Raw genomic sequence first — 55,604 nt, 5'->3', positions numbered from 1 at the left:
TACTCGATTGCGGCGCCTGCAGACGGTTACTCCGGCGAACTGATCTACGTCCCGTTCTGGATCGTGAATGCAGATCTGAATGTCAGGAAGGAGACTATATCCGGCGGAAAAATCTCCAGATTTATTTCAGACAAAAGACAGATGCGGGGCACCCGCGACTTCTATGTGTGTGCCGCATCGATCCCCGAGGAGTTCTGTCGGGAATGGAATATGGAACTGACGCTTGATCAGCCTGTGCTGAATCTCATTTCGAGCTTCAAGGGCGGCAAACGTGCCGTGATGACGATGGAGAAAGGAATAGCCGGAGAAAATGCCGAATTCCTGTTTCTGCGCTATGAAACGGAGATCCCAGGCACGCTCCAGAAACTTGAGTATGATTTTAAGATAAACAGCACAAAAGTGCTTTATCTTCCCGCATACAAAACCAATGACAAATATGTATTAGGTATTTCTCATGAGTGATGTTGAAGAGAAACGTATACACCTGATTTGGGCATCCGTCATATTGATGCTCGGCATCTCCATTCTGGTGACGTATCTTGTACCGGCAGTAGGATTTTGGGAAGGGACCGGCATCTTTCTGACAGGTGTCGGCGTGATCTCGTGTTGTCTGGCCATGTTCATGGGCCAGCGGAGATCACCGGTTTTCCCTCTCCTCATGATCCTTGCCGGAGTACTTCTTCTCGTTCAGGGCCTGCTGACGACGATATTTCCGGTCATCAGCACGCCGGTCCTGATTGGAGCAGCGCTGGTGATCGTGGCGGCAGGTGCCATTATTTTCCTGATACTAAAAAAATAAACAAACCATGACAGTAGATTTACGCGACAAAGTTGAGGAAGACCGCGGTCTGATCAAAAAAATCCAGCTCTGCGTCCCGGGATTTCGGGGATACCGGCAGAAAGAGGATATCCGGATTGCCGATTCGATGCTGCGCCTGCAGCTTGCAGACGAGTTGAAAAACAACGTTCTCCTGCCTCTGGAGCAGACCCGCGAGTCGGCCAGCCGGGCACTCGAACTTGATCTGATGAACGATCTGGCCGCGGCAATCTCGCAGGCAAAGACCGCAGAAGCAAAGATCCGCCATGCCGAGCAGGGATACTCAGGCATCTCCGCAGCAACCCGTGTCAAGACGCCGGAACTGAACACCCTGTATGAATATGATCTCGCATTGCTTGACGGAATTCGTGGAATCGGGGACCTGGCGAAGGCCGCATTCAGCAGTGCCGATGCAGGAAACTTTAACAAAACAGCAGACAGACTCCGGGAGATCAAATCCGGGTTCAGCGAGTTTACGGTAATTTTCGACAAACGCAGCGTTGACATGGCAGGCATTGGTGCATTCTAATGAGTTTCTTCTCAAAAACAAACAAAACCATCGGCTCCGGTTCGGATATCGAGGGTGCAGAATCCAGAAAAGGCTTCTACTGGGTCGATGATCAGAAGGGTGACAACGTCATCTGGCGTCTCCCAAGAAACGTTATGTGGAACGACAACGTGCTCGTCCGCGAGGATGAGTATGGTATCTTCTTCCGGGACGGGAAAGCTCTCGTCGTTTTCGACCGCCCCGACAGATATGCCCTGACGACCGAGAACATCCCGGTCCTGAAAAGTATTCTTGGAACTGTTGTTGGAAACGTTCAGATCGGAGAGTTCTACTGGGCACAGAAGCGTGAGTTCCGGGATAAGTTCGGGACTCCGCAGCCTCTTGCATTCCGCGATGTGGACTTCGGTGTTGTCCAGCTCAGAATCTTCGGTCAGTTCTCCTACAAAGTTGTCGATCCGCTGCTTCTGATCACCCAGTTCGTCGGAACAAAAGGCCTGACGAAATCCGAGGAGATCGTCGAGTGGCTGAAATCGCAGATCGTGATGATCTTAAACGATACCCTCGGCGAGCTGAAAGCAAAGAAGCAGATGGGTGTTCTGGATATGCCTGCATATCTGCAGGAGATCGAGCAGCTCTGCCTTGGCAAACTGACGACCGAGACAGAAGTGTACGGTCTGAAGATCATGAAGTTTGCCGGCCTGAACATCAACATGCCCGAAGAGGTTCAGGAAGCGATCAACAAACGCGGAGCAATGTCTGCTCTGGGCGTGAACTATCTCCAGTATGAGTCCGGAAAAGCTATCGAAGGCATCGGACAGGGAGCCGCCCAAGGCGGAGAAGGCTCCGGATTTGCCATGATGGGTGCAGGAATGGGCGCCGGAATGAGCATGGGCGGCATGATGACCCAGAGCATGGCAGGTGCAGGAGGCCAGCCGGCTCCCTTTGGCGGTCAGCCGGGAGCAGGCCAGGCTGCAGCACAACAACCGACCGGGAAAATGGAGACATGCAGCAACTGCGGAGCAAAGGTCCCGGCAGGCACGAAGTTCTGCCCGGAGTGCGGCCAGAAGATGGTGCCTGCGGGCGGTTCAACCTGCACAAACTGCGGAGCGACTCTTGCACCAGGCGCTAAATTCTGCCCCGAGTGCGGTACAAAAGTCGAGACCATCAGGAGATGCCCGAAATGCAATGCCGTGGTCCCTGCCGGAACAAAGTTCTGTCCTGAATGCGGACAGAAGCTCTAATATTTTTCTTTTTTATCAGACCCGAAAACCGGGAAAAATACGTATCGTATTGAGAGAGAACTCATACTTCCGTTTCAAAAAGAGCGTCCATTATTTTTCTGCCGAGAATTTTTTCCACCTGAGCCTGTTCTTCGTCGGATATTCCGGTAAAGAGGCGGCGTGACCCTGCCGGTGTTGTAAAGATCCCGACCCGCTCTGTCCGGGTAAGATACCCGTTCGCCTCAAGTCCGGCAAAGTAGGGAAGGACATAGTAATGCGGCACGTCGAGTTCCGTCGATATTTTACGGGTAGTTGGGAACTTCACTTCGATCCCGTCGGAACTGATGGTGAACGAGATCTTGCCTTCGGCAATCAGGAGTTTTCTCCCGCACGTAAAAATAGCATCTTCTGAAAGAGGTTGTGCCATCAAGAATATATGTTGGCACGCAGCCCTCTTCATAGTTATGATGTTTTCGGGATCACATGCACTACATCGGAACGCCATCCGAGCCGGACATGTTCACCAGGAACATACACATCCCCTGTCTGTCTAAACGGCACGATGACCTTGAAAAGACAGCCTGCATTCACGACAACATCCATGAACGCTCCGGACCTGACCGATGACACCACGACACCCGGAACGGAGACCAGTGTGTCGGGAACGGCCGTTTTTGACAGAGAGATATCTTCTGCCCTGAGCATGATGACAACGCCTCCTTCGGTGAACTTAGGAACATGACAGAAAACGACACCTCCGGAGACGGCACTTCCGTTTCTGACAGAACCGGTGAAGATATTCTGGACTCCGACGAACTTTGCCACATGTTCATTGACCGGCTGATAAAACACTTCATCGACCGGCCCAATCTGTGCGAACGCCCCATCAATCATCACGGCAACCCGGTCGGCAAGACGCTGACCCTGCGCCTGATCGTGCGTATTAATTATGATGGTCGTTTTGTTCACGCGGTTTTCATGGAGAATCAGCTCCTCAAGAACCTGAGTCGAGACTGGATCCAGATTTGCCGTAGGCTCATCCAGAAAGAGGATCTCCGGGCGTGTAACGAGAACCCGGGCAAACGATATCCTCTGCCCCTCCCCGCCTGAGAGAGAATGGCCACCGCGCTCGGCAAAACGACTCAGGCCCATACTTTCAAGGATGGCTGAAACCCGCTCCATCCGTTCCTTTTTCGGAAGATTGCGATAGGAAAGACCAAGCTCGACATTTTCCGCAACGGTTCTGTCAAAGAGAACCGTCTTTTGAAACAGCATCCCCATTCTCCCCCGAAGTGCATGCATCGAACGCTTCGTTACGGGTTCGCCGAAGATGATCAGTTCTCCTTTGGAGGCTGGTTCGATGGTGTCGAGCATTCGCATAAGCGTACTTTTCCCGGCTCCCGAGGGACCGATGATTGCCAGGATCTCGCCTTTTTTCACCGAGAAATCAAGCGGCCGGACAACCTCTTTTTTTCCGTAGCTTTTTGCAAGGCCGCGGGCAGTAATTATATCCTCACTCATCTTTGACCCTCCCGTGATAGTGCTGGAGAATATTCACACCGCAGTTGACGATCAACGCAATTGTAAGAAGAATGATTCCGAGCGCGATGGACATGGCAAAGTCACCCATGGATGTGTTGAGCGTAATGGCCGTTGTAAGCGTCCGGGTAAAGTGCCGGATGTTTCCACCGACCATCATCACGGCGCCGACTTCGGCGATGGCACGGCCGAATGCCAGAACAACCGCCGAAAGGATGGCAAACTTCGCTTCCCGAACCAGTGTCAGGATCGCACGGTAGGCACGGGCGTTCAAAGCCATAGTCGTATACTTCATCTCCTTATCCAGACCGGAGAGACCGGCAATCGTGAACCCGACGATCAGCGGAGAGACTAAAATGACCTGAGCAATGATCATCGCATTGGTCGTATAGAGGAGATTCATAAAGCCCAACGGCCCAGAATAGGATACGAGAAGATAGACCAGCAAACCGACAATCACAGTTGGAAGGGCATATAAGGTCTGGACGAGATTGATCACGGCACGTTTCCCGCGGAAATCATAATAATAAATGAGAGCGCCAAGCGGGATGGCGATCAGCGCCGCAACCAGCGTTGCCGCGACGGACACATACAAACTCCTGGCGGCAATTTCCATTATTTCCGGGTTCAAGGTGACGATGAGATTTACGGCCTCAATAAATCCGTCAGTAATCTCGCCCATGTGTATTGTATCCTTTGCTGTGTAAATTAAAAAAAAGATGGGTTGATGTTTTTTATGCAGTCGGGACGACTACAGGGGTTTTACAATCAATGTTGAACGGCGGAAGAGTGCTGTTGGCAACTGTGCTCATCGGGATGAACAGAGGTTTACCGTAGGTCTCGACACCAAATGCGCCGATGAAGTCCTGTCCCTCTTTGGAGATTAACCAGTTGGTGAAGTCAGTCGCATCAACAACATTAGTGTCGGGGAATTTCTCCGGGTTGATCGTCATGACGGTGTACCGGTTCAGAAGAGAGGTTCCTTCGTCAATGATGACTTCAAGCGGGAGGTTATTGTTTTTCTTGTAGGTAAGATAGGTTGCTTCGTCCGTAAGGATGTAAGCGCCGAGCTGACCGGCTGTGGTCAGGGAGTCGCCCATGCCTGCTCCAGTCTCTTTGTACCAGGGCCCTGATCCGGTGATCTGTGTAGTGTAGTTGAATCCGGCACATTTCCAGATGTTCTTTTCTGCAGAGTGGGTTCCTGAGTTGTCACCGCGGGAAACAAAGATAATACCTTCAGTTCCTGCATCGCCAAGTTCCTTGAGTTTGGTAACTGCATCTTCAGGAGTCATACCGGCGATTCCTGCCGGATCATCGGCCGGACCGACAATAACGAAGTAGTTATAGGCAATACCACGGTGATTGACCCCATATCCCTCATCGATAAATGCTGCTTCCTGTGCTGGAGAGTGAACCAAAAGTACATCAACATCGCCGTTCTTGGCGGAGGCTATGGCTTTGCCGGTACCTTGGGAAGTGATCAGAAGATCAACGTTGTATTTGTCCAGATAATAATCCTGAACGGCGTCAAGAAGACCGGTGTCGTAAAGAGAAGTGGTTGTTGCGATTTTGAGCTGAGTGGGCTCCTGTTGTTCAGCGGTAACACACCCTGCCGCAAAGATGACTGCAAACAGGATGAGAAACACGCCCAATACGGACAATAATTTTTTCATACATATTAATGTTTATTATGCAGATTATAAATAGGATTGTGAGATTTTATAGAGGTCAATTAGATTAATTTAACAAATTTTTCTAAAATATTCAACATATTTGAGGCTATAATTTTTGATTTTTCAAAGACAATATTTTAGTATATTTTGCTAACCAAATGATATATCAAAGTGGTATACAACTACCGATTTCTAAAGATCAATATTCGGGGAAAAAAGTGACAGCGCATGACTGTTTCGACTAAAGCATGGCTGAACATAATTCAGCAAAAAGTTAGTAGACATAAATGATGCCTGTTGAATTGAGATAAATGTTGATGTCTTCTTTTACTGTGGTCCCGGCAAGTTTTTCTGGAACGGCAAGCATGATCCGGTTGATCAAAGCTCCTGTGTCATATTGTACTTTAATATTGAGCTGACGGGCTGATTTGTAGATCGAGTAAGCCTCACGAGTCAGTTCGCTACCTGCTGCAAGGGTACATATAAGTGTGGAATTTTGGGAGTAGACATACGCCAGAGCTTCTTTTGCCAGCCGGATATTTTCATTTGCCGACTTTTCGATCAGACTGATATTCGATCTGGTTGTCTGAAGAAGATCGGCGATCTCCTGCTGGGTCAAACCATCCTTACGGTATTGAATCACCATCTTTTGACGATCGGTAAGCAACGGTTTGGGCACAAAGGTAGTGTATCACTTGAATACTATAATAATCCTTTTATCCCATCTGACAAACAAAATGACCCTTGTTTATCGTGCGGCGCACCCCAAATTATTCAAACCCACCAATATTAATCATATATTTTTTTAAAAACCTCAGTAAATTCCCCTAATTTGAAGAAACACCCATATTCTCCCCCCGCTTCCAAAATGAGAATAAGCCCGCAAATTGCGCGTATTGCCAAAACTGGCTCAATTTGACCGTATATCATAAATCAAACAATTCTTTTTACAATCTTTATTTGTAAACATATTTTAAATTTTCAAAGGCATTTTAGTTATCATGTAAACTAACACAAATTAATGTTAACTTAAAATACTAAGTCTGGATGAAGGTTAATATGGACAGTTTCAAACCTATATTCATATGAGGTTTTACACATGACTGATTTGAAGTATGTAACAACAACCTGTCCGTACTGCGGAACCGGTTGCTCATTCAACCTCGTTGTCCGTGACGGAAAAACCGTTGGGGTCACTCCCTTCACCCGTTCACCTGTCAACGAAGGTAAACTGTGTCCAAAAGGCATGTACGCATTTGAGTTCGTCAACAGCCCCGACAGACTTACCACCCCTCTTATCAAGAAGGACGGTAAATTCGTTCCGGCAAGCTGGGATGAAGCAACTGACTACATCGCACAGAAGATGAAGACATTCAAGCCCTCCGAGATTGCATGTCTTGCATCCGCCAGAACCTCTAACGAGGACAACTACGCTATGATGAAGCTTGCCCGTGGTGTGTTCAAGACGACTCATATCGACCACTGTGCACGTCTGTGCCACTCCTCCACCGTTGCCGGTCTCGCAACCTCTTTTGGCTCCGGTGCAATGACCAACAGCATTCTTGATATCGAGCAGTCAAAATGCCTCTTTATTCTTGGTTCCAACACCTTCGAGCAGCACCCGCTGATCGGACGCCGTGTAACCATGGCCAAGAAGAACGGTGCCAAGATCATCTACGCAGACCCGCGTTACACCCCGACCGGAAAGCAGGCAGATCTCTACATGCAGTTCCGCAGCGGATCCGATGTGGCAATCCTCAACGGTCTGATGCAGCTCATCATCAAGAACGGCTGGGAAAACAAGGAATTCATTGCAAACCGTACAAAAGACTACGAAGCAATGAAAGAAATCGTCATGAAGGACACCTACTCGCCTGAAAATGTCGAGAAGATCTCCGGTATCCCGGCAGCCCAGCTCAAGCAGGCAGCAGAGTGGATCGGAACCTCCGGCGCAACTGCCATCCTCTATTCCATGGGTATCACCCAGCACACCGTTGGTGTCGACAACGTTCACTCCGTCGCAAACATCCAGATGCTCTGCGGCAACCTCGGTCGCCCCGGAACCGGTGTCAACGCACTTCGTGGACAGAACAATGTGCAGGGAGCCTGCGATATGGGAGCACTTCCAGTCAGCTTCACTGCATACCAGAAAGTCATCGACCCGGCTGCACACAAGAAATTCGAAGAAGGCTGGGGCTTCCCAGACGGTATCTGCGAACCGAAGAACGGTTACGAAGTCACCGTTATGATGGATGTCTTAACCGACAAGCCCGGAGAGCTCAAAGCACTCTACATCATGGGTGAGAACCCGATGCTTTCCGATCCGGATCTGACTCACGTCAAGCACGCTCTTGAAGAAGTCGAGTTCATGGTCGTCCAGGATATCTTCATGACCGAGACTGCCGAATTTGCAGACGTCGTTCTTCCGGCAACCTGCTACGCAGAACGTGACGGGACCCAGACCTCGACCGAACGCCGTGTCCAGAAATGGAGAAAGGCACAGGATGCCCCCGGAGAGGCAAAACTCGACTGGGAAATCATCGCAATGGTCGCTGCAAAGATGGGCTACGCAGCCCAGTTCCCGTGGAAGACCTCCGAGGATGTCTTCAACGAGATGAGAATGCTCACCCCGTCCTACCGCGGAATGACCTACGAAAGACTCGACAAACCCGAAGCACTTCACTGGCCATGCCCAGAAGAGACCCACCCGGGAACTCCGATCCTTCACGGTGCAAAGTTTGCCCACCCGGATGGACTTGGTATTTTCTTCCCATGCGAGTGGAAAGCACCTGCCGAGGTCCCGGACGCAGAGTATCCGTTCATCCTTACCACCGGCCGCTGTCTCTGGCACTGGCACACTGGTACCATGACCCGCAGATCCGACAGTCTTGACCACGAGGTCCCGACCGGATGGATCGAGATCAACACCGAAGACGCAGCCGAACTCGGCATCACCGACGGTGAAAAGGTCAAAGCAATGACCCGCCGCGGCGAAGTCATTGTCGGTGCAAAAGTCACCCCTGACATCATGAAAGGCGTTATGTTCATGCCCTTCCACTTCGTTGAATGTGCAGCAAACATGCTGACCAACAATGCACTCGACCCGGTTTGTAAGATTCCGGAGTTCAAGGCATGTGCTGTGAAAGTTGAAAAGATTGCGGAGGCCTAAAAATGTCAGCAAAAGGCGATATGTTCTACGCATGGACTAACGTATCCGATATTAAAGGTGAATGCGGCGGAGCAGTAACCTCAATTCTCAAGTACCTCCTTGAGAGCAAGACCGTCGACGCAGTACTCACCGTTCAGAAAGGTGCCGATGTCTTCGACGCAGAACCTGTCGTAATCACCGACCCGGCAGACCTCGTAAAGTCCGCCGGTTCCCTCCACTGCGGAACCCTGTTGTTGCCCAAGCTCATCAAAAAGTACCTCAACGGTGCAAAAGACATGAAACTTGCCGTCACCTGCAAAGGATGCGACGCAAAAGCAATGTACGAGCTTGCAAAACGCCAGCAGATCAACCTCGACAACATCGTCATGATCGGTCTTAACTGCGGAGGATCCGTCTCCCCGGTCCTTGCACGCAAGATGATCACCGAGAAATACGGCATTGACCCCAACGACGTCGTCAAGGAAGAGATCGACAAGGGACAGTTCATCGTTATGACCAAAGACGGTCAGCACAAAGGCATCAAGATCGACGACCTCGAAGAGGAAGGTCTTGGCCGGAGAAAGAACTGCCAGCGCTGCGAAACCAAGATCCCACGCCAGACCGATATCGTCTGCGGTAACTGGGGTGTCGTCGGCGAGAAAGCCGGTAAGGCAACCTTCGTTGAGATCTGCTCCGACAAAGGTGCAATGGTCTTCGACGGCGCTGTGAAAGCAGGCGTCCTCGCAACCTCAGCACCCGACGAGAAAGGCCTCGAGATCCGTGACAAGATCGAAAACGTCATGGTCAAGATGGGTAAGAAGAACCAGGCAAAACAGTTTGCAGAGATCGGCGAAGGTACCGACCGCCTGAAATACATCATGGCAGAGACCGGGCGCTGCATTAAATGCTACGGTTGTATCGAAAACTGCCCGATCTGTTACTGTGTTGAGTGCTCCACCAAGAAGCCACACCTCGTCAGACCAGGTCAGGTTCCGCCGGACTTCATGTTCCAGATGATAAGATTCGCCCACATCGCAGACTCCTGTGTGAACTGCGGTCAGTGTACCGACGTCTGCCCACAGAACATCCCGAACTCACTCTTCATGCACGCCCAGCAGGTCGAGCTTGAAAAGATGTTCGGTCACAAGCCGGGTATGGACATGGAACTCCCAGTCCTCGCATTCGCCGAAGAAATCGACGAGCGCGCCCGTCTGCATGCAACCGGCTCCGACATGATCTACGAGAACGTGTTCGGCGAAGAGAAATAATCTTCACCCAGCTACAGGAAAACCAATTACAGAGTTGGCCGGGAAGTGAGCTTTCACTTCCAAGGCATCTCTCTGATCTATTTTTAAAAGATGTAGGTAGACGTGAAACGTTCCTTTTACGAAATATTTCTAAAAAAAGAAAAAATCAGGACCGACGGATCGTTACCGACGCGGCATGGGCGGCAAGCCCTTCGGCTTCTGCCAGTATCTCCACAACATCGCCGATCATGCCCAGGCCTTCTTTTGTGACCATCTGGACCTGCGAACGTTTCATGAAGTGGTGAACGTCCAGAGCCGAGTAGCTCTTTGCATATCCGGCCGTTGGGAGAACATGGTTGGTTCCTGATGCATAATCCCCGCAGGCAACCGGCGTGTACGGACCGATAAAAATCGAACCTGCATGACGGATTTTTCCAAGTGTGGTAAGTGGGTCGGCGGTCTGAATCGACAAATGCTCAGGAGCGATCTCATTCATCAGATCGATCGCTTCATCCAGATCCCCGGCGATCACGTAACCTGAGTGGGCTAGAGCTTTTTCCATGATCTCGCGGCGCGGAGCGGACCTTATCTGACGTTCGATCTCAGCTCCGACGTCCAGTGCGATTCTCTCTGATGTGGTCACGAGAACACAGGCCGCGTTCGGGTCGTGTTCGGCCTGAGCAAGGATATCGGCTGCAATGAATGCAGGGTTTGCCGACTCGTCTGCAAGAACGCCGATCTCGCTTGGTCCGGCCGGAAAGTCGATCTCCGCAGATTCACGCAGGAGCATTTTTGCCTGTGTAACGAAGACGTTTCCAGGTCCTACGATCTTTTGGACCGGGCGGATCGTTTCGGTTCCAAGAGCCAGCGCTGCTATTGCCTGGGCTCCGCCTACAGAGTAGGCTTCCGTAACTCCGGCAATATCGAGAGCGACTAGGGTCAGCGGGTTTACCGGCGGCGGCGTGAAAAGAACTATCTCCGGAACGCCGGCAACGCGGGCTGCGACGGTGGTCATAAGGACAGTGGAAGGATATGCCGCCCTACCGCCGGGAATATAAGCCCCGACACGGTCGAGAGGTGTCGTTTTAACGCCGAGCGTGATGCCCGGTTCCGTTTCCTCGAGCCAGAGCGATTTATCCATCTGGAGTTCGTGGAACCGGGTGATGCGGGCCTCGGCCTCGATCAGTGCCTGGACAAGGGCAGGATCGACCTCATCATACGCTGCATCGATCGCTTCGGGGGATATCTGAAGGGAAGAGAGTTTCTGCTTATCGAACTTTTCCGTCAGGGCAAAAAGAGCGGCATCCCCGTTGGTACGGACATCCTCAATAATCGCCTCGACTGATTCCTTTACGTCGGCCAGCGAGCCGCGGCGCATCGAAACCCACGACTCAACATTAAGCGGCTGCCAAAACATGATAAACAGTATGGGTTGTGGAAAGATTTAGAGTATGGGGATTACTTTCTCTGGTCCGCTTCCCATGCATCCAGTTTTTTCTCGAGGATCAGGGCGGCCGACTCAACCAGTTTTGGACAGAGCGTTTTAAACAGGCCCTTCTCTTTGATGATCGCGAGTTCATTCTCCTTCAGAATATCGTATCCAAGAAGATCCCGGCAGAGAATTGAGCCGTGTTCCGCTTTGAACGCATCGAGAAATTCCACGGTTTTTTCATTTGTATTCGCCTTCGCTTCAAGATCTTCGCCAGTGGAGGGACCGTATTTTAGGCCGATCACCATCAGCGCACCCGTGACGGCGCCGCAAACTTCGCCGTACCGCATGCCTGAACCAAAACTTCCGGCGATTTTCTTTGCGGTCTTCTCATCGACACCGAGGTCGTTCGAGAATGAGGAAAACACCGACTGTGCACAGTTTAACCCTTGGGAAAACGTAGCTACTGCTTTTTGTGCATTATCCATACGTAAATCCCTTAAAGATATTCCATTGATTGGAAAAAAATCATTCGGCGAGCAGTTCGACTTCCATCGACAGACGCCAGATCTTCCGTTTCGATCCGGCCGGTAGATCCGCAATCTGCATCATCCGCTGATAGATAGTGACCTCGCGCGATCCGGACACGAGATTGTCGGCGTGTGCTACGATCTTCTCTTCAAGCGTCTCCGGCACAACAGAAACAGGAGAGAGACTGAGAAGCACCGACTCATCCTCGGTCAGACCGGCTCCCGTATGCCTTCCGACGATTTTGACGATATCCTCGGAAAGTTCCAGACGGCGGCAGATCTTCGCTCCTTTCGCGGCATGTTTGATCGAATGCGTCTTCGATCTCCCGATGTCATGCAGCATTGCCCCGGCATGCACTAACTCGGAATCGACCGATTCGCCGACATACCGTGCGGCGACCTCGGCAACTTTTTCGCAGTGGGAAACAACCCCGGCGTCACATCCGGCGGAAAAAAGAGTTTTGGAATATTCAGGCATTATCAAGTGCGGTCTGCATCTTGGCAAGGCGTTTTTTCAAGGCCGTGATGATCAGTTCGTCATCGAAATGCACCAGCATCGTTCCGCACTGAGGGCAGGAGAAGTTGGTCGTCATGGCATTATTGAAGGTCGTCGTGATACCGCAGTTTTTACACTGGTAAAAGTCGTTGGCCTCATCGTATCTCAGTCTGCCCGCCAGTTTTCCCGCTGCGACCTCCATCTCGTTACGCAGAACCATGTTCATATGATCCATACGCATAAGCCAAAGATAGGTGAGCCAGCCGGTTTCGTTGTTTTTGATCCTGCGGTATTCAGCAAGACGGTGTTCATATAAGTTATAGAGAGTGTGGCGAACCGAGTTCAGATTGATGCCGGTGAGTTCGGCGATCTCCTCGTCGCTGCGTTCCGCTTCGACAAGATCCTCGTCGGAACGTCTTGATTCGGCAAGGAACCGTGCTTTGTCGGCTGCCTTAAGATCTTCACTGCTCAGCTTTTCCTCCACCCATCTGCGTGCATAGGATACATCTGACCAGCGGCGAAGGAGTTCAAGACCCTCTTCCCCGACTAGTTTGAGCAGATATTGATAGATTGCCGGATTCCCGAGTTGCTCTTCTGTGATGACCGTCATTCCTTAATAAATTGTAGGGCATCCCTAATATTTTTATCCAGCGAGGAGAAAGCATCCTCGCGGGTCGGTCCGGAACCAGTCACGGAGAACATTACCTCCCCTTCCTCAAAAGATGTACCGGGGTAGGGAATGTCGGTGATCGTGCTTCGCAGAGCGGACATTTCTTTTTGAATCGTGATATTTCTGGGCGCTGCAAGGATCTTTCTTACGCCGAAACACACCGGTTCGGGGCGTTTTTCCGGCAGGATGCCCATACAGGCATCACGGTGTAAGGAAAAAAGATTCATGCCGAGAGCGGTTTCAACCGTCTCGACGGTTCCCTGGAACCGGGGATTTATTTCGATCGCATAGGCCTCGTCATCAGTCAGGACGAAGTCCACGCCGACCGAACCCACACAGCCGCTTTCAGCGATGATCTGCTCTGCAAGTTCCATCATGCGCTCGGCAAGCGGATGTTTGCACGGGGTCAGCGAACCGGAAAATGCGTAGGCACAGGAGTCGCCGCCTCTAAGGATCTGCTCGTTTGCACAGAGAGCAAGGGCCGCATCGCCGGTCCCAAGGCATGAAACGCTTGCCGGCTGGCCGTCGATCGGCTCCTGGGCCATGCAGGGAGCATAGTCGGCAAACTCCTCCCAGGCTTCACGTTCGGCATCGGAGTGAACACAGGCATTCCGCCAGCCACCCGCACCGGATAAGGTTTTCATCATCGCCGGATACTCGCCCGGACCAAGCCTTTTGGGGACCGGAGCGCCGAGATCTTCGAAAAAATCCTGGGTCTTTCCCTTGTCCATGAACCGTTCTGCAATATGTGCGGGCGTTCCAAGACGGTTGGATATTTCGAGAAGTTCCGCGCCGGAGGTGGTAACGACATGGTCGATATCATGCGTTTCCATCATCTCTTCAACAGCAAATGGCAGTTCGTCCAGTTCATCGAAGGCGAGATGATCCTTCGTGTACCAGATCAGATCCTGGTCGCAGAAATGATCTACTGCGTAGACGTCATACCCGGCACGGGATGCCGAGGCGGCAACGTGGCGGGTCGTATATCCGGCGACGAGAACACTCTTCATGGTTTTTCTTGGTCGTGTTCGTGTTTGATCGTAGTCTTCCCTATCTTCGTCGGCAGGACTTCAAGTTCGGCATCGGGAAATGCGAGGTCGAGCTCCTTTCCTTCATACAGATGATCGAGACAGAGAGCAAGGGCGGAGATCTCGGAGTGGGGCTGATTTGCGACGGCAACATTGTAGTCGGCAAGTTCGTACAGATCGCCCGGGACTTTTTCCGCACCTACAACGATCATGACCTTCTCCTCCTTTCTGATATCGGCGATTACGTCCTGAAGCCTAAGACCGTACATCGTCAGGTGGACGACTTTTCCGCCGCTCTTTTTGAACTGATTGATGCAGGACTTCCATTTGACATTGTTTTCGCAGAAGAAGGTCCCGCCGAACCTTGTTGCGACATCGGTTATACTGTCGGCGACCTTTGCATCGTCGGCTGCCAGATACATGCCGCTTGCCCCAAGAGCACGGGAGCTTAAACCGACATGGGTGGTGACACGCTGATCCCTTTCGGGACGGTGTCCTATTCTAAGGATATAGGATTCGGGTTTGAGATTCATTTTCGTACCTTGATGATGCCGTCTTCGATGTAGATGTCGGAGGAGGGCTGCTGTATTTCGTTCATCATGAACATATCGGTGATCGAGAGAGCACAGACGACCTCGCCTTTTACATGGATAAGACAGGCTTTTTGGAGGCGTGCAAGGGAAGCTCTGATTTCATCCTCGGAAAATCCGGACTGCTCCGCAAGTTCTGCGATCGTCCGCATCCCATTCTCCGGGATCATATGAAATAGTGCCCAGTCCACGTCCTCATTTCTCATGTCCTAACAATTAGGAAGAGATAGACATTATACTTTATTGATTCACGCAACAGAAAAGTACAGCGTAATGGCATATACCTCCGCCTCGGATCTTGAACCTCTTGCCGATGAACTCTACGAAGCATCGGGGGATGATGATTTCAGACTCGCCGAACTCATTCGTCAGCTGCCTAAAGAGACGGCGGTCCGGCTCTGCACTTCGGACCTGACCAATGCCCTGCAGACCTACATCTACGCATTCGAGGAGGAGCCGGAGATCGATATCTATGAACGTCTGCTGCTCCAGCCCTCTTCGCAGCTCCTGCGCGGGATTAAAATCGCCAATGTGGAGCTTTCCGAGATCATCTTCGGATTCGATAAAAAGAGTTCGCTGTTTTTCATCGCGGTCTGGGATGGAGAAAAATTCCTGAAAGCATTTTCCGGCCCGGGATCCTCCCGGGAAGCGGTGAAGTATGCAAAAGAGATGTCCGCCTAACCTTTCGTGATCAGATCATAGCTGACATGCGCCGGCACGATCTCGGGCAGATCCCCCCACCGGCCGATCCAGTCGCCGATCACCGCATACACGGCAAAGACCGAGGACTCTTCCACTTTTTTCATGACCTTGTCAAAGTTTTCCGGAGTTAAGATATTACAAAGACCAGTCGCCCAGGCATCCGCCTTTGCAGGATCATGGGAAAAACAGGTCACCGAATCTGCGATCCCAAACGAGACCGAAGGCCCGACGGTCGCAGACGACGTGCATATCCCAAGGATTTCGGTCTGCGGCGTGATGAGGAATGCGAACTTCCCGGATGAAGGGGCGGGGCCTGCATAGATCCCGACCCGCAGTTCACGATTTGAAAACAGCACGATATCCCCGCCGTTGTCAATCAACCCAAAGGCGGCCCCCCGATTCTGCATCGCTTTGACGCCTGCCCAGCCGATCGTCGCCGCGACAGCCGCCATAGGCCCGACATCCGCCTCGAACGAGGCAGCGGCCATACACCGGACCGACTCCGGCGCATCTGCCGGGGCAGAGACCGGACTGTAACTCATCTGAAAAAAGGGATCGGTCAGAAGATACTCTTCAACACCGGTCCGGGCCGCGATCATCCCTCCCTTTGCCGCTTCAACATGTGAAGTATCGTCGGCAAGGATCGTGGTGATCGTTTCGCGGTACGCGAACTTCTCGCGGATCATTACTTCTGGATACTCAGGGCACGCTGGGGGCAGTAGGTCGCACATCTGCCGCAGAGGACGCACCGCTCCGAGTCGACGACGAGCTGCCAGTTTTCATCGAAGGAGAACACCTGCTTTTGACAGATGCTGATGCACAGTCCGCAGTCCACGCAGTCCGTACGGCTGTGGGACACCGCATCCTTCTGGATCCGGATCGAGACTCCTTTTCTTGTAAGGGCGGCGATGAATTTTCCCGCATCGCGGTCATCGACATCGAGCAGCGCCCAGCCCTCGTCCCCGTCGATAAGGGCGCGTTCCACATTCACCATCACGCCGGACCGAAGGATGGCGGCGGCGATGTTTGGATACTGGACTCCGTCCGAATCGAACTCGACCATCAGTTTCATCTTCGTCCCCTCCCGCCGACAAGATCGCCGAGATCATACGAGTTGAGCATGCCGAGGATATGTCTGGATGCATCGATCACGACAAGGGCGCCGATGTTGTGCTGCTGAAGGGTCCGTGCGGCAAAGTCCACCGGCGCGTCCGGGGCGATCGTGATGACGTTTTTGGTCATTATCTCGGACACGGTAAGATCCTGCGCATCGTTCGCAAAGGCCTTGGAGACATCGTAGGTCGTCACGATACCAATCAAATGGTTCTCCGCATCGATCACCGGGAGATGGTTCGTCTCGCCTTTCAGGAGACGTTTGGCAGCCTCCTTGACGCTCTCCTGTCCCGTGATGGTCACAAAGGTCGAGACCATCATCTCGTTGACATGACAGACATACCCCTTCTCCGCCATCGGTTTGTTCCTCTTCTGGGAATCGATCGGGCGGGAGGCCAGAGCCATCGTAAAAGAACCGTTTTCGATCCGGTTCTTTAGTTCGGCTGCGACCTCACGGGCCTTCTTGTAACTGGAGAGCGGAGAACAGCGGACCTCTTCGCCGTCGATCTCGATCGAGCCGCTCTTCAGCTCGGCATAGGTGACCTCGCGGATCACGGGTCTGTCCCTGAACGGAGTTCCATAATCGACGATGCTCGTCTTCAGATCCTCGTCGCGGACCGCGGTGTGCTTAACGATCTCCTCATTCAAGAGAGGGATCGGGATACCCACACCGACATACATCGTCACGCCGTATCCGGTCATGGTTGCCGCCCGGATGAAATCGGGAGACATATCCTTCATGTTTCCGGAAGTCATGAGGGTTCCAAACCCGGCTCCAGGGGAAGACTGCGTGCCTTCCCCGACAACGACACCGTTCGCTCCGCCGATAAAGATCGGGGTTCCGGATCCGATAACCGACAAGGTCGGATCATTTGGAAGAGGAGAGAGACAGCCGGCTCCCGAGTAGGTGATATTTCTGTGAGACGGAAGAAGGAATCCCATATAGGTCCGTATTGCCCGATCGCTCATATTGGTCGCGGCATTATAGGATTGATACGAGTTCCTCGGGTTGACCATTATTGCCTGATTCAGTTCATCTATGGTAAATTCATTGGTTATTGAGGTTCTCGGGTAGCAGTCGGTCCCTTTTGCCCGGGCGTGGAGTTCCACGGATTTTCCGGCGATAAGGTCCTCGATAACGTGGGCCCCGCCGTATTCCGAGTTTCTCGTGGTGGACTCCTGGGTTGCTCCGATATAACAGTCGACGGCTGCTATTCCTGCATAGGCCTCGACGTTATTCAGCCACATTTTTTCCATTCTTATTGGGATTTCCGAGTGGCCGAAGTTCAAAAAAGCTCCGGATGAGCACATCGCGCCGAAAGTGCCGGTGGTGACCACGTCCACTTCTTTGAGTGCCCCGGTAACGCCGAGTTCATCGACGATATCCGGCATCTCTTCAGCGCTGACCACACGGACACTTCCATCACGAATACGTTCATTTATTTCGTCGATGGATTTGTACATATAAATAATATTTAATCCCGCTCATCCTATATAAATGGCGTCATTCCAGGTTCGGATAATCCTGTTTTGCCCGAATTACGGCCCTGATTCCGCCCCGAGGATTAGGTACATCACCCGCATATCTTGGGATAAGATGGAGATGGGCATGCATGACCGTCTGGCCGGCAGCTTCCCCGCAGTTCACGCCGATATTGTATCCGGCAGGCGAGTAGAGTTTATCCAGATGCTCTCTGGCACGCCCGATAAGTTCACTCACGGCCGCATGTTCGTCTGCGGTGAGATCAAACCAGGAGGAGACGTGCCGGCGGGGAATAATAAGGACGTGCCCCGGCGAGACAGGGTAGAGATCCCATTTTACATAGGCGAGATCGTTCCCGAACAAAGATGAATCATCAGTACAGAACGGACAGTCCATATTTATGTCCGCGGCTTTTTGCCGAGCATCAACCGGATATCGTCTCGGTAAATAAAGAGGATCTCACGGATATTGCTGATCAGTCCGGGCGAGAACCGGAAGAGAAGGTAGGCGATAACGAGGATGAGAAGGAACGCCGCTCCTTCGCAGATGACATTGTGGGACCAGAAAAAGCTTGCATATCCAGGAATCGTCGGGTGGGTGAGCTCCTCCTCGAACCAGGGGAACCACTGCCCGAAGTAGGCCATGATGACAAAGACGTTCCTAAAGATGTTGATGATAAATATCGGCACGCAGACCAGAAGCGTAAGCCCGATTTTCTGCGCCAAAGAGGTTTTGGTGAGAGCTATCACGCCCAGAAGGATCGCGATCGCCGTAATTCCGGTACATCCGAGAATGATCTGATCCATGTAGCCATATGTCTGGCCCGGAACGGTCCATACCGACTCGAAGATATTCCAATCAGCCATGATGTAGGGAAAACTGATTATATCAAACACCTTTCGGATACAAAACACCACTATTGAGATGAGCCTGTTGCCGAGTCCAGTGAATATGGCAAACGGGGCATAAACGATTCCACAGATGGCCGCCGCATAGGTGAGTCTGAGGATATGCTGGTCACGGATGAGCAGACGTTTAATGGTAATATATACGAGCGGGATTCCGGCGATGGCGAGCAGCGGATAAAAAAAATTTCCCTCTTCAAGAAGATCAGGGAGCATGAAAAGGAAGCTGAGTTCCACCATGATCCATCCTGTAATCGCAGTATATTTGTCATATTTTCCAGGAATCAGCGTGAGAAGAAATGCGACCAGACTGATGATTAATGTGCAGAGTATCAGAGTATCCAGCATATCGATGCTTATTGGTTGGGCATGGTTGGATAAATGGGTTTGCCAGCCGAACCTGCCGGCTTCATAAGGCTATTTAACGTTGAAAAACCAATAGTGTATTCTATGATGTTCTGCCCAACATGCGGGAAGCTGATGAAATCAAAAGACGGACAGCTCTGCTGTTCAAAATGTGGATATACCGAAACCATCACCGCCGAAAATAAGGAGCAGATGAAAAAAGTCGCTTACATGCAGGAAAACGACATTCTGATCGTGGAAGAAGGCGCGGATATGGGAACCAAACCAACAATCGCCATCAAATGTCCAAACTGCGGTCACGGCATCGCCGAGTGGTGGCTCCGCCAGTTACGCAGTGCTGATGAATCCGAAGTAAGATTCTTCCGCTGCACGAAATGCAAACATACCTGGCGTGAATACGATTAAGCATATTTTCCCCCTCTTTTTTTAAGCAACCCACACGAGTATTTATATACTAACCTGTATTAACTTATAAATATGTCAAACCTTCCCGAAGACTCGCTGAAGATTGAGAATATTGTTGCATCAACCAAGGTGAATGACAGTCTGGACCTTGTGGCGCTCGCCGCCCAGATTCCGGGAGCGGAATATAATAAACAGCGTTTCCCCGGAGTCGTCCTGCGCATGCAGAATCCGAAAATTGCGGCCCTGGTTTTCGGATCGGGAAAAGTCGTCCTTACCGGCGCCAAAAGCCTCGAGAATCTGACCAAAGGACTGGAATACCTGGTAGCTCTCCTAAAAGAGCTCAAGATCAACATTCTGGACAACCCGACCTACACCGTTCAAAACATCGTCACCTCGGCCGACCTTGGAAGCCGCATCAATCTCAACAAGATCGCGATGAGCTTCAATCTGGACAAGATCGAGTATGAACCCGAGCAGTTTCCGGGACTCGTCTACCGGCTCGACGATCCGAAAGTGGTCGTTCTGCTCTTTGGTTCGGGAAAACTTATCATCACCGGCGGAAAGAAAACGGCAGATGCAAAGAAAGCGGTCAAAAAGATCTACGATGATCTGATCTCTCTCAAACTTCTGCAGATAGAATAACCAATATCGATTTTCCTCTGTTTTTTAGATGTTTACGCCAGGAAAGCAAAAGGCTTGAAAAAAGGCAGGGAGTTATCCCTGATAGGTGACTTCGAGACTGCCGTGGGCAGTGGTTTTCCCGTCGCGGAACGCTTCGATCACTTCATCCATCTTGGCATTTGCCGAGATGATCAGGGGTTCGGTCCGGCCGAACACCTGGAATAAGAGTCGGTCAGTGATCCCAAGACCCGGTGACGGGCCGTGCCAGGCATGCTCGCCGAAGTCGTTTACCCCCTGGACTGCAGGGAACGGGAACTTCGGAGCAGGGCCGACGTCGTATCCCGGCGGGATGTAGCCGACTGAGGGGATGTTCCAGACCGACCATATGCATTTGTAGTTCTCGCCGCCGGATTTATTCTGGACGATCATGCCTACATACTGGACCTCTTTGGGTACACCCAGAAGTTCAATCTTCGGAGAGATGTTGCCTCCGTCAAAGGTACTCGACGCAGTCAGTCCATGGGTTCCTACATGAATGGTGATAGTGTCCATGTTCTATACTCAGACAGGCACATTAATTAAAGTATAGGTCGAGTTACTAATCCATGGACCATCTGACGATCTACACTGACGGGGCAAGCCGGGGAAACCCAGGACAGGCCGCTGCCGCGTGGCTGATTTTACGCGGAGACGAGGTCCTTGAGTCCGATGTCCTGACGCTTGGGCTTGCAACCAATAATGCGGCAGAATACTCGGCGCTGAACTCCGCTCTGCGCCGGGCCGTGAAGTTCTGCAAGCCCAAAGAGACGAACGTCGAGGTCTTTTCCGACAGCAATCTGATGATTTCCCAGATGACCGGGAGATACGCGGTAAGGTCGGCGGATCTGCGGCCCTTGTATGAAAAAGCAAAACAGCTGGCATCGGAGTTTGCCTCGGTCTCCTACACGCATGTCCCGCGGGAAAACGCCTACGTCGGGTCATGCGACTGGTTATGCAATAATGCTCTCGATCTCCTCTCCCTCAAATCCGCACCCGCCCAGAAAAATGCCCCAAATAAAATAGAATGCACCCCGATCGGCATCGTTCATTCGCCCTTCGAACGTCAGGACGACGCACCAAGACAAGGGATCTTCACCGACAAACCAAGCAGGATAACGATCTATGAGAAATACCGGGACGGACTCTTTGGGCTTGCCGCCGGTGACAAAGTCTTCATCCTCTGCTGGTTCGACCGGGCGGAACGGGACGTCCTCAAAGTAAAACCGCATGGCCACGGAAAAGGCGAGATGCGCGGCGTATTCTCGACCCGTGCTCCGGTAAGACCGAATCCGATCTCTCTTACGCTTGTTACGATCATCAGCATAAATGACCTCGTCCTCACCGTCAAAGGACTCGAAGCACTCGATAATACGCCGGTCCTCGACATCAAACCGTACTACGCGGATATCGACAGCTGAGAAGCATCCGGTTTGCGATCTCCACCATCTCCCGGACCTCGCCCTCGCACCTCTGTTCGACCGCCCCGTACTCCTTTGCATCCATCATCTCCCACACCTTTTTTCCGGTAGGTTTTCTGGCACGCTCAGGAAGCAGAGCGTCGGCCAGCTGATTATGCGAACAGGGGTGCAGAATAGGATTCTGTGTCGGGACAAAACCGATACCCGCAACGGAAAGATCGACGACCCGGCACTTGCCTATCGTGTTGTAGATTTCTTCGGGAGGAGCCACCTGGTACTGGAGACATTTCGTCAGGAGAAACGGCATATCGAATGTCGAGATCCCGACCCCGCAGACAACAGGATCCGCCTGGATCATCTTCTTGTCTTTGACCCCGTCCCACATCGCGGCAAAAACCCGGTAAAGGGCGGTCACCACCTCTTTTTCCCCTCCTTCGCGCCACATCCAGTAATGAGCATAGTCCTGGACCACCTCGCCTGTGAGCGGCCGGCCGCCGTAGACAACACCGCCTAGAAGGGTATGCCCTTCGCGAAACGCATTCACGGCAAGGGAGGCTCCGGTCCGTTTCCTCCGGTCCATCGGCGGCACGAACGCCTCCAGATCAAAAACGAGGAACTCAGTCATTTCCGGTTTGAAGACGACCATGATCAGGCGACCGAAAGGGCAATCAGTCCAAGGATACCGGTCCAGATCGTATGTACGGCAATCGCCGTAAGCAGAAGACCTACGATTTTTGAGAGGATCACAAGCACGGTTTCTCCGAGCAGTTTCTTGATCTGCGCCGAGAAGATCAAAATCAGCCAGATACAAAACAGGGCAAGGATCACGGCAACGAGGGTCAGAATGATACCATCCTGAGCCCCGAGGATCATCACTGTCGTGATCGTTCCAGGCCCGCACATCACCGGCGTGCCGATGATGACGCCTGCCATGGATTTTTTCCCGATCCGGTCCGAGCTCTCCAGACTTTTGTGCCCTGCCGAGGAGCCGCCGATTTCCAGACCAAGAACGATCTGCAGACCAAGAATAAAGAGAATGATACCTCCAGCGACCTTGAAACTCTCCAGTTCAATGCCGAGAAGATCGAACAGCAGATTATTGAATATCAGAAATGTCAGCATCAGAACGCCGGCGACGCCCGTTGCCACGAAAGCCTGCCTGATCATCTCGGGTTTTGGAGATCCCTGGTCAGATTGATGAACATCGAGACCGAAAGCAGGGGATCAAGAATAATGATCAGCGTAAACGCGGCTGATATGACGGCTACCAGTAGTTCCAGCATAGAGATATGTAATATTGAGCGTTCCCGCATATTATACCTCGGGAAGATGGTATTTCGATGCCGAAGACCGCGAAAATCCCATTCCGCCTCTGCAGAAAAAAAACGGCACATACCGGCCGTTTGTCTGCCGTCTCCCACAAATATATAACGGATTGGGGAGTTCTATTCACATAACAGCGAAATGGCAGAGAAAGAAGTTATCCGTGTTGAAAGACTCGGCTTTCCGTTCGTAACGGACAATCCGTTTCTTTTCTGTGCTCATCATAAAGATATGTACCCGAAAGGAGAACGGGACCTCGGTCCGGCCGTCTCTCTTTCCGGCAGAAACCTGGGAAACGATTTTGTCATAAAAAACGGGTTCCGCATGTATCACGGGCAGCGAGTCCCGGGCTTCCCGGTTCATCCGCACCGGGGCTTTGAGACGATCACGGCCACGATACAGGGCTATGTGGATCATTCCGATTCGCTCGGCTCTTCAGGCAGATATTGCAACGGGGATGTGCAGTGGATGACAGCCGGGAGCGGCTGCCAGCACGCGGAGATGTTCCCGCTCGTACATGCGGACCGGGAAAATCCGCTCGAACTTTTCCAGATATGGCTGAACCTTCCGGCAAAGGACAAACTTGCGCAGCCGCATTACCGGATGCTCTGGGCCGAGGACATACCCGTCATCACCTCCAGGGATGCCGCCGGAAAAGCAAGCACGATCCGACTGATTGCAGGAGTATGGGACGGGAAACGTGCCCCCGCACCCTCGCCTGCGTCCTGGGCAACCGACCCGGACAATCATGTCAGGGTTCTCCTCATCAGAATGGCCCCGGGAGCAGAACTTCGCATCCCGGCCGTTACTTCGACGATCTCTCGAAATCTCTATTTCTACGACGGCGATAAAATCATGATCGGCACAAAGGAGATCGGCCCCTACTCGCGGGTCGTACTCCCGGGAGGCGAGGATATCTCGATACATGCCGGAAATGCCCGGTGTTCCCTCCTTCTTCTGGAAGGAGAGCCGATCAATGAACCGATCGCCAGATACGGTCCGTTTGTCATGAACACGCCTGAAGAGATCCAGGAAGCCTATCGGGACTTCCGGCAGACCGAATTTGGCGGGTGGCCGTGGGATGTCCCCGACCCAGTCCATGACATCGGCGAAAACCGGTTCGCACGGTATGTGGACGGGCATGTCGAAGAGCGGCGATCGTATCACGATCCCGGGCTGGATGATTGACCGGATTTTCCGGGAAAAATCGCGACCCCAAATATCTTTTTTCTTTGAAAATATCCAAAACCTTGAAATGATATTATATAAACCGCCGCGCATTTACAGATGAAACCACACCCGCATCTAACGCGAAGTATTATGCTTGTCCGTGCTCCATTTAATAAAGATGGATGGGAAAACATACTCCTCTCTGAAGATTGAAAATATCGTCGCCTCCGGCGTAATTGCCGAAGAAATTGATCTTGCAGAGATCTCCGAAAAAATTGACGGGTGTGAACTCAATACAAAACGTTTCCCCGGTGCAGTGTATCGTATCGACAGTCCGAAAATGGCATCGCTGATCTTCTCGTCGGGAAAGGTCGTGCTTACCGGAATCAGAAATGAAGAGTCGCTGGGAGAAGGTCTCGCAAAGGTGCTTGCCTCCCTGAAAGAAGCAGGCGTAAACGTGCTGGATGTCCCGCGGGTCGCCGTGACCAACATAGTCTGTTCCTACGACATCGGTCGGTTTATCAACCTGAACCGTGTGGTCGCAACCCTCTCTCTCGAAGCCATCGAGTATGAACCCGAGCAGTTTCCGGGTCTCGTATACCGTATCAAAGATCCGAAAATCGTTGCACTGCTCTTCTCGTCTGGAAAGATCATCTTAACCGGCGGTAAGAATCTTGACGATGTCAGAAAAGGTCTGGACTTCCTCGAAGAGAGTCTCAAAGACGTCCTGACCGAACAAAAATAATCCTAATACTTTTTTTCCGGCCGTCTTAGTAATGGAAGACGATGTCCCGGCCGTCTTTGACGGACTCGGCATACCGGTTTACATTCTCTTCGATCAGCGTGATGTTGATCGAACCGTGCAGCCGTTTCATGAACTCCTCTTTGAGTTCGTTCGATAAAAGACACCGGGTCGTGACCTCGTATGCTCCGTCAAGACGGCCTTCCGCCGCCATCTGGATAATCACCCGGTCGACCATCGACACGGTCGCAGGCTCCATGAGATCAAGAACGCACCCTCCGCGACCGCCGGGCGCCGAGACGATCTCCCCGTAGAGGGCGCCGCGGGAGAGATCGAGGCCTGCTCCTGTGCAGGCAAGAGCGAAGTTCGCATACAAAACCGCATACCCGTGGGACATCATCACGTTCACCGGATCCATAAACGGCGGCTGGCATCTCCGGCGGTAGCCCAGCACTTTGGGAAGTTTCCTGCCGATGATCTCGTAATACATCGTCTTCGTCAGGGAAAACGCCCGGCCGATTTCCGGAAGGGTGATCAGATACTCCAGTTCCTCACGTGCTGCGGTGAGGATGTCAAACTCCCCTTTGAAGTAGAGACCTTCGGGATCGAACTCGGCAAGCTCGTTGATGTACCGCAGACGTTCATCCAGCGAAGACCTAATCGAGGCCATCGCGAATTTATGGATTGGGATATCCCGCTGCTGAGACGCAAGAGACGGGGCGCCTTTTCCGTAGATCCCGCCGACGGGTTTTCCGTGCGCCGTGAAAAAGGAGACGGCGATCCCGCGGTCCGCGAGGCGTTCCAGGACCGAGGTGTGCAGAGAGTGGCCGCCGGCGATCAAAAGATGCCGCATATCATCCAGAGGATACTGGGTCGTACTGCCTTTCTGCCGCACGATCAGCGAGTCGCGGGTCGATTTGATCTCGGCGCCGTATCCCCAGACGGTGACCCAGGGGATCATGAGAACAGATCATCCTCCAGCGTGTCGCCGTTCAGCTGGACCCGGCATTTTCCGCAGAAGTACTTCCGCTTCCGGTCCAGTTCGTCCAGATTCCGCGGACAATACATGATGCATCCTGGATTATCGCAGTGACCAAGCCCGAACAGGTGCCCGATCTCGTGAGCTCCTTCTTTTACGATCCGATCAATCAGCGCCGAGTCGTCGGCATATTTGCCGTAGAACTCGTTTTGGAGCCGGTGCGGCGAAACGATCGCCACCCCGAGTTTCGGGTAGGCAAGACCGAACACAAAGTCCGCGAGAGGTTCGTAGAGATCGCCCGGCGTCACGAGAAGGATCTTTTCGTGCAGATGATTGAATTTATTGTAGAATTCCAGGTCCATATCGGCCGGCTTGAAGATCTGGGGCATTCTTCTCCGGAACATGTCCAGTTTTAAAAGAACCTTCACGGCATCATACTGGTTTCGGACCGGGTCGAAGCCCTCGAGCGGAAAAATGCCGTCGTCTATCCTCGAGACGGGCATCTCGAGAACCGCGGACAGCTCCTCGGAAACCGGACGCGACAGGCCGACAGGAACGCGGCTGTCCCAAAAAAGATGTATCCCCATTTGTATAGGTATTTCTTTGTGCAAAGCGATAAATGTACCTTATTCTATGAGAAACGGCATCGAGACGGCGGTCGGTCGGTATATCGCGGCGAATTACCGCTCGGCAGTAGAGGTGGGCTTTGGCGGGAAAACGACGGCCGCAGAGATCGTGCAGAATGCAGGCATCCCGGTGCTCTGCACGGACGTGCACGCATACGCCGAAGGCCCGGTTCCCTCGGTTGTTGACGACTGTGTCGAGCCGACGATCTCACTTTATCAGGCGGCGGGCGTGATCTACGCGATCCGTCCGGGGACGGAGATCGTTCCTGCGCTGATCGAGCTTGCGACTCGCATAAACGCCGACCTGATCGTCTATCATCTTGGCTTCGAGCTGTACGAAAACGGCGGAGAACGGATCGTGACGGACGGCGTTATGCTGCACCGATATGTGAAGGCTCACCAGGAGTGAGCATAGCCCCGCTTTTCGACAGGCTCCCCGTCGCACCAGACCCCTTTTTCCCCGACGACCTTACCGATAACGGTGTACTCCGCATCGAGGGCCGGTAAACGCTCCCGCGATATGCAGAAAAGGAGACCAAAGTCCCCGCCGCCGTAGAGATAATACTCCCGTGCGGACCCTGCCCGGACGTCCGGGAGATTGAATTTTGCCGATTCGAGCGCGAATCCGACGTTGGACGCCTCCGACATATCAAAAAGAGAGATCGAAAGACCATCTGAGACGTCCATCATCGAGGACGCGCCGGCGGCGGCGATTTTCTGCCCGGCTTTTACCTGCGGGATCGGGGTGAGCAGATTTTTCCGGTAGCGTTCATCGCCTTCGAGTGCCGCCATGGCAAGCCCCGGTGTTCCCGTGATACAGACGAGATCGCCGGCACGGGCACCGGACCGCCGGCAGTAGTGCGTTTTTTCCACGATCCCAAAACCCGTTGTCACAACGGTGAGTTCGATATGACTGTCGATATCCCCGCCGGAAACCTTCGCGCCGAAGGTTTTTGCGCAGGAAACGGCGCCTTCCATAAAGGGAACAAGCCGGGATGGATCGTCCAGACCGACGGCAACAAGGAGCTGGACGGGTTTTGCCCCGCAGCTCGCGATATCCGAAAGCGTGACGGCGGCGCTCATCCAGCCTTTTTCGAATTCGGTCATGCCTTTCGGGAAGTCGGTCGTCTCGTGCAGCATGTCGGTGCTGGAGACGAGGATCCTGCCGTCCAAGAGGTCGAAGGCGGCGCAGTCGTCCGCCGTCTCGTCTTCGCCGATCAGATGACGGATCGAGTCAAGAAGGGAACGGTCGTCCATTATTTTTTCAGCTCCTTTTTGCGTTCTTCGCGGTACTCGGAGAGGACGCCAAAGAGGATCTTCTCCGCGGATCCGTTCTCAGGCTTCTTGGAGGATGCGGGTTTTTTCGGGGTTTCCTTTTTCGGCGCCGGTTTTGGCACCGGGGCCGGAGCCGGCTTTGGAACCGGCTTCGCTACGGGTTTTGCTGCGGGCTTTACCACGGGTTTTTCTGCCGGAGCAGGTTTTTCCACAGGCGGGGCAGCGGGTTTTGGTCTGAAAACCGTGGCCGGTTTTTCAGGAACCGGAGGTGACGCCGGCGTCTCGGGTTTTGCCCGGTCCACCTCGAACACCAGCGTCGGGTCGATCCCTTTCTCCAGGACATCTTTGACCCGCTCAACCTGATACTCCTTCACCATCCCGTGAATCTCACCGATCTTCTTCTCGTTCTTGTAGACATCCTGCGTCGTCTTCCAGTCGGCAAGGGCCGCCTCGAACGCGGCCGAGTCCACCACGCCGATCTTTCCTTTTACGCGGGGTGAAAGGTTCGCTCCGTCCAGGATCGGGATGTCCGCTTCTCTAAACTCCTCGATAAGATGCTGGCTTTTTGCCCGCTGATACGTCAGCCGCGGCAGGATCACCGCCCCGATCTTCGCCTCCGCAAGATCGCGGATCACCGTCTTACCCCAGCCGTCGATCGTGAGGACATACAGGATATCCTCCTCGCCGACCCCCATCTCGTCGTCCAGCGTCTTCACATGATCCTTCGCAAGCAGCAGGAGGACTTTCAGCGCCGTGCAGCCGTCGCCTGCCTGCAGAGAGATGTAATGCTTCATCCGCTCGAGTCTGGTCCGAAGCGTCTTACTGCGGCGCTCTTCTTTCCTGAGAGCCTTTTTCACCTGGGCGAGTTCCGTGTCGCGGGAGGTGATCGCTTCAGTTGAGAGCATCTCCGCGTTCCTCTCTTCCCGTTCGAAAACAAGCCGTTTCTGCAGGGCTGCGATCGCCTTGTCCTTCACCTCGACTTCTTCGGATAAACTTCCAGCGAGTTTACGAAGTTTCGCGACGGTCTCTTCGAGCCGGGCGATGCGTTCGTCCTTTTCGTCGGGGACGAACTCTTCCACAATGACCTCCGGCTCTTCGGGCAGAATTTCCGGATGCTTCAGGGTTTCGAGGATCTGCTCGAGGGAGAGGCCGCGGATGATCCCAGCCCTGACCATGTCGATGTCGGTTCCCGGGGGCATGCGTTTCTGGACCGACTCGAACTTGTTCGCATAACTCCGGTAAGCCATTACCGCGGCCGAGAGAGAGTCGCGTTCGTGATCGTTCCCGAAGTCGTAGCCTTCGGCAAGATCATACTTCTCTTTGATCAGCACATCCTTCGCCGGAGTCCAGGCCACGGCGGAGAAGGCCCGTCTGACTTTTTCCACCCCGAACGGCATCTCGGCCTTGTCGGTCGCGATCAAAACAGGTCTTCCGACCGCAGTGATTGCCGCGATGATCTCGGCCTGACCAAGAGCCCGGGTGCTGGAGAGATGGACCAGGTCGCCGTCGAGATTGAGGGCGGCGATCCCGACGGTAGTGCCCGGGTCGATGCCGACGATCAAGTAGGGCGGCCGCTTTGAGATAGGGAGGAAATCGGGAGCCTCCTTTCTCGTGCCGGCGACCCGGACGGAAACTCCGGCCGATGTCTTCGAGGACGCGGGGACCTCGTGACGGGGAGCGGTGACGCTGAATTCCACGATCCGCTCGCCCCGAAACGACCGGGAGATCGACGAGGAAAACATGAGACCGTTTGCAAGGAGGCCGGCCTCGATCTCGCGGGAGATCGACATCAGAGACCCCTGCATGTGCCGGATGTACCGGTTCTGGTGCGTGCGGATCGGCGGGCGGGCTCTCGACACGGTGATGGTCGTGACCCCTTCGAAGGTCCTGATCTCGTATCCGCCTCCAAACGAGGCGATGAGACCCGAGATCTTGGCCTGTTCCATAGGGTTGGAGGCGTCGAAGCGGAGGTTGTATCGCTCGGCGAGTTTCGGGAGAGGGGCGGATTTTGCCCCGATGCAGGCGATGAGAACGAGCTTCGTGCCAAAGGGCAGGGCTTCTGTCAGGGTAAAAAGGGAGCGTGTGTCGGGGGCGATCTCCCGGAGCGAGGCAAAGGCGACGATCTCCGGCTTCTCGGCATTGATGAGATGGAGGAGATGCTGGAGGGTGATGCTGCGTTCTTCGGACTCGATCCTTTTGTCGACTACCCGGACGAGGGAGTAGAGGCCGCCCGGCGAGGAATGAGCGGAACCCGTGATCTTGTCGATGCCGAATACGAGATTCATGGCTTTGTTACGAAAGCGACCGCCTCTTCGAGGTCGTAGTTTGTCTGGTATTTCTTTGCGAAGTAGGTGATGACGTTTTCAAGGTCGTGCCGGAGGACGGCGTCGGCGTTCTGATGGGTGGGCGGGATCCACTGGGGCCAGTCGATGAGCCAGACGGTTTCCCCGTCGGTCATGATGTTGTATTCGGAGAGGTCTCCGTGGATGAATCCTGCGGCGTAGGCTTTTTGAACTTCGTCGAGGATCTGCCGGTAGATGGTGTCGGGGTCTTCGAGGACGCAGCGGATGAGGTTGGCGCCCGGGACCTGGGACATGACGATGACGTGCCGGTTGATGTCGATCGGGACCGGGACGCTGACTTTGCCGTTTAAGGCTTTGAGCGCTTCGTATTCCCGTTCGGCGGATTTTGCGGAGGCGAATATCCAGGGGCAGTGTCCTTCTCCGGGCATGTATTCGCGGTTGGTTTTGAGAGTCTGGAAGGATCTCTGGCCGACTTTGTGGAGTTTGAGGATGACGATGCCGAAACCAAGCGCTTCGTAGATCTCGGATTCTTTGCCGACGCCGACCATGCAGCCAAGGGCGGAGATGGTCTTTTTGCCGGCGAGGTCGGATAAAGCGAGGGCGTCGTAGCCGGCAAAGACGAGGGCGTAGCCTTTGTAGGGGACGGAGTCGGATCGGACGAGGTCACGGTGGATGAGGTTGCCGAGACGATATTTGAGTTCGGGAGGGGAGAGTTTGACGGCGGCACGGAGGTCGTCTTCGGGGACCCAGCGGTATCGTTTCATCATCCGCTCGAGGGCGTGAAGGATGCGTATTTCGTATTTATGGAGAGATTTTATGATGTCTGCATCAATGGGCATTGGTGATATAGGTTTGGCGGTGATGGGACAAATAGATGATTGAGCGGGCCGTCCCTTTAGAGGCGGCCTTAGCTGAGCAAATCTTTGATTTGCGACCAAGTCGTCAGACTTGCGAGCGGGCGGCGGGGACCTTTAGGTCCCTCAGTTGAGCAAATCTTTGATTTGCGACCGGGCGGCGTCAGCCGTCAGGCTCGACCTCAGCAGAGCAAACCGATAGACGTGCGACCAAATCATTGATTTGCGAGGTAGACCGTATTTATTGGAAGAGAAAACTCGGCTGAGTTAAGTTTTTGGATGGGACTTGCAAGTGAGCTACTTGAAGGGCGACCAAAGCATGAGTAAGTGATTTGGATTTCTAACCACAAGTCACATATCCCCAGATTATTTCAGAAAAGGAGTTAATTGTTACGTATTGACGGAAATGAATGTGACAAACGACACACAGTGGAAGAAGAACACGAATGCAAAACAACATTTATTCAATAGATTCTAATGCTGTGAAAAAAGGAAAATCCAATGCCTTCAGCCGGAATTGAACCGGCGACAACCAGATCTTCAGTCTGGCGCTCTCCCGACTGAGCTATAAAGGCTCTTGCGTAACTAATGTTAGTATGAGAACTATTTATAATAATCTGATTGACTCTCTCAAACAGCTTATCCATTCCAAAAACGTAGTACTACACAATGGTCAAGAGCGCCAATACAAAAAACGGAACCAATAAACAGACCCTTCAGGAAAAAATCGTCGGGCGAACCACAAATATCGTCCATCTAACGCACAACGATTTGGACGCCGCGGGGTCGGACGCGATCTGCAGGATGGCGTTCGGCAATGAAATTTTTACGCTCTTCTCGTCCGTCGGCCGGTTCGGCTGGTTTCTCGCGCAGGTCGGCGGGTGCAACGGGAAAGGAGACACGCTGATAATCAGCGATCTCGGATATCAGAATGGCATCGAGGATCAGATACGAAAAGCCCATGCCGCCGGCTGGGTCATCCTGTGGTATGACCACCACAAATGGACCGAGCCTGAGAAAAAACGTGTCCAGCCTTTCGTCCAGACCCTCATCGTGGACACAACGAAATGTGCGACCGGCGTTGTTGCCTCGGTCTTAGCCAAAGATAACCAAAGCGCACGCGAGGTCGCAGGCGTCGTCTGCGATTACGATCTCTGGAAACACCAGGATCCGCGGTCTGCAAAACTCGGGATCGTCACCTCGAAACAGGAAAACCTCAGACTCGTCAGGGACAAACTCACACAAGGCATCATCATCGACGACGAAGTATCCCGCATCTTTGAAAAAATCGAGCACGACAAAAACAAGTGCATGAAAAAAAGCATCAAGGCTGCAAAAATATTCCGGGGAAAATACACCATTGCAGTTATGCCCTCCTACGGATATCCAAGCGAGACCTCGGCCGAAGCACGCAGGCAGCTTGGTACCGACATCGAACTCCTCGTCTTCGACACAGGAAAATTCTCTCTGCGCAGCGTTCCTGAAATCAGCCATCTCATCGCGAGAGAGTTCGGGGGAGGAGGACACCCCAACGCATCCGGCGGGAGTTTCAACTACACCTGGAAAGAAAAATGGATGCTCAAGCTCTTCAAAAAAGTTTCCCAGAAAGACAAATTCATTGCTGCGGCAGAGAAACTCTGACCGCACGCTTTTTTTATCACCCGCCCAATACTAGCTTATGACCAATCTGGCCGAAAGCATCCAAATTAATTACGGAATTTGCACGACCTGCGGAGCCTGCGTCAAAGCATGCCCAAACAACATCATTCAGCGTGACGACGACGCCTCGCCGATCGTTCATCCCGGCCCGGAGTGCATATCCTGCGGGCACTGTATCGCGATCTGCCCAAGCGGCGCCATGACGATTCCACAAGAGACGGAAAAGGCAGGATTCGCCGACGCTGCGATCCTTGCACGCCACCTCAGATCGCGCCGGTCGATCCGTCTCTGGAAAGACAGCCCAGTTACGAAAGAAGAGTGCGAAGAACTGATTAGAATCACCGCTCATGCACCATCGGGCTGTAATATCCACCCGGTCAAATGGGTCGTCGTGAATGAGCCCGCAAAAGTGAAGGCATTCGTCGCGGCTTCAGCCGAACTCCTGAGGCAGGTTCCAAAGGATAACCGCATGTACGGTCTTGCTGCCGGAATGCTGAGAAAACTGGATGCAGGAAACGACATTCTCTGCAGAAACGCACCGGCGCTTCTTATCGCAGTCGCAAATCCCAAAGAAGATTTAGGTCTTGTGGACAGTATTATCTCTCTGACCTATGCGGATGTCTATGCCCCTTCGATCGGGCTTGGGACCTGCTGGGCAGGATTTGTGATGATCCTTCTGGGCGTTTTCCCCCCGCTTGAAAAAATTCTCGGCATTCCGGAAGGATACAAAGCGCAGTTCGCCCTACTTGCAGGACATCCGCAGTATGCATTCACGCAGATTCCGCCTAGAGATATGCCGGAAATCTTCTGGACGTAAAAAAAGATTAGAGGGTCATAAGCAAACGGGGCAGCTCGAGAGCAAGCCAGGGATTTGCCTTGAATATTGCAATCACAAGAGATTTCACCGTGATCTCATCAAGAGAAAGATCGCTCATAGAATGGACGATGGAGTTGAACTTTGCATCATCCATTTTGATGAACGACTCTTTTACCGCATAATTTCTCGCCAGTGCATGACCAAGAGGGCCTTCACGCCAGGTATTATCATAGACCATCAATGCCTTTTTGGAGGTGTCGCCTTTTTTCAGGGCTGCTGCAGCGACTTCGCCAGCAAGCTTTCCGGTGTACATGGCATTGTAGATTCCTCCGCCGGTGATCGGATCGGAAAGACGGGCTGCGTCACCAACGATGATTAGATTGTCGGCAACCGTACAGTCCAGTGGTTTACAAACCGAAACACCACCTACGATAAGCTCGGTGACCTTTCCGTTCGGGAATTCGCGGGCAATGAACCGGTCGAGGTAATCTTTGGCACGGTGGCCTTCGCCGGATTTCGTACCGGCAATGCCGATACCGACATTGGCACATCTGTGTCCTTTAGGGAAAACCCAGATGTATCCCCATGGAGCGTCCGTATATGAAAAATAAAACAGATTGGCACGCTCATCGATATCGATATCGTTGACGATGTACTGGGCGCAGGTTTCAAGCTCGGCCAGAGGGACGGTTGTATTGATGCCGGCCCACTTGGCAAACTTCGACTCGACACCGTCGGCTGCAATAATTACTTTTGCCCGAACCTCGTAGGTTTTTCCATGCTGGTGGATCACGGCTCCGGACACTTTGCCGTCGATCATGATCGGGGCAGAGGCACGTGCGTGAACCTGAATTTCAGCTCCTGCCTCGGCTGCCTGCCAGACAAGTTCACGGTCGAACACTTTTCTGTCGAGAACGTAGCCTACTTTTCCTCCGGAATGACTGTCGCCGATCGTGAACTTCGTTCCATCCGGCCCGATCAAAACGGCTTTGTCGAGATCGGCAGCGATCCACTTCGGGTCGGGTTCGATAAACTCAGCCAGTGCTTCCTTGCCGATACCCTCTGCACAGCGGACGGGTGCCCCGATCGCCGGGCGTTTTTCGACGAGGAGAACGGACAATCCCTGTTCAGCGGCAGCTTTTGCTGCAAGAGCTCCTCCCGGACCCCCGCCGACAACTAAAACATCGTATGCTTCCTTCATTGTTCCTCCTGTTCGATTGCCCCAAGCGGGCAAACGGTCTGACAAATCTTACATTTGTTTTTACAGAGGGTCTCATCAACGGTCAGATAGGCATCGATGAGTTCGAGGGCCCCTCTCGGACACACGGAGACACACGCCCCGCAGTACCCGCAGACATCTCGTCGAATATGAATCATCGTCTTAATAATTTGTTTCAGCCGCTTAATAGTTTGCTCTGCGGGAACCTTATATTTCAGCCGCTCGAACTAGTAAGTATGGATGCGGATGAAAAAACCAAACCGAGCGTGATGTATATTATCTTGATGATCGTGGCGATCGCCTGCGTAATTTACGGCGTCTACGGATGGGTCACCGGTCAGTGGTAAAAAAAGGAGATTTATTTTTTCGAGCCGGGCGCGGCAGTTACCTTTAACACGGCTTCTGCGAGCTCCTCAATTCTTTCGACCGGGAAACCGGCAACCATTTCGTCATCTGCAATGCCGGAGAATTTCCGGGAACCGTCGCAGCCGAGAGAGAAGTTCGGCTCTCCGTTCTGATAGACATACGCCGTCGCATCGGAACAAACCGACTGGATACCGGCAAATTCGGGGTAGAGACGACCGCCGAGCCTATAGAGAGACGCCTGCGCAAGTTTCAGCATTGCAAACGGATTAGCGAAGATGATCACGACATCCGGAACGAAGGTCGCTTTTTCCAAAGGTGCATAGACGGTGGCATAGGTGTCCTGCGGGAGAGCCGGGACATTGAACACCGTTCTTTTGCTCGCGCCGAGTGAGCTGTACTTTCCAAGTTTAAAGTAATGCTCTCCCGACTCCATTGACTCGCCGATCTCGCGCAGACCAAGGACCCATGCTCCGCCGCCGCACTGATGCTTGGAATCAGGCGCGTAGAAGACTTTTCCCTGACGTGCAAGAGAGACCATCCCACAGTGACGAACAGTTTCTTCGATCTCCGGGACGCCTGCTGGAAGCTTGTCCGGCGATGAGACCAGTTTTACCGCGACCGGAGACCCCACGAGGTGGAGGGTTTCCTTGAGGGTTGCCGAGATTTTTGCATAATCTGTCATAACGTAAAATTGGTCATGCGATTATTTAATAGCGCTCATAGAAGACGTAATTTCTGCTCGACCTTGTCGAAAAATCCTCTGCCCACATCTACAAAGAGAGCCGGATCGGGGGATTTTCGAATAAGCAACGTGGCATTTTCGCCGATTTCGTACTGATCCTGTCCGTCAATCACCAGAAGCGCGGGTTTGACGGAGACGAGACGTATCTCGACTTCGCTGTTCGAGTTGATCAGATACGGGCGGGATGAAAGCATGTAGGGCGCAAGCGGGACGAGAAGCATGGCCTCGATCGTCGAGTCGACGATCGGACCGCCGGCGCTCATCGCATAGGCGGTAGAACCGGTCGGCGTCCCAATGATGAGACCGTCGGCACGGAACTCGTCGATCTGTCTGCCGTTGACGAAGACAGCAAACTTCAGAATTTTTGCCGGGCGCGAGGTCACGATGACCGCCTCGTTGAGGGCCGAACCAACGGACCTTCCGTTGAATTCGATGGATATCCGCATGCGGGGATCCAGCGGGAGCGGCAGGGAGAGGGATGTCAGGATCTCTTCAGCTTTGTCCCGTTCGATATCCGTCAGGAATCCAACCTGACCCTGATTGATCCCGACAACAGGAACCTGATGATCCAGCATTCTGATGGTCCGAAGAACACTCCCGTCGCCGCCGAGAACAACGATCAGATCGGCTGAAAAATCTTTGGAAAGGGATACCGGGGCATACCCCAGTTCAGCGGCGACCGACTGTTCATATACGACATCATGTCCCTGATCGCGGAGCATCCACCCAAGGGACTGGGCAAGTTCGACCGGTTCTTTCAGATCGATCCGGGATACGATACAGATTTTCATTGCAGCCTCATGATATCTGAAACTAATTTATGTATTGCTGGAGTTGCTGCGAGAAGCCTTCTACCGGAACGGACGTCGTCCGGAAAAGATACCGGAGACCCGTCTGGTGAGGTTACGATCCCGCCGGCCTCCTCGCAGATGAACATGCCCGCTGCGGCGTCGGTAATTCGAAGAGTGTTTCTGAGATCCAGAAATCCTTCGATCCTCCCGCAGGCGACATAGCAGAGTTCAAGCGCCGATGCACCGAATTTTCTTCCCCTTCGGGCACGAAGACCTTTCTCCAGAAGAGAGATGAGTTCGGGAGACCTAGCATAAATGCTCATCGCAGAAACGTTCAGTTCGGTTTTTTTCGATACGCGAATGGGTTTTCCATTCAGGAATGCACCTTTCCCGCGGACCGCCGTGAAAGTTTCGCCGTTTGCGAGATTTCGAACATACCCGGCGACCATCTTCCCGCCGTCGGAAAGGCCGATGGACAGGGCATAAAAGGGGATGCCAACACCGGCATTGAACGATCCGTCCACCGGATCAAGATACGCGAGACCCGACTCCCCGCCGATATCCTGAACCATACCTGCCTCTTCCGAAAGAAGGGCACGGCAGACTTTGCGTGATCGAAACACTGCGAGAATGATATCCTCGGCAATTTTGTCAAGGCGTTCGGTCGGCGTATTATCCGCACCCATACAGAGCTCTTCAGCACCATACTCTGTCCCAATCAGAGGAGCAAGCGCTTCCTCGACCATGGGAGCAACTTTGTCGCAAACAAAAAGAAACTCTGTCGGATCCATACTTATTAGTTGTATTGGTGGGATATCCACATGAATTCTTGCCTATGGATGAGTGCCGTAACACTCATAAGCAATCACCTCCCATACTTAGAGAGATATACTATGAAGGAACAGACTGAAGTTGGAAAACTGAAAGAAGGTCGTTACGTTGTCGTTGACGATGAGCCATGCAAGATCCAGAGCATCTCCATCTCCAAACCGGGAAAACACGGAGCAGCAAAGGCAAGATTAGATGTTGTCGGTCTCTTTGATGGACAGAAACGCTCGGTTGTCTCCCCGACCTCGGCAACCGTCTATGCACCGATAGTTGAGAGAAAGACCGGACAGATCTTAACGATTGCAGGAAACGTTGTCACGTTCATGGATATGAAAGACTTCAATAACTTTGAACTTATTGTAGAGGATGAACACATTCTGGCAACCTTCCAGCCGGCTCAGGAAGTTCCCTACATCGAGTCACTCGGCAAGCGTAAGCTTGACCTCTAAGACTGCACAATAATCCTATATGCAGTCTTTCTCTAACACTCTTTTTGCTGATGCTGAAAGCGAATATTCAGATGCATCATATGGGATATTTGGCGTTCCCTTCGATGGGACAACCTCTTTTAAAGCAGGATGCAGAGATGCGCCTGCAGCGATACGTCAGGCATCATACAATATCGAGACGTACAATCCCTATTACGACATAGAGCTTCCCGACATTCCGTTTCATGATATGGGCGATATTTATGCAGAATGTCTGCCCGACCTCGTTGTCGCCCAGGTTGAGGATGTTGTTCTCGATCTGATGAAAGACGGGAAGATCCCGATAATGATTGGTGGAGAACATTCGATAACGATCGGTGCCGTCAGAGCTCTTTCTCCATCCTGGTATGTTGTCTGTGATGCCCACCTTGATATGCAGGATGAATACCGAGGATCCCCTTATAATCACGACTGCGTAACCGCACGCGTGAGCGAGATCACGCCAAATATCATCATTCTTGGGGCACGAAGCGGATCACGAGACGAGTTCTTACTTGCCAAGGAGAAGTATCATCTGTATACGGCTGATGATATCAAGGATCGGGGCATTGGGACAGTGTTGAATGAGATTAAAGCGCTGATAGGGGATGCAGATCTGTATCTTTCTATCGACGCGGATTCGATTGACTGCTGCCTGACTCCCGGCCTTGGCACACCGGAACCATTCGGGCTTACTCCAAGAGAGGTGCGGGAGGTTGTAAGAGCTCTTGCCAAAAATGCCGTTGGATTTGATTATGTGGAGGTGCTTCCAAACGATGCTGGTCAAACCGCGATGGTTGCAGCCCATATCATCCGCGAGTTCATTGCAGGTCACGCCTGCAAATCTAAATGAACCTTGGTTTCATCCCTAACCATCATCAATTTGCTTTTTTGTAGGTGAATGCATTTAGCCTTAAAACGCAGCTTACAGCTAAAAAAGGAGGGAGTATTTAGGCCTGAACAAAGTTCAGGAGTTCTTTTCCATTTTCATCAGTGATGATTAAGTGTGCGTCAACGATCGAGTAGCCGGCAGACATTGTAAGCGCATGGAAGAATGCTGACTCGGCCTGCATCTGTTCCTCGGTTCCCGCCATCATTGTAGAGATGATATCATCGCCAATGGAAAGGGTGTGTCCAGAGGTTGTGTAGGACCCGCCGTAGATGTTAACCGGTGCCTGACCTCCAAATGAACCATTGGGGTTGAATGTAACGGTGACATTGTTATCGGAGGCAAGGAGCCACTTCCCGACTATTGCCGGGATTTCTTTGAAAGTTAGGATGGTATTTCCGGCGTTGTCTGATATGATAAGCGAACCGTCAGTTATTTTATATGCGGCTGCATTGGCAAGGGCAGCATAATATTTCTGCTCCTGTTCCATCAAATCAGCAGGACCGGCCATCTTGGTTGATCCAAGACCGCTGATGTTGAGTTTTCCATCCTGACCCATGGTGATTTTACCAAAGTAGTTATTTACCCCGCTGTTTCCGGAGATGGTGGAGCCGGCAATCTCAAGGGTGATGTCCCCGATGATTGACGTGTTGTCACTACCGATACCTGTGAGAACCCAGTTTCCTTCGAGAGATTCGCTATCAGGACTGATACATCCTGCAGCAAATATTACAGCCCCAATTATTACAAGAGCTGAGAACACGAGTGTTGTGTGCTTCATACATTATTATTAGATGTCAGAGACTATAAGTATGGCTTTAACTACAAATTTTTTACCAGTTATTATAGACTGATTTTAACATATATTTTGATTTTTTACACTTTTCTTTAGAACACAGACCTACATGTTGGCGCAGACATAATGAAAGATATGTTAATATCCAAGAATTACCAAACAAATTGTTTGTATGACCTCTAAAACGGATGAAATCGTTGGTACATGGCATGCAGATCAGGAATATTACGATCATGGGACCTACTTTAATCTGAAATACGTTTTCGCTTTGGATGGTACGGTTACTGAGTTCTGGTATGATGTCAATGATGGAACACTCCAGAAGCAGTTTGATTTGATTTGGGAAAAGGACAGCGACGGCGAGTATACGCTCAATGATGGAAAAGATTTTCGCAAGTATACAATTTCCAATGACAATCTCTGCGATGTAGATTTTTCCCTGTATTATCACCGCGGATAGCATTCTTTCTTTTTTTATTTTCCTCTTTCGTCCCGATGTATGCGGGATACGTTACCGTATCCTGATAAAACATGACGGAAAACAAAAACCATACTACAAACGCAAAAAGCTTACGCTCAATACAAAAAACACACTAAACATTTCAAAAGAATAAGGGGGGTGCAGCGTTGACAACTTCCCGAGAATTCGCATATCTCAGTACAATAGCCGACGTAAGAGAGCTTAACTGCCGGGTTCGGAATGGGTCCGGGTGGAACCTCTCTGCTATGGCCGCATGATCCCCCAAGCCAAGTTCCCGATTTGAACGGGAGTAGAGTTGCTCTGCAGGCAACCGCGTGGCCGCTCCGCCAACTTGGCACAGTAATCTGGCATAATATATAAGCAGTTACTGTTTATAAAGGATATACTTTTAGGTTTTGCATTCGGATAACGTCTGGGCACAGCGGATACTGCAATATATGCCGGTAGTAGACAGGCTCTCTAAAAGAACAAAGGCACATTGTTTCATGATGCCGACGTCCATCTACCACTGCATTCCATTGAAGTAACCAATCATCCATTGTGTAATCATCGAGGCATACCAGTTCATTAAGAATCTGGATTTGAGCGTTAGTACTTGCGGACTAAACACGTCGTTACCTTCGTGCGTACATCCCAAGCCTATTAACCCGGTCTTTTACCGGTGCTCTATAACGAAATCTCTTTTCAAGCGAAGTTTCAAACTTAGATGCTTTCAGTTTTTATCTCGTGCCACGTAGCTGCTCGGCACTGCCTTATCAGACAACCGATACACCAGAGGTGACGAATGAAAGTTCCTCTCGTACTATTTCATTCTTGCTCTCAGATTTCGAACACTCCCATCAGATAGTAACCGACCTGTCTCACGACGGTCTGAACCCAGCTCACGATCCCCTTTAATAGGCGAACAACCTCACCCTTGGCTGCTGCTGCACAGCCAGGATGGAAAGAACCGACATCGAGGTAGCAAGCCGCCGGGTCGATATGTGCTCTTGCCGGCGACGACTCTGTTATCCCCAGGGTAGCTTTTCTGTAGTCAATAGCCCTCACCAAAAAGGCGTATTGGTTCGTTAGACCCGTGTTTCCACTCGTGATTTCTTGCTATGCGAAATCACGTCAAGCCAACTTATGCTCTTGACACTCTCCTGTGAGTTGCTGACTCACATGAGTTGACCATAGGGCACCCTTGATATTTTTTCGAGGGTGTGGCGCCCCACCCAAACTGCCTACCTACCGATGTCCTCATCATGAAAGATGAGTGAGAATTACAGCAGAACAAGGATAGTGTCTCAACTGTGGCTCCACTCATACCGGAATATGAGCATTAACACCTACTATCTACGCTGCGCATGTAATACCGTAAGTCAACGACAGGCTGCAGTAAAGCTCCATGGGGTCTTCACTTCCCGATGGGAGTCCCTTGCCTCTGCACAAGGATAAAAGGTTCAACGGATTTGCGGTAGGGACAGTAGAGCCCTTATTAATCCATTCATGCAAGTCGCCAATTAAGCGACAAGGTACTACGCTACCTTAAGAGGGTCATAGTTACCCCCGCCGTTTACGGGTCCTTCGTCCGATTGTAATCAGTGTTCAGATACCCGCACTGGGCAGGATTCACAGACTATACTAGTCCTTACGGAGTTGCAGTCTGCTATGTTGTTGTTAGACAGTTAGAGCTCCCTGGTCACTGCGACCTGCCTAATCACTAGGCAGGCACTCCTTGTTCCGAAGGTACGGAGCCATTTTGCCGAGTTCCCTTACCACAAATAATTCCGACACGCCTGAGTCTTTTCAACTAGGGGCACCTGTGTCGGTTCTCGGTACGGACATTGCGTTACCTTTTCACGGGCACCAGGTGTTTACACACTTACGCCATCACGCTTTCACTCAATTCTCACCATTACGGTACTCCAAGAGTTTATACGATTGGACGGGACGACGGTCCCGCTATGCATAACCCGATGCGTCAGTATATTAACGCACGGTACAGGAATATTAACCTGTTTCCCTTTTGCTGCATGCAACTTATGATGCAGCTTAGGACCGACTAACCCTCGGCTGACGAACATTGCCGAGGAAACCTAGCCCCTTCGGCGGAATGGATTCTCACCATTCTTTGCTTCTACTACTGCCAAAATTCTCATTCCTATACGGTCCACAGGAACTTACACCCCTGCTTCAGCCCATACAGGACGCCTCTCTACTCGATCACGTTCAAAAACGTGCGCCATGGTATCTGCAGTAGGCTTGAGCCCCGTCCATTTTCTGCGCCCTAAATCTTGACTGGTAAGCTGTTACGCACTTTTTAAAGGATAGCTGCTTCTGAGCTCACCTTCCAGTTGTCTTTGACCTAGGACTTCATTCAGTGTTGACACTTAGCCTACATTGGGGGGCATTAACCATGGTCTGGGTTGTCTCCCTTACGGACTACAAGCTTACCCCGTAGCCCGGACTGCCCGACGTCTACAAAGATAGGGAGTTTGGAGTTTTACAGGAAAGCGAGGAATTTCTTCCCCGGGATTTCCAATAGGTGCTCTACCTCACTATCATTCTCGGTCGAGGTCATGCTTAGACATGTTTCGAGAGGAACCAGCTGACACCCGGTTCGATGAATCTTTCACTCCTATACCCAAGTCACGCGAATGATTTGCATATCAATACCGCATGCGGTCCTCCACGCACCTTTCGGCACGCTTCAACCTGCTCAGGCATAGATCACCAGGTTTCAGGTCGTATCCCGTTGACTCCACGCACTATTAGTACGCCGCGCCAGGTAAACTACGCGCTTGTCGCTTTCGCTGCGGCTGCCCTTCCGGTTAACCTCGCCAGCGGAATACACTCTTTGGCCCGTTCTTCAAAACGTAAGTTACGACGTCGGCAACCAATCTCATACTACCGCCTCGCGACGGGTTCTTTCGATCGGAAGATCCTTGCACGCCGTAACACACGATCACCGGTTAGTTTCAGGCACTTTTCATTTCCTTTTCAGGGATACTTTTCAGTTTTCGCTCACGCTACTATTTCGCTATCGGTTTTGAGGAGTATTTAGTCTTGGAGGTTAGGTGACCCCCATATTCACGTGGGAATTCCAACCCGCGCTACTCAGGACACTTCTAAGCTGTGTTTACCACCACGTACGGGACTGTCACCCTCTAAGGTAAGCCATTCCAAGCTACTTTCATTAGATAAACACATACTACAACGAAGGCCATACACTACATGTCCCTTGCGGGATTCAGTTTAGACTATTACGGGTTCGATCGCCTCTACTAACGTAATCTCAATTGATTTCTCTTCCTCCCCCTACTGAGATGTTTCACTTCGGGGGGTTCCCCATCCTTACGGATTCACGATAAATCGTGGGGAGGTCCTATTAGGGGATCCCCGGATCACAGACTCCTTGCGTCTTCCCGGGGCATTTCGCTGCTTGGCACGCCCTTCATCAGCTCTCAAACCGAACCATTCACTAACCGGCATAAGAACCAGGTTCTTTGTTCTTCGATGTTCCAAAGCTAGGAACATCGAAGGGTATGTCGATGATTGTTTTTGATGATTGTTTGTTACAACAATGTATTATTTGTGGTAAATGGAATATGCAGCATCATGCTTATGTGCTGTTGCCAGGGTCCCTTTGTCTCTCTTAAAGTGTGTCGATACCGACAAATATACTTTCAGTAAAGAAAGGTTCCGCTGATACCCATTTAACGTCCAAATGCAAAACCTATACACAGCCTCAAAGAGTCAATGACTCTCGGCCCTTCCCCGGTAACTCGCGTTTCCGGGTGCATTGGTAACCGCAACCGGTGACAGAAATTCTGTCACAGCCGGTTACGGAGTGGACGCGTGGGGATTTGAACCCCAGGCCTCGGCGTTGCAAACGCCGCGCTCTTCCAGCTGAGCTACGCGCCCCTCACACATTATATTCAGTCGTTTGTTAGATACTGTTTAACAAACCATACAGCGTGAGTATGATATTGATGTGTTGGAATTGTGGCGATTGTACGGTTCATTGAAATGACCATGCTAATTCTGTCATACAGGTTGTGTTTGGATCATTCTTTAGGAGGTGATCCAGCCGCAGATTCCCCTACGGCTACCTTGTTACGACTTAACCCTCCTCACGGAACCTAGATTCGACCCCGGCAAAGACCAGGGACTCATCCAAACCCCACTAGGATGGTTTGACGGGCGGTGTGTGCAAGGAGCAGGGACGTATTCACCGCGCTATAGTGAAACGCGATTACTACAGATTCCAGATTCATGCGGGTGAGTTGCAACCCGCAATCCTAACTAAGGGCGGGGTTCGGAGATTGACTGCACCTTTCGGTGTTGTTACCCATTGTCCCGTCCATTGTAGCCCGCGTGTAGCCCGGATAATTCGGGGCATGCTGACCTACCGTTGCCCATTCCTTCCTCCCCTTTAGCAGAGGCGGTCCCGACAATGTCCCCAGCCATCCGGAGATGCTGCTGGCAATTGTCGGCGTGGGTCTCGCTCGTTGCCTGACTTAACAGGATGCTTCACAGTACGAACTGACGACGGCCATGCACCTCCTCTCAGCTAGTCATGTAAAACCTTCAGATTGACAATCATTCAGCTGTCTTATCCGGTGAGATGTCCGGCGTTGAATCCAATTAAACCGCAGGCTCCACCTGTTGTGGTGCTCCCCCGCCAATTCCTTTAAGTTTCAGCCTTGCGACCGTACTTCCCAGGTGGTGCGTTTCACGATTTCTCTTCGGCGCATCAGTAACACGTGGTTACCGACACACCTAACGCACATTGTTTACGGCTGGGACTACCGGGGTATCTAATCCCGTTTGCTCCCCCAGCTTTCGTCCCTCACTGTCGAAGCTGTTCTGGTAAACTGCCTTCGCCATAGGTCGTCCCTCGAGGATTACAAGATTTCACTCCTACCCCCGAAGTACGGTTTACCTCTCCCAGTTCCAAGACTGCCGGTATCTCTTAGACGCCTTCACGTTGAGCGCGAAGATTTCCCAAGAGACCTAACAGTCAAGCTACGGACGCTTTAAACCCAGTAATAGTGGCCATCACTCGAGCAGCCGGTATTACCGCGGCGGCTGGCACCGGTCTTGCCCTGCCCTTTCTTCACATATGATTTAGATATATGAACAGCCTGCATCGACAGGCACTCAGGGTTTCCTTATCACGATTGCTCGCATTGTAAAGTTTGCGCGCCTGCTGCGCCCCGTAGGGCCTGGATTCATGTCTCAGAATCCATCTCCGGGATCTTGCTCCCACAACCCGTACCGATAAAAGGCTTGGTGGGCCGTTACCCCGCCAACAACCTAATCGGACGCAGTCCCATCCTAAGGCGACGGATCTTTCGAGGATATACCATTCCAGGACATATCCACTATGGAGCATTAGCCCCAGTTTCCCGGGAGTATTCTCCACCTTAGGGCAGGTTAACCACGTGTTACTGAGCAGTATGCCGAGGTCTTACACCTCTCGACTCGCATGGCTTAGTCAAACCCTGATAGCAATGGCCTCTGGCAGGATCAACCAGAATTACTATTTTTTACTTTTCTTTCTTATAGGCACACAGTTGTTGTTTCTACGACATAATCACAAAAACACAACCGTATGAAAGGAATCAGCGGTCATTTCAATGAATGTCCGCATCGCCACAATTCCAACGTCAGGACCAACAATCACTCCGGCATCAACCGGATGATTCGCGTTTTGTCCTCCACTTAAACAGCTCTACCATATTCGCATCAGATGCTTATATAGTCTTCGAACCGAACGCCCGGAACACAGGCAAACAACGTGCCTGCGTCCCAAGGCCCAGTTCGCGAGCCTTGCGAGGTAACATAGTTACCCCCAATCACTTATAAACCCACCGAAACAGTGAGGCGGCGTCCGGGAAAAATTCCCGGATTGTGTCGCTCAGAGATCAGTTGACTTGTGAGGTAATAATGTTAGCCAATCAGGCATATAAACTAAACGGAATGAGGTCGATAGCAAGACCAGAAATATCATTATCTAGAACCACGCAGAAGAAAATAAGAAAAATAAAACATAGGACAATATCTCCGTGCCAGAAAATGAAATAACCCTTAGCGAAGTCCGTTCATGGAATACAACCGAAATCGTCGACCTTTATAGAACCGGAGGGTGGTGGGACATGGGATGGAGCACAGACCGCATCGCGCAGATACTGGAGGGAAGTTTCATCTTCATAATTGCCCACGACACGCAGAATCGCGCAGTTGGAATGGGACGCATCATCGCTGACGGAACGGCAGACGGATACATTCAGGACGTGGTCGTCTTTCCCGAATATCGCGGACGCGGGATTGGAGAGCGCATAGCTGCGACGCTTCGACGCCTGGGATCAGCGCACGGCCTTACCTGGATCGGACTCATCTCCGCACCCCAAAAAGAATCGATCTACCTCAGAGCAGGCTTCTCTGAAATGAAAAACTACACCCCGATGCTCTTTGAAAATGAAAAAAATTGATTTCAAAAAAATAACGCTCGCCGACAAACCACTTATCGAAGACTACTTCCGGCGATTTCCCCAGTACCACTCGGAACATAACTTTCTCACCCTCCTCTGCTGGGAGCATTACTCTCATTGCGAATATGCCGTGATAAATGATCACCTGATCCTTTCCAACATGACCTGCGGACAATGCACATGTCATGCACCAATCGGTGAATTTGACCCGGCATTATTCGAAGAACTTCTACAGTACACCAAAAAACATACAGGAGACTGCGCCGTTACCTTCCATGAAGACAAATATCTCCCATACATGAAACTGTATCATCCCGAAACACCAGTATATCAATCACGCGGCTGCAGCGATTATTATTACAGAACAAAAGAACTTGCAGAACTTGCCGGACAAAAATACCTCAACATCCGTAAACAGATCAACCAATTCAACACCAAATATCAGTACACCGTGGATCCAATCACCCCGGAAAGCATTCCCGAGATTCATGAGATGCTCGATAAATGGAGCGACGCCAAAAACACCGAGGTGAACTCAGTTCTCAATGAAGAAGTGGGAGCAGCGCACGCAGCATTGAACCAATGGGATGAACTCGGATGTGAAGGGCTGATCATCCGCATCCTTCCCAAAAACAAAATAGGGGCTGTTGCCATTTGGGGGGAGATGAATAACGAGACTGCTGTCATCCATTTTGAGAAAGGCATATCTCAGTATAAGGGCATCTATAAAGTCATCAATCAGGAGACCGCTAAAGCACTCTTGGGAAAATACAGCTGGATAAACCGCGAGTCCGACATGGATGTCCCCGGACTCCGCGAGGCAAAACTTCGGTATCATCCGGAAAAATGTGCGAAGATCTGGTACATCAAACGAAAAGAGATACTTTGATAGCCGCTTCAACAACCATCTGAAAAAATGCACAGATACCGGTGGACCCCACAGATATTATTAGCCAGACGGCACATGTATAAAGCGGATGAACCTGTTGTTTGAACTCTCCGGAGAGAACCAGCCTCTGGCAGTTGCCGAGATCTCCTGTGCGGGTAATGTGACCCGCACGGAAAACGGCATTGCCATAGCTGACGTAAATGATCCGGAAAGAACGACACGGCTCGCACAGACGCATGTAGTCATGCGTCTCCTTGGAGAATGCGATGCATCAAAGGAAGACCTTGAAAGGCTCCTTGACCATCTCGCGCTCACGGCCCCCGGCAGATTCTGCTGTCGGGTAAGAAAGATTCATCCTGTCACCGTCAATGCATCCCAACTGGAACTCGAGCGCATGATGGGACAAAAAATTCACGGGACTGTTGACCTGAACACTCCCGATGTAGAATATCGTGCCGTCTTTACCAACGGCAGATGCTTCTTTGGAGAAGTCCTGCACACCATAGACCGCGGATCTTACGCCTACCGAAACCCTCAGAGAAGAGCATTTTTCCATCCAGGCGTCATGATGCCCCTTATGGCACGAACCATGGTCAATCTGACCCATGTCGAGCCGGGAGAGAAATTGTGCGACCCGTTCTGCGGAACCGGAGGCATGCTCCTTGAATGTGAAATGATGGGGATTGATGCGGTCGGGAGCGACTACGACCCCGAGATGCTTATCGGATGCAAACAGAATCTGCCGAACGGAGCCTGCATCCGGGCCGATGCAACAAAGATGCCCTATCCAGACGAAGCGTTCGACGCGATCGCAACCGACCTGCCGTACGGTCAGTCAACTACCATCGGAGCCGAAAGCATCGATACCTTGTACACGGAATCACTTAAGGAAATCAGGCGTGTTCTGAAACAAGGGGGCAGGGCAGTCATCGTGACTCATAAAGACATCAGACCTCTGGCAAAAGATCTCTTTGAAATCGTTGGTTACTACGAACAGAGGGTGCATAAAAGTCTCACGCGAAGGATACTCGTCCTCGCATAAAATAAAAGTATGAAACAAACAAGCGGAGAGTTGTAATGCTCTCGTGGATTAGTGAGCAGTTCAGCCACTACAAGCCTGACCGGGCAATCGCAGTGAGAGCTTTGCGTCACATGCGTCCGGCAGAACGCAAAAACCTTTTTTCGGACGACATCATGCTGATGCGGACTGCCGAAGGATACTGGTTTGAGAATCTCATATACGAACAGCTCATCAGAATTGCGGAAAAAACCGACACCATCAAAAAAATTGTGAGAAAAGGAGCCGACGTCCCAAAACACCGTGAAAAAATCAGACTCGGCGTCAACGGAATATACTCTGCGGAAAAAGGCGACATCAGGGTCAGAGGGAACGGACAGGATCTGGCAGAGGTGGATCTTCTTCTCTTCAATAAAGACAAGCAGGTCGTCTTCAGCGAGATTGTGACGAGCCCGGCTGATCTCAAAGATCTTGAAGCAGAGATCATTTATAAGAAAAAACTGTTCGGATACATGTTCAATCAGGAACATGTGGGCTTCATTCTTTTCTCTTCTGTCGATATCTCCGGAACACAAGTCGTGAGAAGGCTCGTCGCAGATCCTGATAACGTATACATCGGGACTCATGAATGCGAGGTCATGAAATCCTGTCTCAAAGGTCTTAGAATAACATCAATCCAAAAACAACCGGAAAAAAACCCGGTACTCATCCCAAGTGAGACATTAAAAATACGGGACTTCGATTATAAAAAACTCCACGACGACGCACTCACCAAACTGTTTTTTGCGATGGATCACAATCTGACGCCGGATCAGTACTTCTCGGACCCATCCGTCTCCCCCCTCGTAAAAAAAGTAATCTGCGGAGGTCTGTATCCTTCGGCGATCAAAGCATTGGTTGCAAATTACGGTCTTCGTGTCAAATCGGAGGTTCTTGATGCCGAATCTCTTCTGGAAAACTATACAAGAGTGATTCTCGCGGTTGATTTTCCAGAAATGTCTCCCGTGATTTATCTCAAACCAAAGAAGCAGCGCACGTATCTGAAGATGGTTCCTTCAAAGACGGGCGGATTCAAATACGAACGCCCCACTCCGTCAAGAGTTGGATTCTATTTATGGCTCGAGGCCACCAAACCGGCAATCGGAGCGGAACGGGCACTTACGGTCTTGGAATACTGCAATACCCCTCTCAAAGACAGGATTGTCGAACCCGCGGCCCAATTACCAGACGGTATTGTTCCCAAACATCAGTATCGCCCAAGAAGAAAACACAAGTAAACCCAATTACCCATTTTTTACTGCAGGAGCATAACACGGACAGCGGACGACAAGGAGTCCGCCGAGCAGCACGCACGCCCCAACAATAATGAATACACCCAGATATCCCAGGGGAATAACGATCAAACCGGTAATAAACGGCAATACCGCCATCCCGGCATACTGCATCGTTATTAAGAGACCATTCATCATACCCTGGGGATGAGGAGTGCCCGCGATATAATTCAAAACTGCGACCGAGATTATGCCAAAAACGGCACCGACAAGGATCATGCCGATCGGCGTAAAGAAAACCAGAGGAACCGAGATGGCAAGGATGAATGCCGAACGCCGGAGAAATCCCAGAGAATCCTGAAGAGATAACCGTGATACAGCATAAACACAGACAGCAGTAGACACACTCATCAGCGCAGTCACGACTCCGGAAATTTCTGCAGAAGACCCCGACATCTCCGGATACATACTCGTGACGACACCGGTCGCTCCTGTGAAAATAAACAGAGCAACCCAGAGCCACTTGTGATAGAGTGCGATCGAAAAGATCATGCGAACCGGTATCTTTACAGAGACAAAACCGGAGCCTTCACGGAAGAATATCCCTGCAAAAAATGCGAATCCGGTCAGAACGCTGAACACAAACACGCCGGCATACGGATGGATAACCGATAAGATGCCGGGGATAACAAGACCCGCGACCATACCCACATTCATCAGTGCAAGATACAGACCGGAGAGTTTTGTATGATCAATCTGTGAATTGACATAGGAGAGAGACGATGATACGAACATGCCGGTAAACAAACCCTCCAGGAATCTGAATCCGACGGTCAAAAGAGGATCGTCTGTAAAATACCAGATAAGGAGCCCGGAAACAAATGTTCCCGCCAGACCGATCTTGATGAGCGGAGCGCGTCCGATTTTATCGGATATCCATCCGGCAGGAAATACCATGAAAAACGCGCCTAAAAAGTAGGCAGAGTAGATGGCTCCCTGAACCGCGGCATCCGACGTAATCAGTGCCAGAACCGGGACAACGGCATTCGAGAGAGCCATGGTCGCAAAAGCTCCCAGATAGAGGGAAATCCTGGAAATGTTCATTAGCGCTTTAAAACACCTATCTCGGAGAGCATCGATGGAAGATACTCCTTAGTAACGAAATCAAGACCGCGGCTTGCAAATGCCTGCTGTTCAGACTTGAGATTCATCTCCAGCTGAAGATTGATCTCTTTTTTCCAGAAGTCGGTTGCAAATCTCGGATCGGTGAGTTCCGCCTTCAGCGCAGAAACATCCTGTTCTGTAAGTTTATCGGCAGGCAGATTGTACCGCTGGATATCGGATGGTTTTACCCCGATGAACTGGGCAGAAGGCGTTGCCAGAAGTTCGGACATGTGGGCTGACTTGATAGAACCATAGGCGACTGATGCATAAATGCGGTAGGACCAGGGATCTCCGTCCGTGAAAACAACGACGGGGATTCCCAGCTCCTCGTTCATGCGTTTCAGCATGCGCCGCGTTGCTCGGGCCGGCTGACCCTTCAGGTGAAGAAGAACAGCATTGTACTCTTCATCAAAACCGTTTTCCTGCAGACGGGAGAACATACCACCGGTTTCTATCGCGATAACACAGGAGGCGTCGTGATCGACAAGCTCGACATTCTCCACATTATTCGGAATATTGTATCCGGCTTCTCCCACATCATCCTGACAGTGAATCTCTTTCATACCGCGCCGGGTATTTTCCCGGACACGGATCGGACCGAAGATCGAGGCGCCGTCCTCTTCCGGACGCATATGGAAAAATTCCCTCTGGAGAGCAGTGATGATCTCCAGATCCTCAATCAGATAATTGCTCTCGTTCTGGGCTCCGAACTTCGCCTGTTTCCAGCCCTCAGAGATGTAATACATTTCTCTTAACGTCGAGGAGCGGTTTTCCTGCAGTTGGGTTTTGATGAACCAGATGACATAAGCCATCTTGAGCATATGCGTGGCGGACTTCGCAGTGCCTGCATTTCTGACGGACTCTTTATCGCCGTACTTCCACACCTCGGACTCGTCATCATACTCGATGTTGTACTTTGTTCTCGTAGGCAGTGTGATCGAAGGAACGTCGCCGCCCGCAATTTGATCATACCAGACTTTGGCAATTTCCATCAGGCGTTTTTTTGTTGCCGTATCTCTTTCACTTGGGTCAGACATCGAGATCCACCACCACTTTGAGATTTTCCGCAACACCCTGCATCTCGATCATACCGCCGCCAAGACCGGTATAGATCACCTCGAACGCTTCGCCCGAGGCAAGAGCAAACTTCCATATTTTTGTGTACTCGCCGTCCATTTCGGAAACAAATGAGGGAGGGATTGTTGCATCACCCGCAGGGTCACCCGATATATCATAAAGGGAGATCTCCTGGGGTTTTGTTGTGTAGTTGTCGATATGGATCATAATTTTTCCGCCGGCCGTACTTTTCTTGAGGACCACGCGCCGCATGATCCTTCCTTCGATGAGGGACGTATCGGGTACAGGAAGTTCAACGATCTCGCCAACTTTTGCAGCGATCAAGGGGATCACGGAACATATCGCCCGGGCACGGTCATCCTGCAGTTTGTTCCTGTCGCGGCGAGAGAGAAACATCTTCAGATCGCGGCCGAGCTCCTGCAGAGCAAGCGTGATCTCGCGCTCGATCTCGGGAATCGCTGCGATGGCATCTTTCGATTCGCCCGTAAAAGGAACGCTTGTCGCCGCTACATGGACAAGAATGAGGATAGGACCAGTGGGCAGTCCTGACTGGGAAACCCCGTAGGCTTTCCAGTTCACATTCTGGACGGCGTTTGTAATCGCGCAGGCCCCCTGCTGATACAAAAGCGGAACGCGGTTTGCAAACCGGAGGAGAATGGCATTTCCTTCGGGTGGAAGTTTGCCGCCGTATCCTATTGCCGCCTCCACGATGAACGAGTGACCGCCGTACACGTTTCCGGGACGGGTCCGCGCCTTGATAAAGTCCAGCTCGAACTCCTTTTCCATGCCTTTCACGATCAGCTCATCGGTGATTGGAGAGAGACATTGGGACGCCGACGGAGCAGGGATTTTGGTCGTCTGCATGGCATCGAGCAGACGATTGAGCGATTCAAGATCAAGGGTTGAGACCTTTACAACAGGATCGAGTCTTGCAGAACTGCATATCTCAAGAGAGGTTTTCTCGCCGACTTTCGAGAAACTTTCTACGAGAAACTCCTTAAGGGGCAGATCGGAAGCTGCCGTCATTCGTTTCAAGACGCCGAGTTCTATACCGTACGGATGAGGCTTGATCGCCACAGGACACGGCGGGACCTCGGAAGAAACACGCTCAAATGTAAATGCCTCGTCTTCGATCTCGACACGGAACTTTGCGTGAGGATTGACGATCGATGTGTATTTCAGATACTCGATGAGTTTTTTCCTGGCCGCGATATTGCTTTTGAACTCGAGCTGGACTCGGGTCCCGTGGGGAAGGATCCAGTCAACCTCTTCGTGGGAAAGGACTTCGGGTTCGTTTGTCTCCGTTTTGATAACAAGAGACATGGTGTGAGCCTTGTTCTTCGCATCGGTCCGGGAGGTTACAATAGTCGGCTTTCCGGTGGTGAGCTGAGCATACAATACGGCAGCAGAAATACCGATTCCCTGCTGACCGCGGGTCTGTCTGACCTGATGGAACCGCGAACCGTACAATAATTTGGCAAAAACGCTCGGCATTTTTTCCGGGACAATTCCCGGGCCGTTATCTTCGACGACGACGCGAAACACGTCGTTTGAAACCCTTCTTACCGAAACAAGAATGTCGGGAAGGACCTGTGCTTCTTCGCAGGCATCAAGCGAGTTGTCGATCGCTTCTTTTATGGTGGTGATGATTCCCCTTGTTGGAGAATCAAAACCAAGCATCTGTTTATTTTTCTCGAAAAATTCCGCTACACTGATGCTTCGCTGTTTCTTGGCAAGCTCATCGGCAAGAACCATGGATTACCTCGATGGCATTGTCGATTGACATCTCAGTCTGGACGGCAGTGGCAAGATCTTTGAGCGTGATCATTCCAGCGGCAGCCTCCTTTTCTCCGATCACCACCGCAAACGATGCCCCGGACTTCAGCGCCGAAGACAGCTGCGCCCCAAATCCTCGATCAAGAAGATCCATGACTGCAGTTATCCCTGCACTGCGGAGAGCCGACGCCGCATTGTATGCCGGGATTCGAGTCTCCGGCGTGCAGATGACGGCCACAACCGGTATTGTCTGGGGCGTAATCTCGCCAAGAGAGACCAGAACGCGGTCAAATCCGATCCCAAACCCGCAGGAAGGAACGTCCTTCCCGCCGAACAGGTGAGCGAGCCGATAGACGCCGCCGCCGAGGATCTGATTTTCAGCACCGAGATTGTCGGCGAATCCTTCGAAGACCATGCCCGTATAATAGTCAAGTCCGCGGGCTATGCCAAAGTTCTGTTCGAAGGGGATATTTTGTGCTTCGAGATAGCCGAAGGTCTCCTCAATTCTTGCTTTTTCCGGAATATCTCCCGTTACTGCAAAAATTTCCGGGAGGGTTTTTGCCGTCACGAGACCCTTCAGCGGCTCAAAAAGATCTGAACTATCAAGAGAAGCGAGCGTTGTTCCAAGCAGATCCATATCCCGTTTATCGAGAGCAGCCATAACCTGCTTCTGTGATGGAGCGTCAAGACCTGATAGAAGATGCTTCATCGGGGCAAGGTGGCCTACTTTCATCACAAAGCGGACGCCGGTACATCGTAAAAGTTCGTAAGCAAGAGAGATTACTTCGGCATCTGCGGCTGCAGAGTCTGCACCGATAAGTTCGGAGCCAAACTGCCAGAATTGCCGGTATCTCCCTTTTTGCGGGCGTTCATACCGGAAACATTCCGCAAAGTAGAACCAGCGGAGGGGTTTTGGCGCCATCTGCGCTTCGTTGACGTAGGCACGGAGAACGGCGGCGGTGATTTCCGGGCGAAGCGTAATTTTTCTGCCGCCTTTGTCTTCGAAGGCATACATCTCGTTGATGATTCCTTCACCGGATTTTATCGTGAAAAGTTCCAGCTCCTCAAACATCGGAGTGACGATTTCGCCGTAGCCGAACGTTGCCGCGACGGCACGCATTTTTTGTTCAACAAACCGGCGTTGTGCCATTTCAGCCGGAAGAAAATCTCTTGTTCCGCGGGGTTTTTGTATCATATTTATTTTCTCTCCTGGCGGGGCGCCGATCCAATGAACCGGGTCCATGCAGATTCATTTCCTACCCATACATCCTCTTTCTTCAGTCTGGACTGGAGATACAAAGCGATCAGCATACAGCCGACACCCAGATACATAAACGTGGTCTCGCCGAATCCGGCAAGAGCACATCCGAACCAGCCGAGAGCCGAATAAAGAACGCCGTGATACGCGGCCTTTCGATACCCGTCTTTACCGGTTCTGACAAAGATACGCGTATCCCTTAACCACAAGAACGAGACGGATGCAGCGCCAAAGGCGATGATTATTACTATCGGGTCGAGGTAGGTCATGAATGATGTACTATTTGGCGGAAGTATGCATTAAAGATGTCACCTGGATTATACCTCTGTGAATATACACGGAAAGTTATCTGAATTATGCCGTGCGCCGGGAATCAAAAATGGAATGAAAAATGAAGA

General features: G+C 51.7%; 58 protein-coding genes, 3 tRNA genes and 3 rRNA genes (1 of these 64 only partly in view). 22 read left to right on the top strand and 42 right to left on the bottom strand.

The window, feature by feature from the left end; genetic code table 11:
* The 4 genes in view from MLAB_RS02490 to MLAB_RS02475 are tightly spaced (at most 7 nt apart) and all read left to right on the top strand, a layout consistent with a single transcriptional unit that may run on beyond the window.
* Positions 1 to 462 carry the 3' portion of a thymidylate synthase gene (locus MLAB_RS02490; protein WP_011832847.1) on the top strand. Its footprint begins 132 nt before the window's first position, so 462 of the gene's 594 nt are visible here — the last part of the coding sequence; the start codon falls outside the window, past its left edge; it ends in the stop codon at positions 460 to 462.
* Positions 455 to 799, top strand: a complete 345-nt coding sequence (locus tag MLAB_RS02485) for a hypothetical protein (protein ID WP_011832846.1) — start codon at positions 455 to 457, stop codon at positions 797 to 799. Before MLAB_RS02490 ends, MLAB_RS02485 begins: the two co-directional genes overlap by 8 nt.
* A gap of 7 nt (positions 800 to 806) precedes the next feature.
* A complete protein-coding gene (locus tag MLAB_RS02480) occupies positions 807 to 1,346 on the top strand; it encodes a hypothetical protein (RefSeq protein ID WP_011832845.1) in 540 nt (179 codons plus the stop codon).
* Positions 1,346 to 2,566, top strand: a complete 1,221-nt coding sequence (locus MLAB_RS02475) for an SPFH domain-containing protein (protein ID WP_011832844.1) — start codon at positions 1,346 to 1,348, stop codon at positions 2,564 to 2,566. Before MLAB_RS02480 ends, MLAB_RS02475 begins: the two co-directional genes overlap by 1 nt.
* Before the next feature lie 61 nt (positions 2,567 to 2,627).
* Here the strand turns inward: MLAB_RS02475 and MLAB_RS02470 are convergent, their stop codons facing one another.
* From MLAB_RS02470 to MLAB_RS02450, 5 genes are all read right to left on the bottom strand, one after another.
* Entirely contained in the window at positions 2,628 to 2,972 is a 345-nt protein-coding gene (locus MLAB_RS02470) for a hypothetical protein (RefSeq protein WP_048061979.1), read from the bottom strand.
* A gap of 35 nt (positions 2,973 to 3,007) precedes the next feature.
* The gene (locus MLAB_RS02465) at positions 3,008 to 4,066 is read right to left on the bottom strand and encodes an ABC transporter ATP-binding protein (protein WP_011832842.1); all 1,059 of its coding nucleotides are present in this window, start codon (positions 4,064 to 4,066) and stop codon (positions 3,008 to 3,010) included.
* Entirely contained in the window at positions 4,059 to 4,766 is a 708-nt protein-coding gene (locus MLAB_RS02460) for an ABC transporter permease (protein WP_011832841.1), read from the bottom strand. The genes MLAB_RS02465 and MLAB_RS02460 overlap by 8 nt, the downstream gene beginning before the upstream one ends.
* Positions 4,767 to 4,818: 52 nt before the next feature.
* Positions 4,819 to 5,757: a substrate-binding domain-containing protein gene (locus MLAB_RS02455; protein WP_011832840.1), complete on the bottom strand. Its 939-nt coding sequence runs from the start codon at positions 5,755 to 5,757 to the stop codon at positions 4,819 to 4,821.
* Positions 5,758 to 6,031: 274 nt separating this feature from the next.
* Positions 6,032 to 6,436, bottom strand: a complete 405-nt coding sequence (locus MLAB_RS02450) for a Tfx family DNA-binding protein (protein ID WP_143702760.1) — start codon at positions 6,434 to 6,436, stop codon at positions 6,032 to 6,034.
* Between the two features lie 420 nt (positions 6,437 to 6,856).
* On the opposite strand from MLAB_RS02450, the gene fdhF reads away from it, so the two are divergent.
* A complete protein-coding gene (gene fdhF, locus MLAB_RS02445) occupies positions 6,857 to 8,926 on the top strand; it encodes a formate dehydrogenase subunit alpha (protein ID WP_011832838.1) in 2,070 nt (689 codons plus the stop codon).
* A 2-nt stretch (positions 8,927 to 8,928) separates the two neighbouring features.
* The gene (locus tag MLAB_RS02440; RefSeq protein WP_011832837.1) at positions 8,929 to 10,173 is read left to right on the top strand and encodes a Coenzyme F420 hydrogenase/dehydrogenase, beta subunit C-terminal domain; all 1,245 of its coding nucleotides are present in this window, start codon (positions 8,929 to 8,931) and stop codon (positions 10,171 to 10,173) included.
* Between the two features lie 145 nt (positions 10,174 to 10,318).
* On the opposite strand, the gene hisD is transcribed toward MLAB_RS02440, so the two are convergent.
* Genes hisD through MLAB_RS02405 form a run of 7 tightly spaced genes read right to left on the bottom strand, consistent with a single transcriptional unit; the run spans position 10,319 to position 15,101 of the window.
* A complete protein-coding gene (hisD, locus tag MLAB_RS02435; RefSeq protein ID WP_143702759.1) occupies positions 10,319 to 11,569 on the bottom strand; it encodes a histidinol dehydrogenase in 1,251 nt (416 codons plus the stop codon).
* A gap of 41 nt (positions 11,570 to 11,610) precedes the next feature.
* Positions 11,611 to 12,069 (bottom strand): C-GCAxxG-C-C family protein, encoded by a 459-nt coding sequence (locus MLAB_RS02430; RefSeq protein ID WP_011832835.1) that lies wholly within the window; start codon positions 12,067 to 12,069, stop codon positions 11,611 to 11,613.
* 40 nt (positions 12,070 to 12,109) lie between these two features.
* A complete protein-coding gene (locus tag MLAB_RS02425; RefSeq protein ID WP_011832834.1) occupies positions 12,110 to 12,589 on the bottom strand; it encodes an HDIG domain-containing metalloprotein in 480 nt (159 codons plus the stop codon).
* Entirely contained in the window at positions 12,582 to 13,217 is a 636-nt protein-coding gene (locus tag MLAB_RS02420; RefSeq protein WP_011832833.1) for a TFIIB-type zinc ribbon-containing protein, read from the bottom strand. Before MLAB_RS02420 ends, MLAB_RS02425 begins: the two co-directional genes overlap by 8 nt.
* Positions 13,214 to 14,287 (bottom strand): ATP-grasp domain-containing protein, encoded by a 1,074-nt coding sequence (locus MLAB_RS02415; protein ID WP_011832832.1) that lies wholly within the window; start codon positions 14,285 to 14,287, stop codon positions 13,214 to 13,216. The genes MLAB_RS02420 and MLAB_RS02415 overlap by 4 nt, the downstream gene beginning before the upstream one ends.
* Positions 14,284 to 14,838 carry a tRNA (cytidine(56)-2'-O)-methyltransferase gene (locus MLAB_RS02410; protein ID WP_011832831.1) on the bottom strand — a complete coding sequence of 185 codons (555 nt, stop codon included), beginning with the start codon at positions 14,836 to 14,838 and terminating at the stop codon, positions 14,284 to 14,286. The genes MLAB_RS02415 and MLAB_RS02410 overlap by 4 nt, the downstream gene beginning before the upstream one ends.
* Positions 14,835 to 15,101: a hypothetical protein gene (locus MLAB_RS02405; RefSeq protein WP_048061978.1), complete on the bottom strand. Its 267-nt coding sequence runs from the start codon at positions 15,099 to 15,101 to the stop codon at positions 14,835 to 14,837. The genes MLAB_RS02410 and MLAB_RS02405 overlap by 4 nt, the downstream gene beginning before the upstream one ends.
* Before the next feature lie 67 nt (positions 15,102 to 15,168).
* Between MLAB_RS02405 and MLAB_RS02400 the strand changes: the two genes are divergently transcribed.
* Entirely contained in the window at positions 15,169 to 15,576 is a 408-nt protein-coding gene (locus tag MLAB_RS02400) for a hypothetical protein (protein ID WP_011832829.1), read from the top strand.
* Here MLAB_RS02400 and MLAB_RS02395 read toward each other — a convergent pair.
* The 5 genes from MLAB_RS02395 to artA are packed head-to-tail and all read right to left on the bottom strand — an operon-like array spanning position 15,573 to position 19,446.
* A complete protein-coding gene (locus MLAB_RS02395) occupies positions 15,573 to 16,283 on the bottom strand; it encodes a UPF0280 family protein (protein ID WP_011832828.1) in 711 nt (236 codons plus the stop codon). The two genes, MLAB_RS02400 and MLAB_RS02395, sit on opposite strands and share 4 nt — an antisense overlap.
* Complete coding sequence (locus tag MLAB_RS02390) at positions 16,283 to 16,669, bottom strand: 4Fe-4S binding protein (RefSeq protein WP_011832827.1); 387 nt, start codon at positions 16,667 to 16,669, stop codon at positions 16,283 to 16,285. The genes MLAB_RS02395 and MLAB_RS02390 overlap by 1 nt, the downstream gene beginning before the upstream one ends.
* On the bottom strand, positions 16,666 to 18,174 hold the full coding sequence (locus MLAB_RS02385; protein WP_011832826.1) for a homocysteine biosynthesis protein: 1,509 nt from the start codon (positions 18,172 to 18,174) through the stop codon (positions 16,666 to 16,668). Before MLAB_RS02385 ends, MLAB_RS02390 begins: the two co-directional genes overlap by 4 nt.
* Positions 18,175 to 18,214: 40 nt before the next feature.
* A complete protein-coding gene (locus MLAB_RS02380; protein WP_011832825.1) occupies positions 18,215 to 18,589 on the bottom strand; it encodes an HIT family protein in 375 nt (124 codons plus the stop codon).
* 2 nt (positions 18,590 to 18,591) lie between these two features.
* The gene (gene artA / locus MLAB_RS02375) at positions 18,592 to 19,446 is read right to left on the bottom strand and encodes an archaeosortase A (protein ID WP_011832824.1); all 855 of its coding nucleotides are present in this window, start codon (positions 19,444 to 19,446) and stop codon (positions 18,592 to 18,594) included.
* A gap of 102 nt (positions 19,447 to 19,548) precedes the next feature.
* Between artA and MLAB_RS02370 the strand changes: the two genes are divergently transcribed.
* A complete protein-coding gene (locus MLAB_RS02370; protein ID WP_048061977.1) occupies positions 19,549 to 19,869 on the top strand; it encodes a transcription factor S in 321 nt (106 codons plus the stop codon).
* Positions 19,870 to 19,941: 72 nt separating this feature from the next.
* Positions 19,942 to 20,511 (top strand): TATA-box-binding protein, encoded by a 570-nt coding sequence (locus MLAB_RS02365; RefSeq protein WP_011832822.1) that lies wholly within the window; start codon positions 19,942 to 19,944, stop codon positions 20,509 to 20,511.
* A 72-nt stretch (positions 20,512 to 20,583) separates the two neighbouring features.
* Here the strand turns inward: MLAB_RS02365 and MLAB_RS09360 are convergent, their stop codons facing one another.
* Entirely contained in the window at positions 20,584 to 21,042 is a 459-nt protein-coding gene (locus MLAB_RS09360) for a YbhB/YbcL family Raf kinase inhibitor-like protein (protein WP_011832821.1), read from the bottom strand.
* Between the two features lie 53 nt (positions 21,043 to 21,095).
* On the opposite strand from MLAB_RS09360, the gene tsaA reads away from it, so the two are divergent.
* Positions 21,096 to 21,947 carry a tRNA (N6-threonylcarbamoyladenosine(37)-N6)-methyltransferase TrmO gene (gene tsaA / locus MLAB_RS10030; protein WP_083755044.1) on the top strand — a complete coding sequence of 284 codons (852 nt, stop codon included), beginning with the start codon at positions 21,096 to 21,098 and terminating at the stop codon, positions 21,945 to 21,947.
* Here the strand turns inward: tsaA and MLAB_RS02350 are convergent.
* Both MLAB_RS02350 and MLAB_RS02345 read right to left on the bottom strand, forming a co-directional pair.
* Positions 21,916 to 22,593, bottom strand: a complete 678-nt coding sequence (locus tag MLAB_RS02350) for a hypothetical protein (protein WP_011832820.1) — start codon at positions 22,591 to 22,593, stop codon at positions 21,916 to 21,918. The two genes, tsaA and MLAB_RS02350, sit on opposite strands and share 32 nt — an antisense overlap.
* Positions 22,594 to 22,595: 2 nt before the next feature.
* On the bottom strand, positions 22,596 to 23,114 hold the full coding sequence (locus MLAB_RS02345; RefSeq protein ID WP_011832819.1) for a MarC family protein: 519 nt from the start codon (positions 23,112 to 23,114) through the stop codon (positions 22,596 to 22,598).
* A gap of 297 nt (positions 23,115 to 23,411) precedes the next feature.
* Here MLAB_RS02345 and MLAB_RS02340 point away from each other — a divergent pair, with 297 nt between their 5' ends.
* Together MLAB_RS02340 and MLAB_RS02335 are read left to right on the top strand one after the other, a co-directional pair.
* Positions 23,412 to 24,458 (top strand): pirin family protein, encoded by a 1,047-nt coding sequence (locus tag MLAB_RS02340; RefSeq protein WP_011832818.1) that lies wholly within the window; start codon positions 23,412 to 23,414, stop codon positions 24,456 to 24,458.
* 160 nt (positions 24,459 to 24,618) lie between these two features.
* On the top strand, positions 24,619 to 25,185 hold the full coding sequence (locus MLAB_RS02335; RefSeq protein ID WP_011832817.1) for a TATA-box-binding protein: 567 nt from the start codon (positions 24,619 to 24,621) through the stop codon (positions 25,183 to 25,185).
* A 25-nt stretch (positions 25,186 to 25,210) separates the two neighbouring features.
* Here MLAB_RS02335 and cas1 read toward each other — a convergent pair whose 3' ends face one another.
* Positions 25,211 to 26,143 carry a CRISPR-associated endonuclease Cas1 gene (gene cas1 / locus MLAB_RS02330; RefSeq protein ID WP_011832816.1) on the bottom strand — a complete coding sequence of 311 codons (933 nt, stop codon included), beginning with the start codon at positions 26,141 to 26,143 and terminating at the stop codon, positions 25,211 to 25,213.
* On the bottom strand, positions 26,140 to 26,748 hold the full coding sequence (locus MLAB_RS02325) for an archaemetzincin family Zn-dependent metalloprotease (RefSeq protein ID WP_011832815.1): 609 nt from the start codon (positions 26,746 to 26,748) through the stop codon (positions 26,140 to 26,142). Before MLAB_RS02325 ends, cas1 begins: the two co-directional genes overlap by 4 nt.
* Positions 26,749 to 26,794: 46 nt before the next feature.
* Here MLAB_RS02325 and MLAB_RS02320 point away from each other — a divergent pair, with 46 nt between their 5' ends.
* Complete coding sequence (locus MLAB_RS02320; RefSeq protein WP_048061976.1) at positions 26,795 to 27,196, top strand: UPF0146 family protein; 402 nt, start codon at positions 26,795 to 26,797, stop codon at positions 27,194 to 27,196.
* Here the strand turns inward: MLAB_RS02320 and thiL are convergent.
* The 4 genes from thiL to MLAB_RS02300 all read right to left on the bottom strand — a co-directional run bounded on the left by thiL (position 27,184) and on the right by MLAB_RS02300 (position 31,794).
* A complete protein-coding gene (gene thiL, locus MLAB_RS02315) occupies positions 27,184 to 28,044 on the bottom strand; it encodes a thiamine-phosphate kinase (RefSeq protein WP_011832813.1) in 861 nt (286 codons plus the stop codon). The genes MLAB_RS02320 and thiL overlap by 13 nt on opposite strands.
* Positions 28,044 to 30,347, bottom strand: a complete 2,304-nt coding sequence (locus tag MLAB_RS02310) for a DUF460 domain-containing protein (RefSeq protein ID WP_011832812.1) — start codon at positions 30,345 to 30,347, stop codon at positions 28,044 to 28,046. Before MLAB_RS02310 ends, thiL begins: the two co-directional genes overlap by 1 nt.
* Complete coding sequence (locus MLAB_RS02305) at positions 30,344 to 31,204, bottom strand: RIO1 family regulatory kinase/ATPase domain-containing protein (protein WP_011832811.1); 861 nt, start codon at positions 31,202 to 31,204, stop codon at positions 30,344 to 30,346. The genes MLAB_RS02310 and MLAB_RS02305 overlap by 4 nt, the downstream gene beginning before the upstream one ends.
* Positions 31,205 to 31,721: 517 nt before the next feature.
* Positions 31,722 to 31,794, bottom strand: a tRNA-Phe gene (locus MLAB_RS02300).
* 94 nt (positions 31,795 to 31,888) lie between these two features.
* Here MLAB_RS02300 and MLAB_RS02295 point away from each other — a divergent pair.
* Positions 31,889 to 32,860, top strand: a complete 972-nt coding sequence (locus tag MLAB_RS02295; protein WP_011832810.1) for a DHH family phosphoesterase — start codon at positions 31,889 to 31,891, stop codon at positions 32,858 to 32,860.
* A 37-nt stretch (positions 32,861 to 32,897) separates the two neighbouring features.
* On the top strand, positions 32,898 to 33,695 hold the full coding sequence (locus tag MLAB_RS02290) for a nitroreductase family protein (RefSeq protein ID WP_011832809.1): 798 nt from the start codon (positions 32,898 to 32,900) through the stop codon (positions 33,693 to 33,695).
* A gap of 7 nt (positions 33,696 to 33,702) precedes the next feature.
* Here MLAB_RS02290 and MLAB_RS02285 read toward each other — a convergent pair whose 3' ends face one another.
* The 5 genes from MLAB_RS02285 to MLAB_RS02265 form a co-directional block, all read right to left on the bottom strand.
* Positions 33,703 to 34,896: an NAD(P)/FAD-dependent oxidoreductase gene (locus MLAB_RS02285; protein WP_011832808.1), complete on the bottom strand. Its 1,194-nt coding sequence runs from the start codon at positions 34,894 to 34,896 to the stop codon at positions 33,703 to 33,705.
* Positions 34,893 to 35,072: a 4Fe-4S binding protein gene (locus MLAB_RS02280; protein ID WP_011832807.1), complete on the bottom strand. Its 180-nt coding sequence runs from the start codon at positions 35,070 to 35,072 to the stop codon at positions 34,893 to 34,895. Before MLAB_RS02280 ends, MLAB_RS02285 begins: the two co-directional genes overlap by 4 nt.
* Positions 35,073 to 35,272: 200 nt before the next feature.
* Positions 35,273 to 35,962 carry a DUF169 domain-containing protein gene (locus MLAB_RS02275; RefSeq protein WP_011832806.1) on the bottom strand — a complete coding sequence of 230 codons (690 nt, stop codon included), beginning with the start codon at positions 35,960 to 35,962 and terminating at the stop codon, positions 35,273 to 35,275.
* A 35-nt stretch (positions 35,963 to 35,997) separates the two neighbouring features.
* Positions 35,998 to 36,813 carry an NAD(+)/NADH kinase gene (locus tag MLAB_RS02270; RefSeq protein ID WP_011832805.1) on the bottom strand — a complete coding sequence of 272 codons (816 nt, stop codon included), beginning with the start codon at positions 36,811 to 36,813 and terminating at the stop codon, positions 35,998 to 36,000.
* Positions 36,810 to 37,604 carry a bifunctional fructose-bisphosphatase/inositol-phosphate phosphatase gene (locus MLAB_RS02265; RefSeq protein WP_011832804.1) on the bottom strand — a complete coding sequence of 265 codons (795 nt, stop codon included), beginning with the start codon at positions 37,602 to 37,604 and terminating at the stop codon, positions 36,810 to 36,812. Before MLAB_RS02265 ends, MLAB_RS02270 begins: the two co-directional genes overlap by 4 nt.
* A 102-nt stretch (positions 37,605 to 37,706) precedes the next feature.
* Between MLAB_RS02265 and MLAB_RS02260 the strand changes: the two genes are divergently transcribed.
* Together MLAB_RS02260 and speB are read left to right on the top strand one after the other, a co-directional pair.
* On the top strand, positions 37,707 to 38,090 hold the full coding sequence (locus tag MLAB_RS02260) for a translation initiation factor IF-5A (protein WP_048061975.1): 384 nt from the start codon (positions 37,707 to 37,709) through the stop codon (positions 38,088 to 38,090).
* Between the two features lie 19 nt (positions 38,091 to 38,109).
* Positions 38,110 to 38,961 carry an agmatinase gene (speB, locus tag MLAB_RS02255; protein ID WP_011832802.1) on the top strand — a complete coding sequence of 284 codons (852 nt, stop codon included), beginning with the start codon at positions 38,110 to 38,112 and terminating at the stop codon, positions 38,959 to 38,961.
* Between the two features lie 97 nt (positions 38,962 to 39,058).
* On the opposite strand, the gene MLAB_RS02250 is transcribed toward speB, so the two are convergent.
* Complete coding sequence (locus MLAB_RS02250) at positions 39,059 to 39,778, bottom strand: META domain-containing protein (protein WP_011832801.1); 720 nt, start codon at positions 39,776 to 39,778, stop codon at positions 39,059 to 39,061.
* A 187-nt stretch (positions 39,779 to 39,965) separates the two neighbouring features.
* Here MLAB_RS02250 and MLAB_RS02245 point away from each other — a divergent pair, with 187 nt between their 5' ends.
* Positions 39,966 to 40,253: a hypothetical protein gene (locus tag MLAB_RS02245; RefSeq protein WP_011832800.1), complete on the top strand. Its 288-nt coding sequence runs from the start codon at positions 39,966 to 39,968 to the stop codon at positions 40,251 to 40,253.
* A 156-nt stretch (positions 40,254 to 40,409) separates the two neighbouring features.
* Here the strand turns inward: MLAB_RS02245 and rrf are convergent.
* The 5 genes from rrf to MLAB_RS02225 all read right to left on the bottom strand — a co-directional run bounded on the left by rrf (position 40,410) and on the right by MLAB_RS02225 (position 45,799).
* Positions 40,410 to 40,531, bottom strand: a 5S ribosomal RNA gene (gene rrf / locus MLAB_RS02240).
* Between the two features lie 7 nt (positions 40,532 to 40,538).
* Positions 40,539 to 40,610, bottom strand: a tRNA-Cys gene (locus MLAB_RS09765).
* 234 nt (positions 40,611 to 40,844) lie between these two features.
* Positions 40,845 to 43,762: ribosomal RNA gene (locus MLAB_RS02235) — 23S ribosomal RNA — on the bottom strand.
* Positions 43,763 to 44,107: 345 nt separating this feature from the next.
* Positions 44,108 to 44,180, bottom strand: a tRNA-Ala gene (locus MLAB_RS02230).
* A gap of 152 nt (positions 44,181 to 44,332) precedes the next feature.
* A 16S ribosomal RNA gene (locus tag MLAB_RS02225) occupies positions 44,333 to 45,799 on the bottom strand.
* Together the 16S, 23S and 5S rRNA genes with 2 tRNA genes alongside form the textbook arrangement of a ribosomal RNA operon.
* A 618-nt stretch (positions 45,800 to 46,417) precedes the next feature.
* Between MLAB_RS02225 and MLAB_RS02220 the strand changes: the two genes are divergently transcribed.
* The 4 genes from MLAB_RS02220 (at position 46,418) to MLAB_RS02205 (ending at position 49,937) form a co-directional block, all read left to right on the top strand.
* On the top strand, positions 46,418 to 46,753 hold the full coding sequence (locus MLAB_RS02220) for a GNAT family N-acetyltransferase (RefSeq protein ID WP_011832799.1): 336 nt from the start codon (positions 46,418 to 46,420) through the stop codon (positions 46,751 to 46,753).
* Positions 46,740 to 47,642, top strand: a complete 903-nt coding sequence (locus MLAB_RS02215) for a DUF2156 domain-containing protein (RefSeq protein WP_011832798.1) — start codon at positions 46,740 to 46,742, stop codon at positions 47,640 to 47,642. Before MLAB_RS02220 ends, MLAB_RS02215 begins: the two co-directional genes overlap by 14 nt.
* 88 nt (positions 47,643 to 47,730) lie before the next feature.
* Positions 47,731 to 48,684, top strand: a complete 954-nt coding sequence (locus MLAB_RS02210; RefSeq protein WP_011832797.1) for a methyltransferase domain-containing protein — start codon at positions 47,731 to 47,733, stop codon at positions 48,682 to 48,684.
* Positions 48,685 to 48,719: 35 nt separating this feature from the next.
* Positions 48,720 to 49,937, top strand: coding sequence for a hypothetical protein (locus MLAB_RS02205; protein ID WP_011832796.1), 1,218 nt, complete (start codon positions 48,720 to 48,722; stop codon positions 49,935 to 49,937).
* Between the two features lie 6 nt (positions 49,938 to 49,943).
* Here MLAB_RS02205 and MLAB_RS02200 read toward each other — a convergent pair whose 3' ends face one another.
* Genes MLAB_RS02200 through MLAB_RS02180 form a run of 5 tightly spaced genes read right to left on the bottom strand, consistent with a single transcriptional unit; the run spans position 49,944 to position 55,475 of the window.
* Positions 49,944 to 51,035, bottom strand: a complete 1,092-nt coding sequence (locus MLAB_RS02200; protein ID WP_011832795.1) for an MFS transporter — start codon at positions 51,033 to 51,035, stop codon at positions 49,944 to 49,946.
* Complete coding sequence (locus tag MLAB_RS02195; RefSeq protein ID WP_011832794.1) at positions 51,035 to 52,132, bottom strand: DNA topoisomerase IV subunit A; 1,098 nt, start codon at positions 52,130 to 52,132, stop codon at positions 51,035 to 51,037. The genes MLAB_RS02200 and MLAB_RS02195 overlap by 1 nt, the downstream gene beginning before the upstream one ends.
* A complete protein-coding gene (locus MLAB_RS02190) occupies positions 52,125 to 53,927 on the bottom strand; it encodes a DNA topoisomerase VI subunit B (protein ID WP_011832793.1) in 1,803 nt (600 codons plus the stop codon). The genes MLAB_RS02195 and MLAB_RS02190 overlap by 8 nt, the downstream gene beginning before the upstream one ends.
* Positions 53,911 to 55,143 (bottom strand): histidine--tRNA ligase, encoded by a 1,233-nt coding sequence (hisS, locus tag MLAB_RS02185; RefSeq protein ID WP_011832792.1) that lies wholly within the window; start codon positions 55,141 to 55,143, stop codon positions 53,911 to 53,913. The genes MLAB_RS02190 and hisS overlap by 17 nt, the downstream gene beginning before the upstream one ends.
* Positions 55,144 to 55,145: 2 nt before the next feature.
* Positions 55,146 to 55,475: a hypothetical protein gene (locus MLAB_RS02180; protein WP_011832791.1), complete on the bottom strand. Its 330-nt coding sequence runs from the start codon at positions 55,473 to 55,475 to the stop codon at positions 55,146 to 55,148.
* Between the last annotated feature and the right edge of the window lie 129 nt (positions 55,476 to 55,604).

This window comes from Methanocorpusculum labreanum Z, from assembly GCF_000015765.1.
GTDB lineage: Archaea > Halobacteriota > Methanomicrobia > Methanomicrobiales > Methanocorpusculaceae > Methanocorpusculum > Methanocorpusculum labreanum.
This window is presented reverse-complemented; position numbering and strand designations above follow the sequence as displayed.

Bases quoted from the DNA above. Each gene is read 5' to 3' on its own strand.
- MLAB_RS02485 (WP_011832846.1), top strand. From the start codon at position 455: ATGAGTGATGTTGAAGAGAAACGTATACACCTGATTTGGGCATCCGTC.
- MLAB_RS02480 (WP_011832845.1), top strand. From the start codon at position 807: ATGACAGTAGATTTACGCGACAAAGTTGAGGAAGACCGCGGTCTGATC.
- MLAB_RS02475 (WP_011832844.1), top strand. From the start codon at position 1,346: ATGAGTTTCTTCTCAAAAACAAACAAAACCATCGGCTCCGGTTCGGAT.
- MLAB_RS02470 (WP_048061979.1), bottom strand. From the start codon at position 2,972: ATGGCACAACCTCTTTCAGAAGATGCTATTTTTACGTGCGGGAGAAAA.
- MLAB_RS02465 (WP_011832842.1), bottom strand. From the start codon at position 4,066: ATGAGTGAGGATATAATTACTGCCCGCGGCCTTGCAAAAAGCTACGGA.
- MLAB_RS02460 (WP_011832841.1), bottom strand. From the start codon at position 4,766: ATGGGCGAGATTACTGACGGATTTATTGAGGCCGTAAATCTCATCGTC.
- MLAB_RS02455 (WP_011832840.1), bottom strand. From the start codon at position 5,757: ATGAAAAAATTATTGTCCGTATTGGGCGTGTTTCTCATCCTGTTTGCA.
- fdhF (WP_011832838.1), top strand. From the start codon at position 6,857: ATGACTGATTTGAAGTATGTAACAACAACCTGTCCGTACTGCGGAACC.
- MLAB_RS02440 (WP_011832837.1), top strand. From the start codon at position 8,929: ATGTCAGCAAAAGGCGATATGTTCTACGCATGGACTAACGTATCCGAT.
- hisD (WP_143702759.1), bottom strand. From the start codon at position 11,569: ATGTTTTGGCAGCCGCTTAATGTTGAGTCGTGGGTTTCGATGCGCCGC.
- MLAB_RS02430 (WP_011832835.1), bottom strand. From the start codon at position 12,069: ATGGATAATGCACAAAAAGCAGTAGCTACGTTTTCCCAAGGGTTAAAC.
- MLAB_RS02425 (WP_011832834.1), bottom strand. From the start codon at position 12,589: ATGCCTGAATATTCCAAAACTCTTTTTTCCGCCGGATGTGACGCCGGG.
- MLAB_RS02420 (WP_011832833.1), bottom strand. From the start codon at position 13,217: ATGACGGTCATCACAGAAGAGCAACTCGGGAATCCGGCAATCTATCAA.
- MLAB_RS02415 (WP_011832832.1), bottom strand. From the start codon at position 14,287: ATGAAGAGTGTTCTCGTCGCCGGATATACGACCCGCCACGTTGCCGCC.
- MLAB_RS02410 (WP_011832831.1), bottom strand. From the start codon at position 14,838: ATGAATCTCAAACCCGAATCCTATATCCTTAGAATAGGACACCGTCCC.
- MLAB_RS02405 (WP_048061978.1), bottom strand. From the start codon at position 15,101: ATGAGAAATGAGGACGTGGACTGGGCACTATTTCATATGATCCCGGAG.
- MLAB_RS02400 (WP_011832829.1), top strand. From the start codon at position 15,169: ATGGCATATACCTCCGCCTCGGATCTTGAACCTCTTGCCGATGAACTC.
- MLAB_RS02395 (WP_011832828.1), bottom strand. From the start codon at position 16,283: ATGATCCGCGAGAAGTTCGCGTACCGCGAAACGATCACCACGATCCTT.
- MLAB_RS02390 (WP_011832827.1), bottom strand. From the start codon at position 16,669: ATGAAACTGATGGTCGAGTTCGATTCGGACGGAGTCCAGTATCCAAAC.
- MLAB_RS02385 (WP_011832826.1), bottom strand. From the start codon at position 18,174: ATGTACAAATCCATCGACGAAATAAATGAACGTATTCGTGATGGAAGT.
- MLAB_RS02380 (WP_011832825.1), bottom strand. From the start codon at position 18,589: ATGGACTGTCCGTTCTGTACTGATGATTCATCTTTGTTCGGGAACGAT.
- artA (WP_011832824.1), bottom strand. From the start codon at position 19,446: ATGCTGGATACTCTGATACTCTGCACATTAATCATCAGTCTGGTCGCA.
- MLAB_RS02370 (WP_048061977.1), top strand. From the start codon at position 19,549: ATGATGTTCTGCCCAACATGCGGGAAGCTGATGAAATCAAAAGACGGA.
- MLAB_RS02365 (WP_011832822.1), top strand. From the start codon at position 19,942: ATGTCAAACCTTCCCGAAGACTCGCTGAAGATTGAGAATATTGTTGCA.
- MLAB_RS09360 (WP_011832821.1), bottom strand. From the start codon at position 21,042: ATGGACACTATCACCATTCATGTAGGAACCCATGGACTGACTGCGTCG.
- tsaA (WP_083755044.1), top strand. From the start codon at position 21,096: ATGGACCATCTGACGATCTACACTGACGGGGCAAGCCGGGGAAACCCA.
- MLAB_RS02350 (WP_011832820.1), bottom strand. From the start codon at position 22,593: ATGGTCGTCTTCAAACCGGAAATGACTGAGTTCCTCGTTTTTGATCTG.
- MLAB_RS02345 (WP_011832819.1), bottom strand. From the start codon at position 23,114: ATGATCAGGCAGGCTTTCGTGGCAACGGGCGTCGCCGGCGTTCTGATG.
- MLAB_RS02340 (WP_011832818.1), top strand. From the start codon at position 23,412: ATGGCAGAGAAAGAAGTTATCCGTGTTGAAAGACTCGGCTTTCCGTTC.
- MLAB_RS02335 (WP_011832817.1), top strand. From the start codon at position 24,619: ATGGATGGGAAAACATACTCCTCTCTGAAGATTGAAAATATCGTCGCC.
- cas1 (WP_011832816.1), bottom strand. From the start codon at position 26,143: ATGATCCCCTGGGTCACCGTCTGGGGATACGGCGCCGAGATCAAATCG.
- MLAB_RS02325 (WP_011832815.1), bottom strand. From the start codon at position 26,748: ATGGGGATACATCTTTTTTGGGACAGCCGCGTTCCTGTCGGCCTGTCG.
- MLAB_RS02320 (WP_048061976.1), top strand. From the start codon at position 26,795: ATGAGAAACGGCATCGAGACGGCGGTCGGTCGGTATATCGCGGCGAAT.
- thiL (WP_011832813.1), bottom strand. From the start codon at position 28,044: ATGGACGACCGTTCCCTTCTTGACTCGATCCGTCATCTGATCGGCGAA.
- MLAB_RS02310 (WP_011832812.1), bottom strand. From the start codon at position 30,347: ATGAATCTCGTATTCGGCATCGACAAGATCACGGGTTCCGCTCATTCC.
- MLAB_RS02305 (WP_011832811.1), bottom strand. From the start codon at position 31,204: ATGCCCATTGATGCAGACATCATAAAATCTCTCCATAAATACGAAATA.
- MLAB_RS02295 (WP_011832810.1), top strand. From the start codon at position 31,889: ATGGTCAAGAGCGCCAATACAAAAAACGGAACCAATAAACAGACCCTT.
- MLAB_RS02290 (WP_011832809.1), top strand. From the start codon at position 32,898: ATGACCAATCTGGCCGAAAGCATCCAAATTAATTACGGAATTTGCACG.
- MLAB_RS02285 (WP_011832808.1), bottom strand. From the start codon at position 34,896: ATGAAGGAAGCATACGATGTTTTAGTTGTCGGCGGGGGTCCGGGAGGA.
- MLAB_RS02280 (WP_011832807.1), bottom strand. From the start codon at position 35,072: ATGATTCATATTCGACGAGATGTCTGCGGGTACTGCGGGGCGTGTGTC.
- MLAB_RS02275 (WP_011832806.1), bottom strand. From the start codon at position 35,962: ATGACAGATTATGCAAAAATCTCGGCAACCCTCAAGGAAACCCTCCAC.
- MLAB_RS02270 (WP_011832805.1), bottom strand. From the start codon at position 36,813: ATGAAAATCTGTATCGTATCCCGGATCGATCTGAAAGAACCGGTCGAA.
- MLAB_RS02265 (WP_011832804.1), bottom strand. From the start codon at position 37,604: ATGGATCCGACAGAGTTTCTTTTTGTTTGCGACAAAGTTGCTCCCATG.
- MLAB_RS02260 (WP_048061975.1), top strand. From the start codon at position 37,707: ATGAAGGAACAGACTGAAGTTGGAAAACTGAAAGAAGGTCGTTACGTT.
- speB (WP_011832802.1), top strand. From the start codon at position 38,110: ATGCAGTCTTTCTCTAACACTCTTTTTGCTGATGCTGAAAGCGAATAT.
- MLAB_RS02250 (WP_011832801.1), bottom strand. From the start codon at position 39,778: ATGAAGCACACAACACTCGTGTTCTCAGCTCTTGTAATAATTGGGGCT.
- MLAB_RS02245 (WP_011832800.1), top strand. From the start codon at position 39,966: ATGACCTCTAAAACGGATGAAATCGTTGGTACATGGCATGCAGATCAG.
- MLAB_RS02220 (WP_011832799.1), top strand. From the start codon at position 46,418: ATGGGATGGAGCACAGACCGCATCGCGCAGATACTGGAGGGAAGTTTC.
- MLAB_RS02215 (WP_011832798.1), top strand. From the start codon at position 46,740: ATGAAAAAAATTGATTTCAAAAAAATAACGCTCGCCGACAAACCACTT.
- MLAB_RS02210 (WP_011832797.1), top strand. From the start codon at position 47,731: ATGAACCTGTTGTTTGAACTCTCCGGAGAGAACCAGCCTCTGGCAGTT.
- MLAB_RS02205 (WP_011832796.1), top strand. From the start codon at position 48,720: ATGCTCTCGTGGATTAGTGAGCAGTTCAGCCACTACAAGCCTGACCGG.
- MLAB_RS02200 (WP_011832795.1), bottom strand. From the start codon at position 51,035: ATGAACATTTCCAGGATTTCCCTCTATCTGGGAGCTTTTGCGACCATG.
- MLAB_RS02195 (WP_011832794.1), bottom strand. From the start codon at position 52,132: ATGTCTGACCCAAGTGAAAGAGATACGGCAACAAAAAAACGCCTGATG.
- MLAB_RS02190 (WP_011832793.1), bottom strand. From the start codon at position 53,927: ATGGTTCTTGCCGATGAGCTTGCCAAGAAACAGCGAAGCATCAGTGTA.
- hisS (WP_011832792.1), bottom strand. From the start codon at position 55,143: ATGATACAAAAACCCCGCGGAACAAGAGATTTTCTTCCGGCTGAAATG.
- MLAB_RS02180 (WP_011832791.1), bottom strand. From the start codon at position 55,475: ATGACCTACCTCGACCCGATAGTAATAATCATCGCCTTTGGCGCTGCA.